The sequence below is a fragment of the Pseudomonas sp. FR229a genome (assembly GCF_030209115.1).
GTDB classification, from domain to species: Bacteria; Pseudomonadota; Gammaproteobacteria; order Pseudomonadales; family Pseudomonadaceae; genus Aquipseudomonas; species Aquipseudomonas moraviensis_A.
Map to the genome: position 1 here is coordinate 169,383 of NZ_JARVSP010000021.1, position 55,995 is coordinate 225,377.

Consider the following 55,995-nt stretch of genomic DNA (forward strand, 5'->3'; position numbering starts at 1 on the left):
CTTGAGGCGCTGCACGACGAGGCCGGCAGCCTGTTGGTGTTCCTGCCCGGGCAAGCAGAGATCCGTCGCGTGCATCAGCAATTGGCCGACGCCATTGGCGAGCGCATAGACGTCTTGCTGTGCCCGCTGCACGGCGAACTCGACCTCAATGCGCAACGCGCGGCGATCGATCCGGCGCCGTCCGGTCAGCGCAAAGTGGTGCTGGCGACCAACATTGCCGAGACCAGCCTGACCATCAACGGCGTGCGCGTGGTCATCGATGCCGGGCTGGCGCGCGTGCCGCGTTTCGACCCGGGCAGCGGCATGACCCGTCTCGACACGCAACGAATCTCCAAGGCCAGCGCCACCCAGCGTGCCGGCCGCGCCGGGCGTTTGGAGCCGGGCGTGTGTTATCGCCTGTGGTCGCAGGATCAGCATGAACAACTCGCGGCTTATGGCAGCGCGGAAATTCTCTCGGCGGATCTGGCCAGCCTCGCTTTGCAACTGGGGCGCTGGGGCGTCACGCCGAGCGAACTGGTCTGGCTCGACGTGCCGCCTGCCGCCGCGTATGCCCAGGCGCAGGATCTGCTGCAACGGCTCGGCGCCTTGCACGGCGACACGCTGACGACCCACGGCCAGGCCATGGCTGAACTGCCGGCGCATCCACGCATTGCGCACTTGTTGTTGCGCGGTCAGGCGCTGGGCCTGGCGGCGATGGCCTGCGATGTGGCGGCACTGCTCGGCGAGCGCGATATCCTGCGCGGCGCAGGTGCGGATTTGCACAGCCGATTGGTCCTGCTTTCCGGCGAAGAGCGCGCCGGTCGAGGTGCGCAGGGCGGGGTGCAACGCGCCCGGCAACTGGCTCGGCAGTATCGCGGCTACCTGCGCGGCAAGCCGAGTGAGCAGGTAAACGACCCCGAGCATCCGCGCTGGCTCGGCGCACTGCTGGCGCTGGCCTACCCGGATCGCGTCGCTCAGCAACGGCGCGCCGGTGGTGCCGAATACCGTTTGGCCAACGGTCGCGCTGCGCTGTTCGCCGAGGCCGACAGCCTGATGAAGCATGAGTGGATCGTCATCGCCGACCTCGGCAGCCGTCAGGGCCAGCGCGAAGAACGTATTTATCTGGCGGCGGATTTCGATCCGGCACTGTTCGATTCGGTGCTCGCCGAACAAGTGCGCAGTGTCGATCAACTGGATTGGGATGAGCGCGAAGGCGTGCTGCGCGCCGAGCGTCAGCGCAAGGTCGGCGAGCTGATTCTCAGCCGTGAACCGTTGACCGGTCTTGATGAAAACGCACGCAGTCAGGCCCTGGTCAATCAGGTCCGGCGCAAGGGGCTGGAGTTGCTGCCGTGGACGCCGGAACTGCGCCAGTGGCAGGCGCGGGTGGCGCTGTTGCGCCAGCTCGATCTGAGCACTCAGGACGAGAGCCAGTGGCCGGATGTCAGCGATGCGGCGCTGCTCGATTCGCTGGAAGACTGGTTGATGCCGTATCTGGGCAAGGTCTCGCGGCTCAGCCATTTCGCCAACCTCGATCTCTCGAGCATCGTGCGCAACCTGCTGCCGTGGCCGCTGCCACACAAGCTCGACGAACTGGCACCGCATCATTTGAGCGTGCCGTCGGGCTCATCGATTCGACTGGATTACAGCGAACAGCCACCGATTCTCGCGGTACGTCTGCAAGAGCTGTTCGGCTTGGCTGATACGCCACGGATTGCCGGCGGCCGGCAAGTGGTCAAGCTGCATCTGCTCTCGCCAGCGCGGCGCCCGGTGCAGGTCACCCAGGATCTGGCCAACTTCTGGCGCAGCACCTATGCCGAGGTGAAGAAGGATCTGAAGGGGCGTTATCCGAAGCACTATTGGCCGGATGATCCCTTGGTCGCCGAAGCCACCGCACGGGCAAAACCACGGGGCACCTGACCTGCAATGGCAGCGCGCCATTAGCCCATCCGTGCTAATTGCCCTCGTTAGTTCAGGCTCCCAAAATCGCGGCCTGAACAATAACAAGTGTTGCGCCTGCAACTTGTGCCCAAGGAACGGAACTGCCCATGACCTCTTTCTTCAAGTTCAAGAAGTTGATCTTCTTGTCGGCTGCGCTATTGGCCGCCTCCAGTTCGGCCATGGCCGAGGAGCCCAATCCGATTGGCGACTGGTGGATTATCTACGGCAACGGCGTGCCCCAAAAAAACATCATGTACGTAGCGGACGCGACATCGGTGGTGCCTTCGCAGAAAACCAAAGGCGCGACCATGGTCGCGGTGACCCTGGTTTATGAAGAGCCCGGCAAACCGATGATCGACGTCTACAACCTCGAAGCCCAGTGCTCTACCGGCAAGGTTCGGTTTATCAATGGCCAGTCCATCGAGCGTCTCGCTTACACCATGCGTCATCTGAAAGTTGCCAACCAATGGCAGACCCCGAAAGAGTTCTGGGTCCAGCAGGCGCTGAAGTTTGCCTGCGCGCCGGGCAGTCGCGCGAAAAACGACATGGCCGCCGTGGGCAAGATGGAATACCTGCAGATGATCGAAATGCTGCAGCAGATGTTCTTCAAGCTCGCGCCGATTCAGCAAAAGAGCCAGATGATGGACAACATCGACAGTCTGCTCGAACTCAAGAAATAAGCCGGGGCGTCAAATGACTTACACACGTTTATGGTTGGCAACCCTGTTGGCGGGGTTGCTGTTGAGCGGCTGTTCCACCATTGCGCAGAACCGCTGGGAAGGCCGCGATCTTCAGGAAGCACTGGACCTGTTCGGCACTCCCGATTCGATGAAAAAGGAAATCGGCGCGAACGGCGAACCTTTGGCTGTGCTGACCTGGTACAAGTCCGCGAGCTGGACCACCACCGAAGCGGCCGGTACTTCAATGAACCATACCGGCAATGGCATGGTGTACACCGAGCACTACCAACAGGTCGGTCATAGTTCTACCTGCAAGTTGCAGGCGAAGATCAATCAGCAGAAGAAGATCGCCCAGTTCCTGATCGAAGACGGGCGAATACTGCACGGCAAGTGCGCCAATGTTCGCTATGTTCCGGGCTACGTTCCGCCGGGGTTCTGAGCCGACCGCAGGCTATCTCGATGCGAACACAGTCTCGGTCCAGCCCTGCAAAGTGTATTTGCGATAGATCGGCGCGGGGATATCGGCGTATGGGGCAGAGACGAACGACTCCGGAATCACCGGGTCGGCTTCGTCGATCACCAGTATGTTCGCCGGGTTGTAGAAGTCGTAATCCAGCACATGCCTGTTGGTGGTAATGACTTTCTTGCGCGCGGCCATGGCTTCGAAAAAGCGGAAGCTCAAACCGGCCTGGCCGGGCTTGGAAATGTCGAGAATGATGCGCGAACGCTTCACCAGTTCGCCAACCGATTCGAGTGACATCCGCTGCTCGAAAAAGGTGATTCCCGGATGCGCACCGGGAATCGGTTTGCACTGCACCAGAAATTTGTAATCGGTCACACCCAATTGATCGAATGCTCTGGCCAGACCTTCCAGCGCGGGCACTCGATCTTTCCCCGCCATCACCACAAAAGCTGAATATTCGCCGGGATCGCCATCGGCGACATAGTCGTCGTAAATAAAATTGTGCAGTTTTTTCAGACCGTATTGCTCGGCATTCTCCGGGTCGAACGAAAACACCTCGTCGTACACGGCCAGCGCCTCACGGCTCATGGGCCAGCGACTGAAGCTGTCGTAGAGGTAGGCAATCCTGCGTTCGCTTGCGCTCAGCGCTGTCGTCAGTTGCTTCGGCTCGATTTGCGCCGGGTTGATGATCAGGGCAACGTCGAAGCGCCCCCCAGCCGCCACGGCCTTGCTGAACTGGCGCAACTGCGCCCAGCGATTGAGCGGGCGCCGCAAGATCTTCGGTGCGCGGTCGAAGGGTTTCGCCAGCGCAGCAGTGTCGATGAAGCAAACCTGGTCGGCGATACTCAAGTGCTCCGCGAGTTTGCGTGCGTAGCCACCGATGTCCTTGCATACCAATAAAATCTTCATGCTTTTCCATGTCTTGAATTCGGCGCGGTCGGGCCGTGGACTACCGATTGAGCTAGGGCGCCGCTGGCAGCAGGAACCGCGCAATCACGGGTAAGTGGTCGGAGATGCGCAGGGTATCGTCCTGCCGTACTTGCGCTTCCACGCGCTTGAGTCTGGGGCTGTAGAACAGATAATCGACCGTGCGATCCGGGCCGTTCAGGCCGGGGTCGTTGGGGTAATGGGTGAGCCATCTGGCCCGGTCGATGCCGCCGGCTTCGTTGTTGGTCGGGATCATCGGGTACTTGTCCCACAGCAAGTGCAGTTCGCTGTCGGCGGAGTAGGGCGTGCGGCGCTCGACGGGCAGGCGCCGGTACTGGCCCAGCGGCAACAGATTGAAATCACCACCGATCAGCCAGGGCAAGCCTTGGCTTTCGTATTTGTCGAGCACTTTGGCCACGGCGGCCACCTGCGCCTGCAAGTTGCCGTCCGGCTGGCTGGCGCGCTGCAAATGGGTGTTGAACACGGTCAGTTGTCCGCCATCGCTGAGCGGCAGTTTGACTGCCAGCAAGGCGTCTTTGGGCTGGAACTGACGGCTGATGAAGTTGCTCGGGGCGACCGGCAGTTGCAGGCGCTCGGCGTGTTCGATGCGATAGCGACTCAACGTCGCCAACTGGCGGCCGACGCTGCCGTAGATATGGGGCTCGGGGACGAAATCGGCTTTCCAGTCGAAGGCGCTGGCACTGCACGGATACAGGTCGGCGACGCGTTCCTGCAACAGCTTGAGCTGATTCTGGTAATCGCTGGCCTTGGCACCGTCGTCGAGTTCCTGCAACAGCACCACATCGGGTTGTTCGTCGCGAATCACCCGCGCCACTTCGTCGAGACTGAAGGCCATGTCTTCCAGCGTCGGCGCGTCGTCGTCGCCCTGCGCGAGATCATTCCAGAACACGTAGCGCTTGCCGGCGAGGAACTGCACGTTCCAGGTCATGACTTTCAACGCTTGCCCGGGCACCAGCGTCGGCGCCGTGGTGCTGCAATTGACCGGCAGGGTTTCGCGGGCGTCCGGGCGCCAGGTCAGGCTGAACAGCAGCACGCCGAACAGGACGACGGCGATGATGACGAGCAACAGGGTGTAGCGCAGCAGACGGGTCATGGCTCGGCTTATAGCGTTACAGAAAGTGGCTCCGAGCATACCTGACGGCAGCGGCGAAGCCCAAGCACGGCGCGGTCAGACTGCTCCGTTACGTTTGTCAGGCAATTCGCTGATCAGCATGAACAGGCGGAACAGCACGACGCTGGTGAACAGTTGCAGGAAGCTGTGGGCGCTGTCGATCAGCCCGGCGATCAGCGGATTCTGCGGCTCGGGGTAGACCGCCAGCGTCGCGCCCTTGAGCAGCCACAGCGGCGTCATCACACAGAGAATGCACAGCAGGATGCGCCAGAAATGCCCGCGGGTCAGACGCAGACTTTCCTTCATCGCCTGCAACGGCCCGAGGCCACGCAGCACCAGCAGGTATTCGGCGAACGCGAGCATGACCATCAGCATCAGGCCCGGCAGGAAGTACAGCGACAGGCCGAGCAGAATCAGCAGGGTGTTGAGTGCGGTCAGCACGGCGAAGCGCGGCCACAGGGTTGCAGCCATCGCCAGCAGGTCGCGGTTGCGCGGCGACTCGCCACGGCTGCGTGCATCGAGAAACAGAATCAGCGCGGCGGTGTACAGCGGATATACCAGGAGGCCGACGATGATGCTGACCCCGGCAAAGGTGTCCGGCCCGGTGGCGTGATCGACCGCCTGCTGCAGGAAGGCTTCGACAATCACCAGCGGCAGGCACAACTGCACGATGCTGCCCAGATGGCGTTTGAAAAAATACAAAGAGTCGCGCAGTACTTCGAGGGCATTCATCAGTCGGTATCGCAGGTCGAAAACAGTGGCTCACTTTAACCGATGCAACGCGGGCCGACACAAACGTAAACATTCGGTAAAGGCCATTGAAACGTTTTGTCACTGTCTCCATTACAGGAGAGCCCCACACCCGGAGTGGGCGTGGGCACGTTATTACCGGCAATCTACGAGGTCGCCATGAACAGCGAAGAGCAAACCCTGATCGATGGACTGTTTTCCCGGCTGCAGCAGGCCGAAACGGAGGCAGCCCCGCGCGACGCCCAGGCCGAGGCGCGGATCAAGGAACACCTGACACGCCAACCGGCGGCAGGCTATTTCATGACCCAGGCGATTCTGGTGCAAGAGGCCGCGCTGAAAAGCCTCGACGAGCAGAACAAACAGCTGACCCAGCAGGTCCAGCGTCTGCAGGCCGAGCTGCAATCGGCCAAGGCCCAGAGCGGCGCTCCGGCAGCGAGCGGCGGCGGTGGGTTTCTGTCGAGTATCTTTGGCGGCGGCAGTTCGCGTCCGGCGCCGAGCCAGAGCGCAGCACCGTCGTCCAACGGCGGCTGGCGCGAACCGGCGCCGCAGCAGAGCTACCAGGCGCCGGTTCCACAACAGAACTTCGCCAACGCGCCGCCCAGCTATGGGCAGCAGGCAGCCCCGCCGGCGGCCAACAGCTTCCTCGGCGGCGCGCTGAAAACCGCCGCGGGCGTGGCCGGCGGTGTAATGCTGGCGCAGGGCATCAGCAGCCTGTTCCACCACAACCAGCAACCGGAAGAAATCGTCGAGATCATCAAGGAAGAACCGGCGCAGGTCGCCGACCAGAGCAACAGCGGCTGGGGCGATGATCCGCGCGTGGCGGACAATGGCTTTTCCGGCAATGACCAGAACGGTTTCAGCGACGCCGATTACAGCGATGACAATTCATCGCTCTTCGATGACGACGACTCCTTCGTCTGACCAACGGTCAGCACCGACCCGGGTGGCGAGGGAGCGTGCTCCCGCCGGGGCGCCTGGCGGCCCTTTCCTTTGAAAAGAGGGGCCTGCTGCGCAGCCCAGCGCGAGCAAGCTCCCTCGCCACACTGCTATTTACTGGCATACTGGGCGCCTTTTTCGGGCCTGAACGCCTGACCCCGCTTCGTGCGCTTGCGCGCTCACAGGAACTCCGGTGAAAAAAATCGCAGTGTTCGCCGATGTGCAGAACCTCTACTACACCGTGCGTCAGGCCTATGGTTGTCACTTCAACTACGCCGCACTGTGGGCGGACATCAGCAAGAACGGGCAAATCGTCGAGGCCTACGCCTACGCGATCGACCGAGGCGACAGCAAGCAGCAGCAGTTCCAGCAGATCCTGCGCAACCTCGGCTTCACCGTGAAGCTCAAGCCCTACATCCAGCGCAGCGACGGCTCGGCCAAGGGCGACTGGGACGTAGGTATCACGCTGGACATCATGGACGCCGCCGACCATGTCGACGAAGTGGTGCTGGCCTCCGGTGACGGCGATTTCGACATGCTGCTCGAACGCATCATCAACAAACACGGCGTGCAAGCGGTGGCCTACGGCGTTCCTGGCCTGACCGCCAACTCGCTGATCCGCGCCGCCAGCCGCTACGTGCCGATCGAAGGCGCGCTGCTGTTGAAGAACTGAGCTGAACCATTGATTTGAACGGAGTACACCCCGGTTTGGAACGCATTGCAGTCATCGACTTTGAAACCACCGGTCTGTCGCCGAACAGCAGCTGCCGCGCTACGGAAATTGCCGTGGTCATGCTGGAAAACGGCCGCATTGTCGAGCGTTACCAGAGCCTGATGAACGCCGGCGTGCGCGTCCCCGCGTTCATCGAGCAACTGACCGGCATCAGCAACGCCATGCTGCGCACCGCCCCGCCCGCCGAACGGGTGATGGAAGAGGTCAACGAATTCGTCGGCTGCACGCCGTTGCTGGCGCACAACGCCTCGTTCGACCAGAAGTTCTGGGATTTCGAACTGGGGCGGATCAAGCGCACACGCCTGCAGAATTTCGCCTGTTCGCTGCTGCTGGCGCGGCGCCTGATGCCGGCGGCGCCGAATCACAAGCTCGGCACGCTCACCACGTTCGCGCGCCTGCCGCACACCGGCCAGGCTCACCGGGCCATGGCCGATGCGGAGATGGCGGCGAACCTGATGGCGCATCTGGCGGATGAGTTGCGCGGCAAGCATGGGGTGCGCGAGTTGAATCACGACCTGCTGTGCAAGTTGCAGAAAGTCCCTGCCGCAAAAGTCGGCGAGCATTTGCAGCGTTATCGCTGATCCCTGGCCCACTGCAGAGTGCTGTACACACCACCTTAACCATTATGGGATAAGACGATGTGTACTTTGAAACATCAAATGTCTTCTAGGAGCTGCCGAAGGCTGCGATTTTTGATTTAGGCCAGACTGTTGAATTGCTGGCTATTGATCTTGCTTACCGGCATGAAGCCTGTCGTTTTCTTGAAGTTCATAGCGTGTACAAAGTTCTTCATCGAGTCTGATGGGTCGATGCTTTGCATGTTGAGCTTGGACAGTGTCTCGCGAGAAATAGCGACGCTGAGGATGGGCTGATCCTCTAAGTGGCCGGTCGCGGAGTTGAGGAGTAAGTCAACGGCCGTAACAATGAAGAGGTGTTCGGGAAGAATATTTAGCAGTTCTTGACCCACACGCAGAACGCAGCTGGATACGTAGTCCTGTAACAGCTCATTAAATTTACTGATCGGCATTTTTTTCACCGACAGTTTTCCACTCTGTAGCAGCGACTTGATGTCTTGAGGGATCACTTTGGTTCCGTGTACCGAGAGTGTGCATTCGAGAATGCCGTTATCTGCGACCGAGAAATTAATTGACGTGCCCAAGTGGGAAATATCCGTGAACGGATTCACGCGCAGAACCGCATCAATTTTTGATTGGCCATTGCCAGCGAGAATTCCTAGCGCGAGTTCGTGATCTATTTTCCAATCCTGATGCTCGTTTTCCCACTCCGCTATTTCTTGAGCCAACTGCTGCGTGTCTTTGGCAACCGCTGCTTGAATAGCGTGTTCCAGTTTTTTACGCTGTCTGGCCTCAAGTTTTAACGTGCGCGCAATGAAGCCAGGTTTATACCTGGCCTGTCTCGCCCTCGCTTGGTTTTCATGAGCATTTAGTGCGGCTGGTTTTATCGGTGGAGGTTGATTCGCGAACTCACTCCAGTCGATCCTTTCGCCGCAGTCTTTATGCACTGACAGTAACAAATCTATGTGATTTTCGTAGACCTCAACTTCGTAGGCGGCCTGCTCAAGAACCTCCATTTTCTCGAACTCTTTCTGACGTACCTGCAATTCTCGTTGCCGCCGTTTTGAGTTGAGCTCAGCTCTTCTCGCTGATGCCTGCATTGAGCGTAGGGTTCCCTTCCAAGTCATTTTTGAACTCCTTTCATGTCCTTCGGTTTTTTTGAGAAGGGTCAATTCTCGGCATGTTCAGGACATTAGCTGCTGCGCTGGTTGGCGTCCATCGAACAAAAGTCTTCCGTAATCGGTTTGTTTAATTATGTGAATGACTCGGCGAAGCATCCTACTGAAGTTTAGGGGGAATCCGTCTTGAGCCCAGATAACCCTGCCGTTAACCTCTGTGCGTCGCTGCAAATTCAGCGATCGGGACTGCAAGCCCGCCGATAGTTTGTTAGGAGACCACTGGCAAACCTATAATCGCGTCGCTTCAATTGGCGACTATCGATTTATGGTAGCTGTGTGCGGGAGACCTTCGGGTCTGCCGAGGTCTCCTACTCGGTCTTGCAGACCCGCGCACAGCTGCCACCCATCATCTGCAAGTGATGCGGGCAGCTCCGATGTTTTAAGGAGATTCGTCATGGTCAAGGTTGTCCCCACGCACTCAGAAAATATCGATTCAGCATTCCCTCGTGAGCCGCTCATACAGCCCCAATTATTCATCCGTCATCACATTCAACTGCGGGCCACTCTGCAACATGCGGAGGCTTGGTTCTGTGCCCGAGACATCGGTCGTCTCATGGGGCTGGAAATCAATGCACGGCAAGTGCTCAAGCTGGACGAGGATCAGAGGCAGATGATGCATCTGTCCGGGCATGAAGGTGTTGACAAGGCGTTGATGCTGAGTGAATCCGGCGTCTATTCGATGCTGATCTATCACTACTCCCCTGAGAACCGACACCTTCGTCAATGGCTTACGCATCAGGTGGTGCCCTTGCTTCGGCAGGATGCCAGGTCGGTTGCAGACCCGCATTTGCGTTTACTCGCGTGTGCCGGAGAAACGGTGAGGCTCCTGCATTGGCGCAATGAGCCTTGGATCCGTATGCGAGATATGCCGTATTTGCTGACTGAGCAGGGCCGCAGTTACGGTTGAATATTCGGCTGGTCGCTATGGCGGTGTGTCAGTCAGCTTTGTATTGATTGATGCACCGCCTTCGCGAGCAGGCTCGCTCCCACATTCATCTTTTCGGTGTGCCTGATTATTTACCGTTGCCTTCGATGTGCCCCAACGGCACACGCTTTTCGACTGCGCTTGAAAGCACAATCGACGTCTTGCTGAACCCGAACTTCGCCACCCGATCGATCAACTCTTCCAGCTCCGGCATCGAGGCCACCGCCGCTTGCATGATCACGCACGGGTCGCCCGTGACCCGATGGCATTCGGTGATCTGCGGGATTTTGATCAGTTCATCGTAGGCCTTCTGGTTGCCGTGCTGGTTCAGGCGCAGTTCGATCACGCACTGGATCGGCAGGCCGATTTTCGCCATATCGATTTTTGCTTGATAACCGGTGATCACTCCGGCCGCTTCCAGTTTGGCCACGCGTTCGGCGACGGCGGGGGGTGAGAGGTTAACCTTGCGCGCCAGATCAGCGTAGGACGCGCGGCCGTTTTCCAGAAGTGCGCCGAGCAGCATGCGGTCGTATTTGTCCAAGGCGAACTCCTGAAATGGCCAGACTTTCGAAATCGCGGCTTAACCCGGCGATCTCCGTGATTTCAAAAGTGTACCGGCGCGATAAACAGGTTTTGTAGCTTATTTTCGCGCGGCGGCCTTTCTAGAATAACCAGTCCACAGAAATCTGACTGTCGAGCTGCCCATGCCTGCCTTGCGCCGTTTTTCCCTGCCGTTGATCGCTGCGTTTTTTGCGTTGTACGTGATTTGGGGATCGACCTATCTGGTGATCCGCATCGGTGTCGAATACTGGCCGCCGCTGTTGCTGGCCGGGGTGCGTTTCGTCATTGCCGGCAGCTTGATGTACGCGTGGCTGCGCTGGCGCGGGGCTCCTGCGCCGAGCTGGGCGCAGTGGAAAGCGGCGGGGCTGGTCGGCATTCTGCTGCTCAGTTTCGGTAACGGCGCGGTCAGCGTCGCCGAGCACACCGGTGTGGCCTCGGGTGTCGCCGCGCTGGCGGTGGCGACTGTGCCACTGTTCACCTTGCTGTTCGGCTATTTCTGGGGCGCGCGTAATACGCGGCTGGAATGGGCCGGTGTGGCGCTGGGGATCATTGGCATCGCCATGCTCAACATGGGTTCCAACCTGCAATCGAGTCCGCTCGGCGCGGTGTTGCTGATCTTCGCGGCGGCGAGCTGGGCGTTCGGTTCGGTGTGGAGCAAGCATCTGCCGCTGCCCGCAGGGGCGATGGCCAGTGCTGTGGAAATGCTGATTGGCGGCGTGGTCTTGCTGATCGGCAGCGCGCTGAGCGGCGAGCACCTGCAAGCGATGCCGCCGCTCGAGGGTTGGCTGGCGCTGGCCTATCTGATTTTCTTCGGCTCGATCATCGCCTTCAATTCCTACATGTATCTGCTCAAACACGTACGCCCAGCGGCAGCGACCAGTTATGCCTACGTCAACCCGGCAGTGGCGGTGTTGCTCGGCGTGGTGTTTGTCGGCGAGACCATCGGCATCGAAGAAGCGCTGGCGATGCTGGTGATCATCAGCGCCGTACTGCTGATCAGCCTGCCGCAGTGGCGCCGGCCGGCGCAGCCACCGGTGGAAGAGGCGAAAGCCGTTCCGACGGAAGCGCGTACGAATTAGGGTAAACTGCGCGGCATTGCATCCCCGCGTGATTTTTTCCTACGGTATTCCCATGACTTTCGCCTCCCTTGGCCTGATCGAACCCTTGCTGCGCTCCCTCGAGACGCTCGGCTACCAGACCCCGACGCCGGTGCAGGCGCAAGCCATTCCGGCGGTGCTGGCCGGTCGCGACCTGATGGCAGCGGCCCAGACCGGTACCGGCAAAACTGCCGGTTTCGCCTTGCCGCTGCTGCAGTTGCTGGCCATGCAAGGGCCGAAAGTCAACGCCAACTCGGCGCGTGCGCTGATTCTGGTGCCGACCCGCGAGCTGGCCGAACAGGTCCACGAAGCCGTGCGCCAATACGCGGAAAACCTGCCGCTGCGCACTTATGCGGTGTACGGCGGTGTCAGCATCAACCCACAGATGATGAAGCTGCGCGGCGGCGTCGATGTGCTGGTGGCGACGCCCGGTCGCTTGATCGACCTGTTCCGTCAGAACGCGCTGAAACTGGATCAGCTGCAAACGCTGGTGCTGGATGAAGCCGATCGCATGCTCGATCTGGGCTTCTCCGAAGAACTGGCGAATATCTACCGCATGCTGCCGAAAAAGCGCCAGACCCTGCTGTTTTCCGCAACCTTCTCTGATGACATCCGCCTGCTCGCCGGACAGATGCTCAACGATCCGCTGAGCGTCGAAGTCAGTCCGCGCAATGTCGCCGCCAACACGGTCAAGCAGTGGGTCGTGACAGTGGACAAGAAGCGCAAGGCCGAGCTGTTCGTGCACCTGATGCGCAAGAACAAGTGGAAGCAGGTGCTGGTGTTCGCCAAAACCCGTAACGGCGTCGATGCGCTGGTGGAAAAACTTCAAGGCCTGGGTGTGAATGCTGACGGCATCCATGGCGACAAACCGCAGGCTACCCGCCAGCGCGCACTGGACCGTTTCAAACTCAGTGAAGTGCAGATTCTGGTGGCGACCGACGTGGCCGCCCGGGGCCTGGACATCGAAGATCTGCCGCTGGTGGTCAACTTCGATCTGCCGATCGTCGCCGAGGACTACATTCACCGCATCGGCCGCACTGGCCGCGCGGGTGCCACCGGTGAGGCGATCTCGCTGGTGTGTGCCGATGAAGTGAACATGCTCTCGGCGATCGAAATGCTCACGCGCCAGACTCTGAAGCGCCAGAACGAACCGGATTTCGAACCCGAGCACCGCGTGCCGGATACCGATGCCAGCGGTCAGGTGATCAAGAAGCCGAAAAAACCGAAGAAGCCGAAAGTGTCGGGCGGTGGCGGCAAGCGCAATCTGGGCAAGTGGGTCGACAGCGGTGAGACCTCGGCACCGGAGCCATCGATCAAGCCAGTGCGTAAAGTGCCGGTGTTCAATACCGGGCCGCGCAAGCGCAAGCCTTGAGATCAAAAATCAAAAGCCCCTCACCCTAACCCTCTCCCAAAGGGAGAGGGGACTGATTGGGGGATGCTTCACCTCGATCGGCTCCCTCTCCTCGGGGAGAGGGCTGGGGTGAGGGGCAGGGGCGACTCAGTTCCCCCGCCGTAACCACTCCAACATCCCAAAACCCGCCGCCCGTCCGCTGGCAAAACACCCGGTCAGCAAATAGCCACCGGTTGGCGCTTCCCAGTCGAGCATCTCGCCCGCACAAAACACGCCCGGCAACGCCTTGAGCATCAAACGCTCATCCATCGCTTCGAACCTGACGCCACCGGCGCTGCTGATCGCCTCGTCCAGCGGCCGGGTTTTCACCAGGGTCAGTGGCAACGCCTTGATCGTTCGCGCCAAGAGCGCCGGATCGGCGAATGTCTCGGCATCGGTCAGCTCGCGCAACAACGCGGCTTTTACCCCATCAACCCCGACCTGACTGTGCAGATGCTTGGCCATTGAGCGCGAGCCGCGGGGTTTGCTCAGCGTCGCCTGCAATTTATCCACAGGGCGGCCGGGCAGCAGGTCGATGTGAATAACCGCCGCGCCGTAGCGATTGATTGCCTCGCGAATCGGCGCCGACAGCGCATAGATCAGGCTGCCTTCAATCCCGGTCGCGGTGATCACGCATTCGCCTAGACGCGGGATATCGTCGTTCAAGCCGATGGCGATGTTTTTCAGCGGCGCGCCGGCGAATTTGCTCACCATCAGATCGCTCCAGGCCTGGACCTCGAAGCCACAGTTGCTCGGCTGCAGCGGCGCCAGATCCACGCCACGTTGCTCCATCGGCAACATCCACGCGCCATCCGAACCCAGGCGCGACCAGCTGCCGCCGCCGAGGGCGAGCAGGGTGGCGTCGGGGTTTACGCTGACTTCACCTTCCGGGCTGGCGATGCGCAGCGCGCCGTTGGCGTCCCAGCCGAGCCAGCGATGGCGGGTGTGGATAACCACGCCGCTGTCGCGCAGGCGTTTGAGCCAGGCGCGCAACAGCGGCGCGGCTTTCATGTCGGTGGGGAATACGCGGCCGGAACTGCCAATAAAGGTTTCGATGCCCAGCTCGTGAATCCACCGGCACAGCGCATCGGCATCGAATGCGCGCAGCAGCGGGGCGATTTGCGGCGCGCGTTCGGCGTAGCGCGCGAGGAACGCCGGGTAGGCTTCGGAGTGGGTGATGTTCATGCCGCCGACCCCGGCCAGCAGGAATTTGCGCCCCACCGAGGGCATGCCGTCATAAAGATCGACGCGGACTCCGGCCTGGCTCAGCACTTCGGCGGCCATCAGGCCGGCGGGGCCACCGCCGATGATGGCGACGTGGGTGTTGGCGGGGACGGAATTCTGGGTCATGGGCGTGCGCTGCGGTATGGCGGGACAAGGCGCGCATTCTAACAGCCGAGCCCTCTGTAGGAGCTGCCGCAGGCTGCGATCTTTGCTGTGGATTTTGCAGCAAGATCAAAAGATCGCAGCCTTCGGCAGTTGCTACGGGTTATCCACAGGCAGTTCCACAGCGATTGTAGGTCACGCAGCCTGTTTCAGTGACAGCCGTGTGAATCCCAGACCCGTTGCGCGCTGTGATGGAGGATGCCATGGCGGCGGGCGAGGGCGTGGCGGTCCTTGCTGTAGCCACCGCCGATCACACCGACCACCGGAATGTCCCGGCCCAGGCAATGCCGCATCACCCGTTCATCGCGCGCGGCAACGCCCTCGTCGGTCAGTTGCAGGTAACCGAGGGCATCATCTTTGTGCACATCGACGCCGGCGTCGTAGAGCACCAGATCCGGTTGATACAGCGGCAGCAGGTAGTTGAGTGTGTCATCGACCACCTGCAGATAATCGGCATCGCCCATGCCCTTGGGCAGGGGAATGTCCCAGTCGCTGTGGGCCTTGCGTGCGGGAAAATTCTTCTCGCAGTGCAGGGAAACGGTAACCGCCTCCGGCGTGTCGTGCAGAATCCGCGCGGTGCCGTCGCCCTGATGCACATCGCAGTCGAAGATCAGCACGCGATTGACCCGGCCGCTCTGCAACAGGTACTGACTGATGATTGCCAGGTCATTGAAGATGCAGAACCCAGCCGGGTAATCGTAATGGGCGTGATGGGTGCCGCCGGCCAGATGACAGGCCAGGCCATGCTCAAGGGCTTTCTCTGCCGCGAGGATCGAACCGCCCACCGCACGCACGGTGCGCCGCGCCAGCGCTTCGTTCCACGGCAGGCCGAGGCGCCGTTGGTCTTCGCGGGACAACTCGCCGCTCATGTAGCGTTCGATATAGCTGCGGTCATGGGCGAGGGCGAGGATGTCGTTGGGGCAGATCTGCGGGCGCAACAGGTCGGCGTCGCGGGTCAGGCCGCTATCGACCAGGTGATCGCGCAACAAACGAAACTTGTCCATGGGGAAGCGGTGATCCGCCGGGAACTCGGGGCTGTAGTCTTCGTGATAGATCAACGGCAAGGGCATGGCTTGTTTCGCGCAGAACCTGGGAACAAGTGAGCGATCCTACCAGCGATGTAGACTCAACGGCATGGAAATGGAGGGGACGATGGAGCCGATACTGGAGCTGCAAAGCGCGCGCTTGTTGATGCGTCAGTGGCAGGACGAGGATTTGCCGGCATTCGCCGCGATGTGCGCCGATCCGCAGGTGATGCGCTACTTTCCGGCGCCATTGACCCGGCTGGAAAGTGCCGCGCTGATCGGCCGCGTGCGCGGGCATTTCGCCGAGCATGGTTTTGGCCTGTGGGCGCTGGAGCGTAAGGACACGGGCGAGTTCATCGGTTTCACCGGGCTCGGCGTGGTCGGCTTCGATGCGCCGTTCACCCCGGCGGTGGAGATCGGCTGGCGTCTGGCCAAGGAGCATTGGGGCCTGGGCTACGCCAGTGAAGCGGCGTGGACCGCGCTGCGCGCCGGCTTCGACCGCTTGAAACTGGAGGAAATCGTCTCGTTTACCGCCGAGCAGAATGCCCAGTCGGAAAAGGTCATGCAGGCGATCGGCATGCATCACGACCCGCAGGACGATTTCGATCACCCCAGGCTTGCGCCCGATCACCCGTTGCGCCGACATGTCCTGTATCGCATCAGCCGCGAACAATGGCTGCAAACCTTGCATGAATAAGCCGACCCGGACGTTTACAATGGCCGCCATTGTATTGGCCCGTGCCAGAACCTGAATCGTCCGTCGCAGCCAAGACTGCGCGGCCATTGCGTTGTGTGAGGAGAGTCTGAATGAGCCAAGTGCTGGAAGATCTGGTCGATCTGCTGACCCTGGAGCCGATCGAAGAAAACCTGTTCCGTGGCCGCAGCCAGGATCTGGGGTTCCGCCAGTTGTTCGGCGGTCAGGTGCTCGGACAGTCGCTGTCGGCGGCCAGTCAGACGGTGGAAGAGGCGCGCCACGTGCATTCGCTGCACGGTTATTTCCTGCGCCCGGGCGATGCCAAGTTGCCGGTGGTGTATTCGGTTGATCGCGTCCGTGATGGCGGCAGCTTCAGCACCCGCCGGGTCACGGCGATCCAGAAGGGCCACCCGATCTTCACGTGCAGCGCTTCGTTTCAGTACGACGAGCAAGGCTTCGAGCATCAGGGCCAGATGCCCGTGGTGGTCGGCCCGGAAAACCTGCCGTCGGAACTGGAACTGACCCAGCAGCGTGCGCACCTGATCCCCGAGCACATGCGCGAAAAACTGCTGTGCCCGAAACCGATCGAAGTACGTCCGGTCACCGAAAAAGATCCGTACAACCCGCAACCGGCCGATCCGGTGAAGTACGTGTGGTTTCGCGCTGACGGCGCTCTGGCCGACATCCCGGCGCTGCACAAATACCTGCTGGCCTACGCCTCGGACTTCGGCCTGCTGACCACTTCGATGCTGCCCCACGGCAAATCGGTCTGGCAGAAAGACATGCAGGTCGCCAGCCTCGATCACGCGCTGTGGTTCCACAATGACCTGCGTGCCGATGACTGGTTGCTCTACGCGATGGACAGCCCATGGGCCGGCAATTCCCGCGGTTTTTCCCGTGGCAGCGTGTTCAACCGTGCCGGGCAACTGGTCGCTTCGGTGACTCAGGAAGGCCTGATCCGCCATCGCAAGGACTGGGCATGAGCCTGACGGAGGTTCGCCATTGGGTGTTCGACATGGACGGCACGCTGACGGTGGCCGTGCATGATTTCGCGGCGATTCGCGTGGCGCTGGCGATTCCGCCGGAGGACGACATCCTCAGCCATCTCGCCGCCTTGCCAGCGGATGAAGCAGCGGCCAAACATGCCTGGTTGCTCGAGCATGAACGCGATCTGGCACTGGGCTCGACCCCGGCCACCGGCGCGGTTGAGCTGGTGCGTGACCTGCATGCGCGGGGTTATCGCCTCGGCATTCTCACGCGCAATGCGCGGGAGCTGGCGCACGTGACGCTGGAGGCGATCGGTCTGGCTGACTGTTTCGCGGTCGAGGATGTGTTGGGGCGCGACGAAGCACCGCCAAAGCCGCATCCCGGCGGTTTGCTGAAACTGGCCGAGGCCTGGCAGGTGCCAGCGAGTGACATGGTGATGGTCGGCGATTACCGCTTCGATCTGGATTGCGGTCGCGCGGCGGGGGCGCGGACGGTGTTGGTGAATCTGCCGGATAACCCGTGGCCGGAATTGACCGATTGGCATGCACAGGATTGTGTTGAGTTGCGGCGGATGCTTCAGGCTTAAGAGATTTGCTGTTAGTGATGCCCTCATCGCGAGCAGGCTCACTCCTACAATTTGGAATGCGTTCCCCTGTAGGAGTGAGCCTGCTCGCGATAGCTTCGGCACATTCAGCACAAAACCTACTGATCAAACAAAGCCTTCTGCCCCTCCGCCGACGTCAACATCCCATCCCCGTCATGCCCAACGCCCGGCACTTCCACCAGCCGCTGATTGACCCCCTCAGGATGGCGGCGCAGCAGATAGCCGAAATACAGCTTGCCGCGCATCAAGCGGTAAGCCCCTTGCGCCTCGGCCGCGCAGCTCTTGTCCAAGGCCGGATGTTCCGGGTCGACATCCTGCTGGCCGAGCAGATAGATCACCTCGCGTTTGACGTAACTGCTCTCGACCTGCAACGGCGTTTGCCCGCCGGCATACACCGGCATGTCCGCCAGTCCATATTTCCAGCGATTGAAACCCGGGCATTGCGCGTGATCGAACGCCACCGGCCGATGCTCGTTGAAGTACGCATAAGAAGAAGGATTGGCGACTACAAAGCGCAAGCGAATGCCGTTGGCCTTGAGCGCTGGCTGATCCTTGGCCAGCAACGCGTAGCGCTGCACCACCTGACCACCGCCGGAGTGGCCGAAGATCACGATCTGCTTCACGTCCGGAAACTGTTTGCGGTCGCTGACCCGCGCGACGATTTCATCCAGCGCGGCATAGGAACTCAGCGGATTCGGCCCGGTGGACAAGCCGCCGCCCATCCACTCGTTGCCTTGCCAGCGCAGCACCGTCGGCGGCAAGGAATACAGGGTGACGTCGCTTTCATTGAGAAATTGCGGGGCGATCACCAGCGTGTGCGCGGTCTGCCCGGCGAGTTCGGCGGCGCTTTGCGCGCTTTTGCGATAGGTCTCGGCGTTGCGCAAGCGACCGTGAATGACGATCAGTACGCGCTCGATTTTCTCCGGCGCCGGGCCGATGCCCACTGCCATTTCCCCGGCCTTGAGCTGCAGGCGACCGGGGCTGATCGCATCGACGCCGGCCGCTTGCGCGGTGCCGGCGATGAACAGTAACGCCACAAGCCATTTATGCATTTACAGGGTTTTCGCCGCGAAGGTGTCGCACTGGCTTACCTGGCCTTGCGCGAATCCGGTTTTGAACCAGCGCACCCTTTGCGCCGACGTACCGTGGGTAAACGAGTCCGGCACCACGCGGCCCTGACCCTGTTGCTGCAGGCGATCATCGCCGATGGCGTTGGCGGCGTTCAAGGCTTCTTCGATGTCGCCGGGTTCCAGCCAGTTCAGGCGCTTCTGCGCGTTATACGCCCAGACGCCCGCGAGGCAGTCGGCCTGCAATTCCTGACGGACCAGCAGGCCGCCGTCGCCTTCCATTTGCCGACCTTGCTGACGCGCCGTCTGCATCTTCGCCGACACGCCCAGCAGTGTCTGCACATGGTGACCGACCTCGTGCGCGATCACGTAAGCCTGAGCGAAATCGCCGGCGGCTTTGAAGCGCTGCGACATTTCCTGGAAGAAGGCCATGTCCAGATAGACCTTCTGGTCGGCCGGGCAATAGAACGGGCCGGTGGCAGAAGTGGCCATGCCACACGCCGAATTCACCCGATTGCTGAACAGCACCAGTGTCGGGTCTTTGTATTGGCGTCCGGCCTGCTGGAAGATCGGACCCCAGGTGTCTTCGGTGTCGCCGAGGATCGAACGGACGAATTCGGCCTGTTCATCATTGGCCGGCGGTGCCTGGCGGGTTTGCGAGGTGGGTGCCGGTTGGTCCATCTGTCCGGTCAACTGACCGAGAATCTGCAGCGGATCCTGGCCGGTCAGCCAGCCGATGCCGACGATCAGCACGATGGCCGTCAGGCTCAGGCCCTTGCCGCCACCGAAGCGCATGCCACCGCCACCGCCGGTATCATCACCCCGGGCATCGACGACGTTGTCACTGCGTCGGCCTTTTTTCCATAGCATGTGGGAATCCTCTTTATTGCGGGTGATGAGTCAGGTGATGAGTGTTGCCGCTGTGTGAGTGTGGCGCCAGTCCGGTCGTCCGTCCATTCACACGCGCCCACGTGGTGCGGGCTTGTTATTGACGGTCGGCGGGGCGGCGAATTCAATCCCGAGAAGAATTTATCCCGGCCAGGTCATGAACCGGCTGTTTCGACAGCAGTCTGTGATGTTGCAGACTTGCCGAGAGCCGAAGTGGCGGGAATCTTGCCTCACGGTTTTGCTCAACGGCGGTTTCCCGGCGAAGAAGATGGCAACCTGTGCGGTTGCTGAAAGCTGCGCCGACTATGATTGCCACACCGATTGCCGCCAGCGCGAACGCTCGCCTGGGTATTTTTTCAGAGATTGCCAATGACCGTCAGCACCCCGCTCTCCGGTGTCAACCAGCCCTTCAAGGGGATCCTGCTGATTGTCGTGGCGACGTTCCTGTTTTCCAGCCACGACGCCTTGTCCAAATACCTGTCCGGGTTCTATCCCATCGTGATGGTGGTGTGGGCGCGCTATGTGGTGCACACCCTGTTGATGGCGGGGATTTTTCTGCCGCAATCCGGCTTGCGTGTGCTGCGCACCAAAAAACCGTTATGGCAGCTCGCCCGTGCCCTGTGTCTGCTCGGCACCAGCCTGTTTTTCACCACGGCGCTGTTGTACATCCCGCTGGCGGAAGCCACGGCGGTCAACTTTCTCGCACCGGTGTTGGTCACCGCATTGTCGGTGCCGCTGCTCAAGGAACGGGTGACGCGCGGGCAGTGGATCGCGGTGATCTGCGGTTTCATCGGCGTGCTGATCATCGTCCACCCGGGTGGCGAACTGTTCACCCCGGCGATCCTGCTGCCGTTCTGTTCGGCGCTGTTTTTCTGCTTCTACCAACTGCTGACGCGCAAGCTCGCCGAAGTCGACAGCCCGACCACCAGCAACTTCTTCGCCGGGCTGTGCAATACCCTGGTGATGAGCGCGCTGGTGCCGTTCTTCTGGCAAGTGCCGAGCCTGCCACACGCCGCGCTGATGCTGGCGCTGGGCAGCTGCGGGATGACTGCTCACCTGTTTCTGACCCAGGCCTTCCGTCACGCAGCACCAGCCTTGCTGGCGCCGTTCGGCTATTGCCAGATCGTCTTTGCCGGGTTGTTGGGCTGGCTGCTGTTCAGTCACACGCCGAGCGGGCTGACGGTGATTGGTATTGCGGTGATCTGCTGCAGCGGATTGGCGGCGGCGTGGCAGCAGAGCCGGCGCTGAAGAAACGCAAATCCCCTGTAGGAGTGAGCCTGCTCGCGATGACGGTGTATCAGTCAACATAAGTGTCGATTGAAATACCGCTATCGCGAGCAGGCTCACTCCTACAGGGGGGGGGCGATACAGGCAGGTTATTCGCTAACGGTCGGAATCTTGCGCGGTGCCATGAAATACATCCACGTCAGGGCGAGGAAGTACATCGCCGGAATCAGCGTGAACAGCACCGTGTAGTTGTTGTTGGTAACGGTGAGAATGTGGCCGACGATCTGGGTCATGAACATCCCGCCGATCGCCGCGCACATGCCGCCGAAGCCGAACACCGTGCTCATCATGTGCTTGGGCGTGTAGTCCATCACCAGGCTCCAGATGTTCGCGGTCCAGGCTTGATGCGCGCCGATGGCCAGGGAGATTGCAGCGACGGCGACCCACAGATTGGCGGAACCCGCGGCCATGACCACGCCGATGATGCAGCAGGCAAACAGCAACATCGACAGCAGCCGCGCCTTGATCGAATTCATTCCGCGACCGATCAGGAACGAGGACAGGATCCCGCCGCCGACACTGCCGAAGTCAGCCGTGACGTAGATGATGATCAGCGGAATACCCATCTGCGTCACGTTGATGCCGAGGTTGTATTGCTGATTGAGAAACGGCGGCAGCCAGTACAGATAGAACCAGAACACCGGCGCAGTCAGCGAGTAGGCGAGGGCGAAGGCCCAGGTGCCGCGCATGCGCAGGATCTTGCTGAATGGCACGCGGGCCTGTTCCGGTTCGACTTGCTGCTGGATGTAATCGAGTTCCGATTGTTTCACCCGTGGGTGATCTTCCGGGTTGAAGTATTTCAGCCCCCAGAACAACAGCCAGATCCCGCCGAGTGCGGCCATGCACAGGAACGCCGCCTGCCAGCCCCACGCATGCAGGATCAGCGGCAGCAGCATCGGCGTGAACATCGCGCCGACGTTGGTGCCGGCGTTGAAGATGCCGGTAGCGACTGCACGTTCACCGGCCGGGAACCACAGGCGCGTGGTTTTCACACAGGCCGGGTAGTTGGCGGCTTCAGTCAGGCCGAGGATGAAGCGGCAGACCATGAAGCCGGCTGCCGAAGTCGCCAGGCCATGGGCGCCGGTGGCGAGGCTCCAGAGCAGCACGGCGCAGAAGAACACGCGCTTGACGCCGACCCGGTCGATCAACCGTCCTTGCAGGACAAACCCGATCGCGTAGCCGACCTGGAACCAGAAGTTGATGTTGGCGTAGTCCATCGCCGTCCAGCTCATTTCCTTGGCGAGGATCGGCTGCATGACGCCTAGGGCGGCGCGGTCGATGTAGTTGAGGGTGGTGGCAAAAAATACCAGCGCCAGCATGCCCCAGCGGGTCTTGCCGACCGCCATGGCGCCGCGGATCTTGTCGCCGATGCCACCCGTGGCAGTGCTCATGGCCGGAGCCATGCGGGAAGTCTGTGAAGGAATCATGTGTTCCACCCGTTTTTGGATTTGTTATTTGGTGTTCTTTACGGTCGAACACCTTGTCCGGTGGTTAGTGGCCGGACTCGATGTGCAACCGATGTTGGGCAGTGAACAAAAAATCGTCAATTCGCCAAATCGCCATAGTGTTCGATAATCGCACGCAAAACTAACCGGGTAGTACACTTTAAATTGCTGCGCGCAGGGATGCAGCCAATAATTTCCCTCACTATAAAAACCCATTCCCTCGTAGGAGCTGCCGAAGGCTGCGATCTTTTGATCTTGATCTGAAAAGCAATATCAAACGATCGCAGCCTTCGGCAGCTCCTACACAAAAGCGGCGCAGTCCGGGAGTTGAAACATGCAGCGTTCCATTGCCACCGTTTCCTTGAGCGGCACCCTGCCGGAAAAACTCGAAGCCATTGCCGCCGCCGGGTTCGACGGCGTGGAGATTTTTGAAAACGACCTCCTGTACTACGACGGCAGTCCCCGCGAAGTTAAACAGATGTGCGCCGATCTCGGCATCGCCATCACCCTGTTTCAGCCGTTCCGTGATTTCGAAGGCTGCCGCCGTGATCGCCTGGCCCGCAACCTGGAGCGCGCAGAGCGCAAGTTCGACCTGATGCAGGAACTCGGCACCGATCTGGTGCTGGTCTGCAGCAATGCTTCCGCCGACAGCCTGGGCGATCAACAGATTCTCGTCGATGACTTGCGCCTGCTGGCCGAATGCGCCGGCGCCCGCGGCTTGCGCATAGGTTACGAAGCGCTGGCGTGGGGCCGGCACGTCAACACTTATCAACAGGTCTGGGACATCGTCCGTCAGGCCGATCACCCGAGCCTCGGCGTGTTGCTCGACAGCTTCCACACGCTGTCGCTGAAGGGCGATCCAAGCGCCATCGCCGATATTCCCGGCGACAAGATCTTCTTCGTGCAAATGGCTGACGCGCCGATTCTGCAGATGGATGTGCTGGAGTGGAGCCGGCATTTCCGCTGCTTCCCGGGGCAGGGCGAATTCGATCTGCCTGGGTTTCTCGCGCCGATCATCAAGAGCGGCTATAGCGGGCCGTTGTCGCTGGAAATCTTCAACGACGGCTTCCGTGCCGCGCCGCCACGGGCCAACGCCGCCGACGGTTTGCGTTCGCTACTTTATCTGGAAGAGAAAACCCGTCAGCGTCTCGAGCAGGAATCGACGCTGGTGGCCAACCGCGACATCCTTTTCGAAACGCCGCAGGCCAGCGAATACAACGGCGTTGAGTTTCTTGAGTTTGCCGTCGACGAAGCGCTCGGGGCTAAGCTCGGTCACTGGCTGCAACGCCTCGGTTTTGCCAAGGCCGGGCAGCATCGCTCCAAGAATGTCAGCCTGCTGCGTCAGGGCGATATCAATCTGATCCTCAACTGCGAACCTTATTCGTTCGCCCACAGCTTCTTCGAAGCCCATGGCCCGTCGCTGTGCGCCACGGCTGTGCGGGTCAGGGACAGCGCCAGTGCACTGGCCCGCGCGGTTGCTTACAAGGGGCAGCCGTATCGCGGGCTGGTCGGGCCGAATGAACTGGAACTGGCGGCGGTGCGCGCACCGGACGGCAGTCTGATTTATCTGGTCGACGAGGACGCCGACGTTTACGGGACCGATTTCAATCTGCTGCCGGACGCACAGACCGGCGGCGGCCTCAAGCGAATCGATCACATGGCCATGGCGCTGCCGGCCGACAGCCTCGACAGTTGGGTGCTGTTCTACAAGAGCCTGCTGGATTTCGAGGCCGACGACGAAGTGGTGCTGCCCGATCCGTACGGTCTGGTGAAGAGCCGCGCACTGCGCAGCCGCGACAGTTCGATCCGGCTGCCGCTGAATATCTCCGAGAACCGCAACACCGCGATCTCCCACGCGTTGTCGAGTTATCGCGGCTCCGGTGTGCACCACATCGCGTTCGATTGTGACGACATCTTTGCCCAGGTCAGTCGCGCCAAAGAGGCTGGAGTGCCGCTGCTGGACATTCCGCTGAACTATTACGACGATCTCGCCGCGCGTTTCGATTTCGACGATGAGTTTCTCAGCGAGCTGGCCTATTACAACGTGCTCTACGACCGTGACGCCCAGGGCGGCGAGCTGTTTCATGTGTACACCGAGCCGTTCGAAGGGCGCTTCTTTTTCGAGATCATCCAGCGCAAGAACGGTTACGCCGGTTATGGCGCGGCCAACGTTGCCGTAAGGCTGGCGGCGATGGCCAAATCCCGCAGCGGCGCGGCGCGTCAGGCGAAGTTGTAGGGAATTCGTAAACGCGGGATTAAACACGGGCCGCGCGGCTTCCTTCACTGTCCCGCGCGGCCCATAATCGCCAGCTTGTGCAGTGATGGCCGTGAGCCCGCGATGACCATGAATTCAGAACTTTCCGCCGCTGCTGTCGAGTCCGACGCAGTGCCGCGCAAGAGTCGCAAGAACAACCCGGAAAAGACCCGCGAAAACATCCTGCAGGAGGCGATCGTCGAGTTCGTCCAGCAGGGCTTGTCCGGTGCCCGCGTCGACGCGATCGCCGAGCGCATCCACACCTCCAAGCGCATGATCTATTACTACTTCGGCAGCAAGGAGCAGTTGTACGTCGAGGTGCTGGAGAAACTCTACGGCGATATCCGCAGCACGGAAAATCGCCTGCACCTGGACGAACTGCCGCCCGAACTGGCAATCCGCCGACTGGTGGAGTTCACGTTCGATCACCACGACCGCAACGTCGATTTCGTGCGCATCGTCAGCATCGAAAACATCCACAACGCCGAGTACGTGAAACGTTCCGATGCGATCAAGGCGCTGAACAACACGATCCTCGACACCTTGGGCGGGATTCTGCAACGGGGGGCGGACGAAGGTTTGTTCCGGCGTGGCATCGATGCGCTGGACGTGCACCTGCTGATCAGTTCGTTCTGCTTCTATCGCGTGTCGAACCGCCACACGCTGGGGGAAATCTTCCAGATCGATCTGCCGGACGAAACCATCAAGCAGCGCCACCGCGAGATGATCTGCGAATCGGTGTTGCGCTACCTGCAGGCCTGACACATCCCACCCTGTAGGAGTGAGCCTGCTCGCGATGGCATTCCGTCAGCCAATGCATCTATTGGCTGATACACCGCTATCGCGAGCAGGCTCACTCCTACAGGGGGCGGCAGGGCTCAGCCATTCATGCTCTGAAAGTGCTCAAGCATGCGCTGCGCATCCGGCACCACGCCGCTGAACAGTTCAAACGCCTTGACCGCCTGAAACACCGCCATGTTGCCGCCATCAAGCGTGCGGCAGCCCAGAGCCCGGGCGTCGCGCAGCAATTCGGTTTCCAGCGGGAAATACACAATCTCAGCGACCCACATTGCCTTGCGCAGCAACTGCGCCGGCACCGGTGTACCTGGCAGCTTGGCCATGCCCATCGGCGTGGTGTTGACCAGGCCGTCGGCCTGCGCCAGCGCCCCGGGCAAATCCCGCCCGGCTTGCGCGCGACCGGCGCCAAAATGTTGATTCAGATTGTTTGCCAGACTTTCCGCGCGCTCGCGATCGACATCAAAAATCGTCAATTGCCGTACGCCTTCACTGAGCAGCGCGTGGGCCACCGCCGCGCCGGCGCCGCCAGCACCCATCTGGACTACATGTTCGCGGGCAGCGTCTGGCAGACCTCGGCGAAAACCTTCGGCGAAACCGAGACAATCGGTGTTGTGGCCAATACGCTTGCCATCCTTCAGCACCACCGTGTTCACTGCGCCGATCCCTCGGGCTTCCGGCGACAATTCATCGAGCAGCGGGATGATTGCCTGCTTGCATGGAAAAGTGATGTTGAGGCCGGTGTAGTTCATCCGCTCGGCCGCTTGCAGCAAGTCGGGCAGCGCCGTGCTGTCGAGGCGCAATTGATCGAGGTCGATGAGTTGGTAGAGATAACGCAGGCCCTGCGCATCGCCCTCGTGTTCGTGCAGTGCCGGCGTGCGCGAAGCCTGAATCCCGGCGCCGATCAGCCCGGCGAGTATCACTCTGGAACGTGACATGGCCTTCACCCCCGCAACCGCTGACTGAAATGTTCCAGCGCCAAGCGATAACCATGGCTGCCGAATCCGCACATCACCGCCGTGGCAATGCCCGAAACAAACGAATGATGACGGAACGGCTCACGGGCGTGGACGTTGGACAGATGCACTTCAATCACTGGCAGCTCGCTGGCGACCAAGGCATCGCGAATCGCTACCGACGTATGCGTCCACGCCGCCGGGTTGATCACGATCCCGGCGCAACGACCGCGCGCCGCGTGAATCCAGTCGAGCAGCTCGCCTTCATGATTGGTCTGGCGAAACTCTACGGTCAGGCCAAACTCGTCAGCCGCGCGACCACACAGCGCGGAAATGTCCGCCAGGGTTTCATGACCATAAGTCGCCGGCTCGCGGGTGCCGAGCAGGTTCAGGTTCGGGCCGTTGAGCACCAGAACGATAGGGGACATGGGGGTAACTCCACTTATTGTTTTTGGCATCGGCCGAGAGGTTTCAGCCTGTGGAGATAAAATGTACTAGATGGTTACATCGGTCAATTGAACAGAAATGACCTGGGCGTTTTATGTTCGGTGATCGCACAGGCAAATTCAGGCGAGCCCTGATTTCAAGACGTAAAGACAGCTTTTCTTACGTTTTTTCCAATCAATTCCCAAGCCCCGCTCCCCATGCCCGCTCGCCTTGGATGACCTCCGACACGTTCGCTCGTGGCAACCGGTTGTCGGACTCGAAAGGAAAATCGAGTTTGGAAATCCATTAACCTAACGGATGGGTTAGCATGAAGATATGCAGCTACAAAGGAATGTCGATTCGCATCATGTTGAGAGGCGAACACTGCCCACCCCACGCCCATGTAGATGCGGGTGCCTGGAATGCCCGCATCCGGTTCAGCTTCTGGCACAACGAAGTTGATCTGTGGGACGTCGTGCTGCTGTCCCGTCGACCGCCGCTCGCCGTGCTGAACGGCTTGTGCCTGTCACTTGGACAACCGGCGCACCTGCGTCGAGCACACGGGATCTGGTGGTCGGGCTTGCAGACCGTTTGTCTCGATAACCAGATATGGGATTGCCAAACAAACGAAGTGCCCGTGATGAAACCAGTCACCGACCAGATCTACCGGATCGGATCGGCGCGCTATCACCCAGAAGCAGACAAGGTGCTGCTGACCTTGATCGGCAAGTTGGAAGGAGTTGAAATCGAATTATGAAAGTCATCAAGGCAAAACCATCGGCGCATCGTCCCCTGACGGAAGAAATGCTCGATGCCGCCATCAAACTTGGCGAAGCACGACAAGCCAGCAGTTTGCAGGCAGTATCCGTGAGGCTCGAAGAATCCTCTCTGGCTATTCGTTTCGAGGACGGCAGCGGTGTGTTGTTGCCGGTAAAGCAGTATCCGGAGTTCGACGGGTTTGAAGCAGCCGATTATGAAAGCCTGACGATCGGCTTCGCCGGCACTGCGCTGTGCCATGAGGGTAAAGACCTGGATATTTCCATTGCCGGAATGATTTCGGCGAACCCGTCGCTCATGCGGATGGCGGCGTCGGTCGTTGCTTCGCGCAACGGGCGTCAAAGCAGCGCTGCAAAATCAGCAGCCGCACGAGCCAATGGCAAGAAAGGCGGGCGTCCACGTAAAACCGATATCGCGCCATAGCACCCACAAAAAAGCCGTCAATCACGACGGCTTTCTCTTCCCAGCTTCCGGCAATCAACGCCGGGTCAGCAGCACACCGGATTCCATGTGGTGGGTCCACGGGAACTGGTCAAACATCGCGCATTGAGTGATGCGGTGGGTGTCGTGCAGTTGGGCGATGTTGGCGGCCAGGGTCTCCGGGTTGCAGGAGATGTAGAGGATGTTGTCGAAGCGTCGGGTGAGTTCACAGGTGTCCGGGTCCATGCCGGCGCGCGGTGGGTCGACGAAGACGCTGCCGAATTCATAGCTCTTCAGATCGATGCCGTGCAGGCGGCGGAACGGGCGCACTTCGTTGAGCGCTTCGGTCAGTTCCTCGGCGGACAAACGCACCAGCGTGACGTTATCCACCGCATTTTCGCTGAGGTTGCTCAGGGCCGCGTTGACTGAAGTCTTGCTGATTTCGGTAGCGAGCACTTTGCGTACGCGGGTGGCCAGCGGCAGGGTGAAGTTGCCGTTGCCGCAGTACAACTCCAGCAGATCGTCGCTGCGATCGCCCAGCGCTTCGTATGCCCAATTGAGCATCTTCTGGTTCACCGTGCCGTTCGGCTGGGTAAACGCGCCTTCGGGCTGGCGATAGCTGAAAGTGCGACCGCCGACTTCGAGTTTCTCGACGACATAGTCCTGGCCAAGCACTTCGCGCTTGCCCTTGGAGCGGCCGATGATGCTCACACCGAGATCGGCCGACAACTGAGTCGCCGCCGCGTGCCAGTGCTCGTCCAGCGGACGGTGGTAGCACAGGGTGATCATCCCGTCGCCGGCCAGCGTGGTCAGGAATTCGACCTGGAACAGCTTGTGGCTCAGCGCCGAACTGGCCTGCCACGCAGCCTTCAACTGCGGCATCAACTGGTTGATGCGCAGGCTGGCGATCGGGAATTCTTCGATGAGGATCGGCGTGCGTTTGTCATCCTGAGAGAACATCGCGTAGTGCCGCTCGCCGCCCTCGCGCCACAGGCGGAATTCGGCGCGCAGGCGGAAGTTCTGCAGCGGCGAATCAAACACCGTCGGCTCGGGTGCATCGAACGGCGCCAGCAGCTCACGCAGACGTGTGACCTTGGCTTCGAGTTGTTCGGCGTAGGCTTGGGAATCGAAAGTCATGCGTTGAACCAACCCAACTTGATCACAAACAGAATCGACAGGATCACCAGTGCCGGGTTCAGCTCACGGGCACGGCCGGAGAGCAACTTGATGGCGGTCCAGGCAATGAAGCCGAAAGCGATGCCGTTGGCGATCGAATAGGTGAACGGCATCGCCAGTGCAGTGACCACAACCGGCGCGGCGACGGTGATGTCATCCCAGTCTATTTCCGCCAGGCCGGAAGTCATCAGCACGGCGACGAACAGCAGCGCTGGTGCGGTGGCGAAAGCCGGCACGCTGGCCGCCAGTGGCGAGAAGAACAGCGCCAGCAGGAACAGGATCGCCACGACAATGGCGGTCAGGCCAGTGCGGCCACCGGCACTGACGCCGGCCGCGGATTCGATGTAACTGGTGGTGGTCGAAGTGCCCAGCAGCGAACCGGCCATGGCCGCCGTACTGTCGGCGATCAGCGCGCGGCCCATTTTCGGCATGTGGCCGTCCTTGCCCATCAGGCCGGCGCGCTTGGCGACGCCGATCAGGGTCCCGGAGTTGTCGAACAGGTCGACGAACAGGAAGGCGAAAATCACGCTGACCAGACCGATGTCCAGTGCACCTTTGATGTCCAGTTGCAGGAAGGTCGGCGCCAGCGACGGCGGCATTGACAGGATGCCGCCGAACTCGGTGACGTTCAGTGCGATCGAGGCGATGGTGACGGCGAGAATGCCGATCAGCACCGCGCCGCGCACTTTCAGCGCTTCGAGGGCGACAATTACCGCGAAGCCGACTGTGGCGAGAATCGGCGCCGGTTTGGTCAGATCGCCGAGACCGACCATGGTCGCCGGGTTGCTGACTACGATCCCAGCGTTGTGCAGGGCGATCAGTGCCAGGAACAGGCCGATACCGGCGGCGATCGCCGAGCGCAATGGCAGCGGGATGGCGTTGATGATCCATTCACGGATGCGGAAGATCGACAGCAGGAAAAACAGCACGGCGGAAATGAACACCGCACCCAGCGCCACCTGCCAGGTGTGGCCCATGTGCAGGACCACGGTGTAGGTAAAGAAGGCATTCAGGCCCATGCCCGGAGCGAGGGCGATCGGGTAGTTGGCGATCAGGCCCATCACGGTCGAGCCGATCGCGGCCGCCAGACAGGTGGCGACGAAGATCGCGCCTTTGTCCATGCCGGTCTCGCCGAGGATGCTCGGGTTGACGAACAGAATGTAAGCCATGGCCAGGAAAGTCGTGACGCCCGCGAGAATTTCGGTGCGCACGTTGGTGTTGTGTGCCTTGAGTTGAAACAGCCTTTCCAGCATGTCTGCTCCCCGTGGCGCGCGTGGCGCCGTGAATGTATCGACCTCAACAGCAAAGCACAGACCGTCGCAAGCGCCTGGAAAATTGTCGTGGGCCGGAAAAAGCCGCGCATCATACCAGCCGCGTGAGGAATTTGGCGGATGTTGGTGTCGATCGTCGGCGAAGTTTTGCGCAGCAGACAACTGCGCCATACTGCGCGCTGATTTTTCGGAGTGGGCAGGCATGCGCAACGGCGGGATGAAGATTTTCGGATGGATTGCAGCACTGCTGGTGGCAGTCCCGGCGTTCGCGGCTTCGGCGCCGCCATTGACCCAGGTAAAGGTCATCAAAGTGCAGTCGCCGTCCTGTGGCCTGGAAGATATCGCCGATAACCAGGCGCAAACCCAGTGCAATCACAACGGGCCGAACATCAAGGTCTACGTGCTGGAAGTCGGCTATGGCCAGAACCAGCCGCAAGTGACTCTGGATGGCTTCGAGGTCAACGGCACCCGAGGCCCGGTGTGTGCCTTCGATAATGGCAATCTCACCGAATGCACGCCCGGCAGCAAAACCGTCGGTTCTCTTTATACCTTCGATCTGGCCGGTAAACAGGAAGGCACCTTCAGCTTCAGCAACACCTCGCTCAACGCGCCGCGCAACATGATGTCGACCCAGCTTTACATCAAGTAACGGCTGTCTTCGAACAGGGTGGGATAAAGCTGACTACGCTTTACAGACTACCCAGCGGAAAGCGCCCATGACTGCCAGAGCCCTGATTGCCCTCGCCGAGGGCATCGACGATTTGCAAAGCGTGACCCTGATCGACGTGCTGCGCCGCGCCGGTATCGAAGTGATCGCCGCCAGTATTGAAGGCCGGCGCATGCTGACCTGCGCGCGGGGGACCCGGCTGACCGCCGACGGCATGCTCGTCGATGTACTCGCGCAGCGCTTCGACCTGATCGTCCTGCCGGGCGGTGCCGTCGGCTCCCAGCATCTCGCTGCGCACCAGCCCTTACAGCAATTGCTCAAAGACCAAGCCAGCGCCGGCCGACTGTTCGCCGCCATCGGCGAAGCTCCGGCTGTCGCACTGCAAGCATCAGGCGTGCTGCGCCAGCGACGTATGACCTGCCTGCCCGGCGCCAGCCATCAGTTGTCGGGCTGTACATTTGTTGATCAACCGGTGGTGGTCGACGGCAACTGCATCACCGCCCAAGGCTCGGGGGCTGCGCTGGAGTTTGCCTTGACCCTGGTCGAGCAGCTCAGTGGCAAGGCACTGCGGTTGAAGGTGGCGGGGGGGGTGATGGCCTGAAGGGTCAGCCGTGGGCTGCGAGGGGTTCTATCATTGGTTGCTCACGGTGCTCCGCTTGCCAAAGGTCGTAGTCGGTTTGAACACCTAGCCACACGCGCGCCTTGCCAATCCCTGCACGCTCAAGTCGTACTGCCAGATCCGGGCTGATTGGCGCGTGTCCGTGCAGTACGCGCGAAAGGTGCGGGCGTGCAAAGCCAAGGTGCCGGGCTAATTCGCTCACGCTGATGCCAAGCTCGGGCAAGACATCCAGCAGCAGGGTTTCACCGGGGTGTGGCGGGTTGTGCATGGGCATGAGCCTGCCTCCTGTCAGTGGTAGTCCAGATAATCGACCAATTCGATATCCGAACCGACAAAACGAAAGATCACTCGCCAGTTGCCTGAAACGCTGAGCGACCAATATTCGCTTAGCTCACCTTTCAAAGGATGCAGGCGCCAGCCGGGCAAGTCCAAGTCCCCGGGAAGCGTCGCTCGATCCATGAACTGCAACATGCGCGACAGCCGTTTTGCATGCTCGGCACGAATTCCACGAGTCGTACCTGTTTCATAGAAGCCACGAAGGCCTTTGTGCTGAAAGGATTTGATCATGGCGGCGAGTGTAAGGCGATACATTACACCCAGTGCGGTAACTATGTACCGCACGTTGTCGCTTGATATGCGCTTGGCAGGTGAGTTTTTCCAGAAAACTCAGACCTTCTCCTCCACCGGCACATGCATCCGGTCCCGGTTCGCCAATGTCGGAAACAGCTTGATCCACGTCCCCGTCACCACCAGCGTGCCGATTCCGCCCATGACCACCGCCGGCACGGTGCCGAACCAGTGGGCGGTGAGGCCTGATTCGAATTCGCCCAACTGGTTCGAGGCACCAATGAACAGGCCGTTCACCGCGCTGACCCGACCGCGCATTTCGTCGGGGGTTTCCAGTTGGACGAACGAGGCGCGGATCACCATGCTGATCATGTCCGCGGCGCCGAGCACCACCAGTACCGCCAGCGAGAACCAGAACGAGGTCGACAGGCCAAAGGCGATGGTGGCGACGCCGAAGATGCCGACGGCGGTGAACATCACCCGTCCGACATTGCGTTCCACGGCAAACCGCGCCAGGAACAATGACATCAGCAACGCGCCCACCGCCGGCGCCGAGCGTAGCAGGCCGAGGCCCCACGGGCCGGTCAGCAGAATGTCCTTGGCGAATACCGGCAGCAACGCCGTGGCGCCGCCAAGCAACACGGCAAACAGGTCCAGCGAGATCGCGCCGAGGATGTCCGGGCGGCTGCGGATGAAGCGAATCCCCGCCAGCAGCGAGTCCAGCGTGGCTTTGCCTTTGTTCAGCGGCGTCTGGCGTGCCGGCAGGTTGAGCATCAGCAAGCAGGCGATCACATACAGCAACACGGTCGGGCCGTAGACCCAGACGCTGCCGAATGCATAGAGCAAACCGCCGAGGGCCGGGGCGACGATGGTCGCCGATTGCTGCGCCGATTGCGCGGCGGCGACCGCCCGCGGGAAGAGCGCACTCGGGACGATGCTTGGCAACAGCGCCTGGGTCGTGGGCATCTCGAACGACCGCGCCGCCCCCAGGAGAAAGGCGAGGATGAAGATCATTTCGCGGGTGACGTGATCAGTGGCACTGCCGATGGCCAGCGCCAGGGCAATCAATGCCTGCAACGACTGACAAAGCGCGGCGACCTTGCGCCGGTCATAGCGATCGGCGACGTGCCCGGTGTGCAGCATGAACAATACGCGAGGGGCAAATTCGACCAGGCCGACCAGGCCCAGATCCAGCACGTTGCCGGTCAGTTGATAGAGATTCCAGCCAATCGCCACGGTGAGCATCTGAAAACCGCTGGCGGTGAAAATCCGCGCCAGCCAAAAGGCCATGAACGGACGATGGTGACGTAACAGCAGGGGCTCTTGAGTGGGCATCTGAAGGCAGGTCTTGGACGAGTGAACGGCGAGATTATCACCAGTCTGTAACAGGAAGTTGCTACGAGAAAAAATTCAGTCAGATGTGCATCAATCTTTTTGGGTTCACCAGGCCAGAACCTTGCTGCGCCAATGAGACAACTTGTCACGCGGCAAACGACCACGCAGTTCATTGGCAAAAATGGGACTACTCTTTCAACGTTGCTTGATCCAGATCAAGACCCCGACCGGAACTGATCTGACGGCCAGTTGGCCAGACTCCCTGCGTAGCGATGGTTGTAAAAAAAGAACGAATCCGAATTCGCCGCACTCCATATCCGTGGGGGCAGTGGTGCAGGCCTCCGGGTCCGCTACCCGTACTACCTGACAGAGGAAGCCATATGTTCGGTTTAGAGGCTCTCGATCTCGCCCGAATTCAGTTCGCGTTCACCATCTCGTTCCACATTCTGTTCCCGGCCATCACCATTGGCCTGGCGAGTTACCTGGCGGTGCTCGAAGGCCTGTGGCTGAAAACCCGCAACGATACCTACCGTGACCTCTACCATTTTTGGTCGAAGATCTTCGCCGTCAACTTTGGCATGGGCGTGGTTTCCGGTCTGGTCATGGCCTATCAGTTCGGTACCAACTGGAGTCGTTTCTCCGACTTCGCCGGTGCTGTTACCGGGCCGTTGCTGACCTATGAAGTGCTCACGGCGTTCTTCCTTGAAGCCGGTTTCCTTGGCGTGATGCTGTTCGGCTGGAACAAGGTCGGGCGCGGCCTGCACTTTTTTTCGACGGTGATGGTGGCGATCGGCACGTTGATTTCGACCTTCTGGATCCTCGCCTCCAACAGCTGGATGCAGACTCCGCAAGGTTTTGAGATCGTCAACGGCCAGGTCATCCCGACTGACTGGCTGGCGATCATCTTCAATCCGTCATTTCCTTACCGGCTGATGCACATGGCCACCGCCGCGTTCGTCGCGACAGCATTCTTCGTCGGCTCTTCGGCAGCTTGGCATTTGCTGCGCGGCAGGGACAACCCGGCGATCCGCACCATGCTGTCGATGGCGATGTGGATGGCGCTGATCGTCGCGCCGATCCAGGCAGTGATCGGCGACTTCCACGGCCTCAACACGCTCAAGCATCAGCCGGCAAAAATCGCTGCGATCGAAGGCCACTGGGAAAACCATGGCGACGAAGCGACGCCGCTGATCCTGTTCGGCTGGCCGGACATGAAAGAAGAACGCACGAAGTTCGCCGTGGAGATTCCCTACCTCGGCAGCCTGATTCTCACGCACTCGCTGGACAAGCAGGTGCCGGCACTCAAGGAATTCCCGCCGGAAGACCGGCCGAATTCGACCATCGTGTTCTGGTCGTTCCGCATCATGGTCGGCCTTGGTTTCCTGATGATCTTCACCGGTCTGTGGAGTCTGTGGCTGCGCAAGCGTGACTCGCTGTACACCTCGCGGCCGTTCCTGCATCTGGCCTTGTGGATGGGGCCGTCCGGCCTGATTGCGATTCTTGCCGGCTGGTTCACCACGGAAATCGGCCGTCAGCCATGGGTCGTGTACGGCTTGATGCGCACCGCAGATGCTTCGTCCAACCACAGCTTCATGCAGATGAGCATCACCCTGATCATGTTCGTCGTGATCTATTTCGCGCTGTTCGGCGCAGGGCTTGGCTACATGATGCGTCTGGTACGCAAGGGGCCGAAGATCAGCGAGGGCAGCGAAACGCCGGACGGTGGTCCAGGCAAGAAACGCACCCCGGCGCGTCCGTTGTCCGCAGCCGACGATCCGGCCGAGGGCGAGCACGAAGACAACACTCGCTTGACCAAGGAGATTTGACTCATGGGTATTGATCTTCCGCTGATCTGGGCCGTGATCATCATCTTCGGCATCATGATGTACGTGGTCATGGACGGCTTCGACCTGGGCATCGGCATTCTCTTCCCGTTCATGCCGGGCAAGACCGACCGTGACGTGATGATGAACACGGTTGCGCCAGTCTGGGACGGCAACGAAACCTGGCTGGTGCTGGGGGGCGCGGCATTGTTCGGCGCCTTCCCGCTGGCCTATTCGGTGGTGCTGTCGGCGTTGTACCTGCCGCTGATCTTCATGCTGATGGGCCTGATCTTCCGTGGCGTGGCTTTCGAGTTCCGCTTCAAGGCCAAGGACGAAAAACGTCACCTGTGGGACAAGGCCTTCATCGGTGGTTCGATCGCGGCGACGTTCTTTCAGGGTGTGGCGCTGGGCGCCTTCATCGATGGCTTGCCTGTGGTCAATCGCCAGTTCGCCGGTGGCTCACTGGACTGGCTGACGCCGTTCACACTGTTCTGCGGCGCAGCGCTGGTGGTGGCGTATGCCTTGCTCGGCTGCACCTGGCTGATCATGAAGACTGAAGGCAAGTTGCAGGAACAAATGCATGATCTGGCACGGCCGCTGGCGTTTGTGCTGTTGGCGGTGATCGGCATTGTCAGTATCTGGACGCCGTTGTCCCACCCGGAAATTGCCTCGCGCTGGTTCAGCATGCCGAATCTGTTGTGGTTCATGCCGGTGCCGATTCTGGTGCTGGTCACCCTGTATGGCCTGATCCGCGCGGTGGCACGCAATGCCAACTACACGCCGTTCCTGCTGACCCTGGTGCTGATCTTCCTTGGCTACAGCGGTCTGGGCATCAGCTTGTGGCCGAACATCGTGCCGCCGTCGATCTCGATCTGGGACGCCGCCGCGCCGCCGCAAAGTCAGGGCTTCATGCTGGTGGGCACGCTGTTCATCATTCCGTTCATCCTCGGTTACACCTTCTGGAGCTACTACGTATTCCGCGGCAAAGTGACCCACGAAGACGGTTACCACTAATCCCATGCTGGGCTTGCCCTGTGGGAGCGAGCCTGCTCGCGAAGGCGTCCGCAGTGACGCCTTGGCTAAACGGAGATCGACGCAATGACCGGCAAACATTCCCTGCACGACATTGAAGAAGCCGAAAAAAAACCGCTGTGGCAGCGGCTCGGCTGGTTGGCCTTGATCTGGGTTGGCAGTGTCGGCGTGCTGTTTATCGCCGCCAGCCTGATGCGCATGTTCATGAATGCCGCAGGTTTGACCACCCACTGAAACATCCCGTCCCGGCGCCTTCGGGTACGGATTTGCAACCCTCCTCACGGAGGGTTTTTTTTGTCCGGGATTTATTTGCGGGCTTTGAGGATGACGAATTTCGGCGTTGCCGCCACTTGCTCGACGCCGCGGAACAGGCGCGCCAGTTTGCTGTGATAGCCCAGGTGCCGATTGCCGACAATGTACAGCGCACCGCCGACCACCAGTGCCTCGCGCGCCTGCTGGAACATGCGCCAGGCGAGGAAATCGCCGACTACCTGCTGCTGATGGAACGGTGGATTACACAGCACTACGTCCAGCGACTGCGGCGCCTGCCCGGCCAGACCATCGCCGGCGCGCACCACCACTTCCCGATCGCCCAACGCCGCGCGCCAGTTCTCGGCCGCCGATTGCACCGCCATGAATGACTCGTCGACCAGCGTGTAATGCGCGTCCGGGTTCTGCAACGCGCTGGCAATGGCCAGCACACCGTTGCCGCAACCGAGATCGGCGACTCGTGCGTTGCCAAGGTTCTTCGGCAGATGCGGCAGGAACGCGCGGGTGCCGATGTCCAGACCTTCGCGGCAGAACACGTTGGCGTGGTTGAGCAGTTCGATCGCCGGTTCATCCAGGCGATAACGAGTGGGGTAGGGGGACGTTGCGGGTGTTTTGGTTTGCGGTGTGGCAATCAGCAAGCGCGCTTTTTTCACAGCCAGCGACGCTTGCACCGGGCCGATGTAGCGCTCGAGCAGATCGCCGGCAGCACGGGGCAGATGCTTGACCATGGCAGCCGCGATCACTTGCGCGCCGGGAGCCAGTTGCCCTTGCAGGCGGATCAACTGTTCTTCCAGCAGCGCCAGGGTTTTGGGGACGCGGATCAGCACCCGATCAAACGGCCCGACCAAGGGCTCACTGGCCGGGATTGGACGAATCGCATCGAACGCCTGGCCGTTGCGCAGCAGATTCTTTTCCAGTCCGACGAAACCCAGGAACGAGTCGCCGCTGCTGCTGACCTCGACCTTGCCCAGCAAACTGATGGCCAATGCACCGAAGCTGTCATTGAGCACCAGCACGCGGGTGCTGCTTGCCGGTTGTTCGCTGGCGAGATGATTGAGCAGGTATTCGTCCGCCGCGTCGAACGCTTGCAGCGGTTCATTCTGCTGTTCGGGCTGGCGAATCAGGTCGAGCTGGGCGAAGGGTGTCTCTAGCAAAGGCATGGGGCGGGGACTCAGGATATTCGGCAGTTATCCCGTTGCCAGCATGTAGTGCGACGGGATCCTACCGAGTGGACTGCGATGCAAGCGGTGTGCGTCATCACTCGGAGAGGCCTGAATGTTACGTTTTTTTGCGGGTAAATACTCGCAGGATTGCCGCGCGATCACTCTCGGCTATCAGATGATCCCGGCACGAGCAGCCGCAATCACGGCGGAAATCTTGTTGCACACGTTGAGTTTCTCGATGACGTTTTGCACGTGGTAGTTAACGGTACGTTCGCTCAGGCTGAGAATTCTCGAAATGTCATGAGCGGTCTTGCCCAAGGCCGACAGTTTCAGAATTTCCAGCTCCCTGGACGATAACCTCGGCCTGCTGGGCTTGGCCGGTATGGGCACGGTGCGGGCATACAGTTCGCTGAAGTGCCGGTTGGCGAAAAAGATATAACCGTAATGCTCATACAGCTCCAGCGGACTGATCGGGCAGTGGGTTCGAGCCAGACTGATGATGCTGCACAAGCCACTGGCTTCATCATGGAATGCCTGCGACCAGCCATGCTGCAGTCCATTGTGTTTCAACGCCTGCCACAGCTGGGGTGCATCGCCGAACACTCTCTCTTCCCATACGATTGGAAGTATTGAGTGATTGCAATGCGCTATTACCGGGTCGATGTTCCGGTAGTTCTCTTTGTTGTACTGAATGTTCCATTCTTTCGGGTAATTATTGATTTGCAAGGCATTCAGATGCACTTCGCGATTCGGCGAGGTGACTGCAATGGCGCAGAAGTTAAACCCAAGGTTCTCCGCGAATCTCAACAATATCGGGTAAGCCGCCTCTATGCCTTTGGCAAACGTCAGTTGTTTGAGTTGTGATTCCTTCCACGTTTCCATGAACTATCGCCTCCATAACCTGATATCTGGGCGCCGAATGGATCCAAAAGATCCGGCACGATTCGAAGTGTAGGATCTTTCCTGCGAGTCGCCTTACATTATTTCGAGATTGATACTTGGAAGTTTTTTCATAAAGCGTTCTTAGCAATACAGGCTGTTATATTTTAATTGCCATTTAAAGTTATTGCTCAATAACTGACTCTGGCGGCAGTCCCGAATGCACAGCGTTGATCCGCTTAATACCATTACCAATCACGAGTGTTAGGCAAGGCGATTTTGCGGGACACTGTGGGCAATCGTTTCAAGGAGTGCCTCATGACTGCCAGCGCCGAGAAGTACACCACCCAGACCTTGCTCGATGTCCAACCGTTGACGCCGAACCTGTTCACGCTGCGCACCAGCCGCGATCCCGGCTTTCGCTTCCGTGCCGGGCAGTTCGCCCGCCTGGGCGTCACCAAGGCCGACGGCAGTACCGTCTGGCGCGCGTATTCGATGGTTTCGTCGCCGTTCGACGAGTTTCTCGAGTTCTTTTCCATTGTGGTGCCGGGGGGCGAGTTCACCAGTGAGTTGAGCCGGCTCAGGGTGGGCGACAGCCTGATGGTTGAACGCCAGGCGTTCGGCTATTTGACCCTGGATCGCTTTGTCGATGGTCGCGATCTCTGGCTACTGTCCACCGGCACCGGCGTGGCGCCGTTCCTGTCGATCCTGCAGGACTTCGAAGTCTGGGAGAAATTCGAGCGCATCATTCTGGTCTACAGCGTGCGTGAAGCGCGGGAACTGGCTTACCAGGCGTTGATTGCCGGGTTGGCGCAACGTGACTACCTCAGCGAGCATGCGCACAAATTGCGGTTTATCCCGACTGTGACCCGTGAGGCGCACCCCGGCGCGCTGCAGGGCCGGATTACTGCGCTGATCGAAAATGGCGAACTTGAGCGAGCAGCGGGCGTCGAGCTTTCGCCAGAGCATTCGCGGGTGATGTTGTGCGGCAATCCGCAGATGATCGACGACACCCGCGCCTTGCTCAAGCAACGCGACATGCGCCTGAGCCTGACGCGCAAGCCGGGGCAGGTTGCGGTGGAAAATTACTGGTAGCGAAAACGGCACCCGCGGGTGCCGTTTTATTGCCCAGCGGATGCTTCAGGGCCGCTCGTTCTGCGCTTTGAGCAGGTCGCGAATTTCGCCCAGCAGTTGTTCTTCCTTGCTGGGGATCGGCGGCGCGGTTGGCGCCACGGCTTCTTCGCGCTTGAGGCGGTTGATGGCTTTGACGCCCATGAAGATGGCGAACGCGACGATCACGAAATCCAGCACGGTCTGCAGGAATTTGCCGTAAGCCAGCACCACTGCGGGCGCATCGCCCTGGGCGGCTTTGAGCGTGACGGCCAGGTCACTGAAGTCCACCCCACCGATCAACAGGCCAATCGGCGGCATGATCACGTCGCCGACAAACGACGAAACAATCTTGCCGAACGCCGCGCCAATGATGATACCGACGGCCATATCGACCACATTGCCTTTGACCGCGAAGGCCTTGAACTCGCTAAGCACGCCCATAGTTATTTCCTTGTTACAGATGAGTTTGGTGTTGGCAGTGTAAATCAGCGAAACGCCTCCTGTGCGAAACACCTTCTTACAATGCCCGTTTTTATCGACACATCAATTGACGATTAGTTTGCAAAATGCCAGCAATCGCGCGCGAAATACGCGGTAAAGCGCTGATTGCACAGCCATTTTCTTCAATCATGGTGTTACGTTCTTTCTATTTATGTTCCGCGGCACGGGCCTCTAGCCTTGGCGTGGCGCACCTGGATGCGCCCCATAAAACCAGAGGAACCTGATATGACATCCACTCCTGGACTGGGGGCTTTTCCCCATCGCCGCACTTTCGGTGTATTGACCGCCAGCCTGCTGACCTTTTCGGTCAACGCCGCTCCGCTGACCCGCGACAATGGCGCTGCTGTCGGTGACAATCAGAACTCGCAAACCGCCGGCGCCAACGGCCCGGTGCTGCTGCAGGATGTGCAGTTGATCCAGAAGCTGCAGCGCTTCGACCGTGAACGCATCCCCGAGCGCGTCGTCCATGCGCGCGGCACCGGCGCCCATGGCACTTTCACCGTGACCAACGACCTCAGCGACCTGAGCAAGGCCAAGGTGTTCGCCGCAGGCCAGAGCACCCCGGTGTTCGTGCGTTTCTCGGCGGTGGTGCACGGCAACCATTCCCCGGAAACCCTGCGCGACCCGCGCGGCTTCGCCACCAAGTTCTACACCGCTGACGGCAACTGGGATCTGGTCGGCAACAACTTCCCGACCTTCTTCATCCGCGATGCGATCAAGTTCCCGGACATGGTGCATGCCTTCAAGCCCGATCCGCGCACCAACCTCGACGACGATTCGCGCCGGTTCGATTTCTTCTCCCATGTACCCGAAGCCACCCGCACGCTGACCGAACTGTATTCCAACTACGGTACACCGGCCAGTTACCGGGAAATGGACGGCAATGGCGTTCATGCCTATAAGCTGATCAACGCAAAGAATGAAGTTCATTATGTGAAGTTTCATTGGAAGAGCTTGCAGGGCATTAATAACCTGCGGCCAAAGCAGGTCGCAAAAGTTCAGGGTCAGGATTACAGCCATATGACCAATGACCTGGTCAGCAATATCAACAAAGGCAACTTCCCGAAGTGGGACTTGTACGTGCAAGTTCTGAAGCCACAGGATTTGTCCAAGTTTGATTTCGATCCATTGGACGCGACCAAGATCTGGCCGGGTATTCCCGAACGCAAAGTTGGACAAATGATCTTGAACCGCAATCCGGCCAACGTCTTCCAGGAAACCGAACAAGTAGCCATGGCGCCGGCCAACGTAGTTCCGGGTATTGAACCTTCGGAAGATCGTTTGTTGCAGGGGCGGGTGTTCTCTTATGCCGATACGCAGATGTATCGTCTCGGCGCCAATGCTTTGCAATTGCCGATCAACGCGCCGAAAACTGTGGTGAACAATGGCAATCAGGACGGTGCGATGAATTTCGGCGCCAGCCAGTCCGGCGTCAACTACCAGCCGAGCCGCCTGCAACCGCGTGAAGAGACGCCAGCGGCGCGTTACAGCCAGTCGGCGCTGTCCGGCAGCACCCAGCAGGCGAAGATCCAGCGCGAGCAGAACTTCAAGCAGGCAGGTGATCTGTATCGCTCGTACAGCAAGCAGGAACGTCGCGACCTGATCGACAGCTTCGGCGGCTCGCTGGCCACCACCGATGACGAGAGCAAGCACATCATCCTGTCGTTCCTGTACAAGGCCGACCCTGAGTACGGCAGCGGTGTGACCGAAGTGGCCAAGGGCGACCTCAGCCGGGTGAAAGCACTGGCGGCCAAACTGACCGACTGATAGCGATGCGGCGCACGCGAGGGCCAGCCCGGCCTCGCGTGCGTTCAAGGAGAGTGCCCGATGCGGATTTTTCTTTCATGCCTGGCCGCGTGCCTGTCGTTCACTGCGGGGGCGGCCCCGGTCGAGCAAAGCCCCGAGGCAATCAAGGCGCAGTTGCAGGCTTATTACTTCGATGCCGCGCGCCGCGGGGATGTGCCGATGCTCGAAACCTTTATCGAGTCCGGCTATGCCCTTGATACCCGCGACAGCAAGGGTTACACCGCGCTGATTCTGGCCGCCTATCACGGTCAGGCGCCGGCGGTTGAGCGACTGTTGGCAGCAGGCGCGGACGCCTGTGCTCAGGATCAACGTGGCAACACGGCGCTGATGGGCGCGATATTCAAGGGCGAGTTGCAGATTGCCCGGCGCCTGATGGCCACCGATTGCAGCCCCGACCAGCGTAACGGCGCCGGACAGACGGCGGCGATGTATGCCGGGCTGTTCAAGCGTCTGGAATTGCTCGATGCATTGCAAGCCAAGGGCGCCGACCTCAACGCCGAGGATCCGCTGGGCAACAGCGCCGCGCGTCTGGCCAGTGGCGAAATCCGTACCGCTGCGCCGCGCTGATCGGCGGTGGCTGCGTTATCATCGCGTCTTTTGTTCCGGGGGTTCTGATGGCCAAGGCCAAGCGCATGTACGGCTGCACCGAGTGCGGCGCAACCTTTCCCAAGTGGGCCGGGCAGTGCGGTGAGTGCGGTGCCTGGAACACCCTGACCGAAACCATGATCGAAAGCGGCGGCGCCACCGCACCCACCGGACGTACCGGCTGGGCCGGGCAACAGGCCCAGATCAAGACCCTGGCCGAAGTCAGCATCGAAGAAATTCCACGGCTTTCCACCGCCTCCGGTGAGCTCGATCGCGTCCTCGGCGGCGGGCTGGTGGACGGTTCAGTGGTGCTGATCGGCGGTGACCCGGGGATCGGCAAGTCGACCATTCTGCTGCAGACCCTGTGCAATCTGGCCAAGAGCATGCCGGCGCTGTACGTCACTGGTGAGGAGTCCCAGCAGCAAGTGGCGATGCGCGCACGCCGTCTCGGCCTGCCGCAGGATCAACTGCGGGTAATGACCGAGACCTGCATCGAGACCATCATCGCCACCGCCCGTCAGGAAAAGCCCAAGGTGATGGTGATCGACTCGATCCAGACCATTTTCACCGAGCAACTGCAATCGGCACCGGGCGGCGTATCCCAGGTGCGCGAGAGCGCGGCGTTGCTGGTGCGTTACGCCAAGCAGAGCGGCACGGCGATTTTCCTTGTCGGCCACGTCACCAAAGAGGGCGCTCTGGCCGGTCCTCGTGTGCTGGAACACATGGTCGACACCGTGCTGTATTTCGAAGGCGAATCCGACGGTCGCCTGCGTTTGCTGCGTGCGGTGAAAAACCGTTTCGGCGCGGTGAACGAGTTGGGCGTGTTCGGCATGACCGACAAGGGCCTGAAAGAAGTCTCCAATCCTTCGGCGATTTTTCTCACCCGGGCCCAGGAAGAAGTCCCCGGCAGTGTGGTCATGGCGACGTGGGAAGGCACCCGGCCGATGCTGGTGGAGGTGCAGGCGCTGGTCGATGACAGCCATCTGGCCAACCCGCGTCGGGTGACGCTGGGGCTGGATCAGAACCGTCTGGCGATGCTGCTCGCGGTGCTGCACCGTCATGGCGGCATTCCGACTCACGATCAGGACGTGTTCCTCAACGTGGTCGGTGGCGTGAAGGTGCTGGAAACCGCGTCGGATCTGGCGCTGATGGCGGCGGTGATGTCGAGTTTGCGCAATCGGCCGTTGCCCCATGATCTGCTGGTGTTCGGTGAAGTCGGCCTGTCCGGCGAAGTGCGCCCGGTGCCGAGCGGCCAGGAACGTTTGAAGGAGGCGGCCAAGCACGGTTTCAAACGCGCGATCGTGCCCAAGGGCAACGCACCGAAGGAAGCGCCGGCGGGGTTGCAGATCATTGCGGTCACTCGCCTCGAACAAGCCCTCGACGCGCTCTTCGAATAACCACCATTCCCCTGTAGGAGTGAGCCTGCTCGCGATAGCGGTCAATCAGTCAATGATATGTTGAATGGCAGACCGCTATCGCGAGCAGGCTCACTCCTACAGTTGATCGGTGGCGGGTTCTAGATTTCGATCAACGCACCCAACTCGCGCTCCAGCTCGGCCTTATCCGCCAGGTTCAACTCGATCAACCGCCGCAGGCGCTGGATCGACTCCAGGCTGATATGCCGGCAGATGAACCCCAAATGGCCGTTCTCCTCGTGGGCCAGATGCACATCCATCTTGATGTCGACGTCATCGCTCAGATGAATGTCGACGGCAAAGTCCTGCTCTTTATCACCAAGCCACGGCTCCGGCCGTTCGATCAACAATCCCTTGAGTGACAGGTCGATCAGCCTGACCGGCCAGGTGTACTCGCCCTGTTTCAGCTCGGTTCGGGCATCGAACGCAATACGTTTGAAGCGACGTCGATTGGCGGAGTGATCGTTCATGGCGCAAATCCTCATGAAGGTTCGCTGACTATAGACCGCGAATGCGTGCGCCAGCCAATCGCGCACGCGTCTAGACCTATGTCGGGGTATGGCCTTTGGCGCCGTAAGCGCTAAACTCGGGGTGGCTGTCTTTCTTGTCCACCCTGGCTGGAATAAAAAAATGAAAAATAATAATAGCCTGCTGCGCCACTTACCGTGGCTCGTGCTGGCAATCGTAGGAGCGTGCGCCCTGGGCGTAGTGGCATTGCGCCGCGGCGAGGCGATCAACGCCTTGTGGATTGTGGTCGCTGCCGTGGCCATTTATCTGGTTGCGTACCGTTACTACAGTCTGTTCATCGCCAACAACGTGATGCAACTGGATCCGCGTCGGGCTACCCCCGCCGTGCTCAACAACGATGGTCTGGACTATGTGCCGACCAACAAACACATTCTTTTCGGTCACCACTTCGCGGCCATCGCTGGCGCGGGGCCGCTGGTCGGTCCGGTGCTGGCGGCGCAGATGGGGTATCTGCCCGGCACGCTCTGGCTGATTGCCGGTGTGGTGCTGGCGGGCGCGGTGCAGGACTTCATGGTCCTGTTCATGTCGACCCGCCGCAACGGCCGTTCCCTGGGCGACATGGTGCGTGAAGAAATGGGCCGGATTCCCGGGACCATCGCGCTGTTCGGCTGCTTCCTGATCATGATCATCATCCTCGCGGTGCTGGCGCTGATCGTGGTCAAGGCCCTGGCCGAGAGCCCGTGGGGCATCTTCACCGTGATGGCGACGATCCCGATCGCGATGTTCATGGGCATCTACATGCGCTACATCCGCCCGGGCCGCATCGGCGAAATCTCCGTGGTCGGCGTGTTGCTGCTGCTCGGTTCGATCTGGCTGGGCGGGCAGATTGCTGCCGATCCGGTATGGGCCAAGGCCTTCACCTTCACCGGTGTGCAGATTACCTGGATGCTGGTCGGTTACGGTTTTGTCGCCGCGTCGCTGCCGGTCTGGCTGATTCTCGCCCCGCGTGACTATCTGTCGACCTTCCTCAAGATCGGCACCATCGTCGCGCTGGCGATCGGTATCCTGATCACCATGCCCGAGCTGAAAATGCCGGCGCTGACCCAGTTCGTCGACGGCACCGGGCCGGTGTGGAAGGGCGGTCTGTTCCCGTTCCTGTTCATCACCATCGCCTGCGGCGCGGTATCGGGTTTCCACGCACTGATTTCTTCGGGCACCACGCCGAAGCTGCTGGATAACGAAACCAACGCCCGCTACATCGGTTACGGCGGCATGCTGATGGAATCGTTCGTAGCGATCATGGCCATGGTTGCCGCTTCGGTGATCGAGCCGGGCGTGTACTTCGCCATGAACAGCCCGGCCGCCGTGGTCGGCAGTGATGCCGCGTCAGTAGCGCAAATGGTCACCAGTTGGGGCTTCGCAATCACGCCTGAGGCGCTGCAAGCGGTTGCCCATGACATCGGCGAAACCACCATCCTGGCTCGCGCCGGTGGTGCGCCGACCCTGGCGGTCGGTATCGCGCAGATCCTGCACAGTGTCCTGCCGGGTGAAAACACCATGGCGTTCTGGTACCACTTCGCGATCCTGTTCGAAGCGCTGTTCATCCTCACCGCTGTCGATGCCGGTACCCGTGCCGGGCGTTTCATGCTGCAGGACCTGCTCGGCTCCTTCGTCCCGGCGCTGAAACGCACCGAATCCTGGACCGCCAACCTGATCGCTACCGCCGGTTGTGTGGCGATGTGGGGATGGTTGCTGTATCAGGGCGTGATCGATCCACTGGGCGGCATCAACACCTTGTGGCCACTGTTCGGCATCTCCAACCAGATGCTCGCCGGTATCGCGCTGATGCTTGGCACCGTGGTTCTGATCAAGATGAAGCGCCAGCGTTACATCTGGGTCACCCTGTTGCCGGCCACCTGGCTGTTGATCTGCACCACCACCGCTGGCTTCATCAAGCTGTTCGACGCCAACCCGGCCATCGGCTTCCTTTCGCTGGCGAAGAAGTACAGCGATGCGCTGGCCAACGGTCAGGTGCTGGCACCGGCGAAAAGCGTCGAGCAGATGCAGCACGTGATCTTCAACGCCTACACCAACGCCACACTCACCGCGCTGTTCCTGTTCGTGGTCTTCAGCATCCTGTTCTACGCGCTCAAGGTCGGCATTGCCGCCTGGGGCAAGAAAGAGCGTACGGATAAAGAATCGCCATTCCAGGCCCTGCCGGATGCGTAACCAGAGGATTGCAGCATGTTCAATGACCTGAGTCGCCTCGGTAAATACCTCGGTCAGGCCGCGCGCCTGATGGTCGGCATGCCCGACTACGACACCTACGTCGAGCATATGCAAACCAAGCACCCGGACAAACCGGTGATGAGCTACGAGATGTTCTTTCGCGAACGTCAGGAAGCCCGTTACGGTGGCAAGGGTGGGCCGAAGTGCTGTTGAGCTGACAGCCTGCGGTTGAGGTAATCCCCCTGTGGGAGCGAGCCTGCTCGCGAATAAGGAGTGTCAGTTGATGAATGATTTGACTGACACACCGCTTTCGCGAGCAGGCTCGCTCCCACATTTGTTTTTGTGTTTCTTTAAGGAGATCAGGTTTTGTCTTCTCCCATTCCGGTAACGGTACTCAGCGGTTTCCTCGGCGCCGGCAAGACCACCTTGCTGCGTCATTTACTGAAAGCCGAGCACGGTCTGAAAATCGCCGTGATCGAGAACGAATTCAGCGACGCCGGCATCGACACCCAACTGCTCGGTGACGAGCCGGTGCAGGTCATGACCCTGGCCAACGGCTGCGTCTGCTGCACCATTCACACCGACCTGACCAAGGCGCTGTACTTGCTGCTCGAGCGCCTGGACAGTGGCGAAATCGCCTTCGATCGTCTGGTGATCGAATGCACCGGTCTGGCCGATCCGGCGCCGGTCGCGCAGACCTTTTTCATCGATGAAGAACTGCGCGAGCGTTATCTGCTCGACGGCATCATCACCTTGGTCGACGCCGCTCACGCCGATGTGCACCTGACCCAGACCATCGCCCAGGCGCAGATCGGTTTCGCCGATCGCTTGCTGGTGAGCAAGACCGATCTGGTCGATGAGGCGACGTTCACCGCATTGAGCGAACGCCTTACGCGAATCAACCGTCGCGCGCCGATCCGCGTGGTCGAGCACGGCAACATTGATCTGGCCGAACTGCTGGATGTGCGCGGCTTCAACCTCAATGCTGATCTGGGCGGCGGTTTGAGCCTGCGTCCGGTGAGCAAGGCACCCTCGATCGATCGCATCTCCAGCTTGGTGCTGCGCACCGATCAGGCACTGGATATCGATCAGCTCAGCGAGTTCATGAACGAACTGCTGGAAGAGCATGGCAAGCAATTGCTGCGCTACAAAGGCGTGCTGAATATCGCCGGGGAAGATCGACGGCTGGTGTTTCAGGGGGTGTTGAAGCTTTATGGTTTCGACTGGGACACCGAATGGGCCGAAGGCGAAGCGCGAGAGAGTGTGATCGTGTTTATTGCCGATGACTTGCCGGAAGAGAAGATTCGGGCGGGGTTTGCCAGGGTGGCCTCTGCCTGATGGGTTTGTAGTGTCAATGATGACGCCATCGCGAGCAGGCTCACTCCTACAGGGGAACGCATTTCAAATGTAGGAGTGAGCCTGCTCGCGATAGCAATCTAACCAACAACACAATGCTCAAGATCTGGACCGAGCAGTGTCTGCTCAAGATGATCCAGATGTCGATTCATCAGTTCCTCTGCCTTGGCAGCATCAGCTCGCTCGACGGCCTGAACCAACGCCAAATGCTCCTGCCACGCGCAACAACTGCGCGTCGGGCACCGACTCCGCGCAATCGCCAACGACGTCAACGGCACCAGACTGCGCAGAAAATGCGCCAGCGGCAGATTACCCGCCATCCGCGCGAACTGCAGATGAAACTCCCCCGACAAGCGAATCGCCGCCCCGCGCCGATCCTGCTCGACGGCGCGCTTCTCGCGTTCGATCAACGTGCGCAGACGTTGTAACTCATCTGCACGCGAGCGCTGACACGCCAACCGCACCAAGGTGCTTTCAGCCAGCCGCCGCGCATGCAGCGTCTGCCGCATCAGCTCTCGATCGGGCGCCGCCACTCGCGGCCGATGATTGGCGCGCAGCACCACGATCTGTTCATGGGACAACTGCGTCAGTACCCGCCGCACATCGGCGCGGCTGGCGCTGAACATCGCCTTCAGACTGTCCTCGGTAAACCGGCTGTGTTCATCGATACGCTGCTCGAGGATCGCGTCGAACACTCGCGGATACAGATCCTCCACCGGCGTGCGCAGGCCAGGGAAGGGCAGGGCAGTGGAGTGCGCATGCGAGGCTGAAGCAAAACTGTTCATGGCCGTTCTCCTGGCAAATCAGGTGGGCAGGTTGTCATCCGGGATATTCAGCTCGACGCCCATGCGCTGGCCTTCGCGCAGAATGTGCCGGCGCATCTCGGCGCTGGCCTGAGCGCTGTTCTTGCTGCGGATCGCGCGGACCACGGCTTCGTTTTCTTCCAGGCGCTCAGCCAAGTGTTCTGGCGAGTTACGCAATACCTCGGCGCTTTGCTTGAGGGCATTGCTGGTCTGCTGGACCACGCTCTGGAAAATCGGGTTCGAGGTCAGGGTGAACAGTTCTTCGTGGAAGGCGATGTAGGCGCTGACCCCGGCTTCGCTGTCGCCGGCCTCGAGGGCTTCGCGCATGTCCATCAGGGTCAGGCGCAACTGGCCGACTTCCTTGCTGCTGATCGATTGCGCGACCAGCCCGACGATGAACGGCTCGAGGGTGTAGCGCAGTTGCAGCACGTCTTCGAGACTGGCGCCGGCCACCGCGCTGTCGTGGCTCTGGCTGTCGCTGAGTTGGGCATCGAGGACGACCACGCCTTTGCCCGGCATCGAGCGCACCAGACCGAGGGTTTCGAGGACGATCACCGCTTCGCGCAGACTCGGCCGGCTGATGCCCAGTTGTTCGGCCAGTTCGCGCTGGCCCGGCAGCATGTCGCCTGTGCGCCACTGGCCACGAGCCAACGCGGCGCGGAGCTTTTCCACCACTGAATTGACGACGGTTGAAGTTGTAATCACGTATTGGCTCCCTGCGCCGTGCCTGCCAATCAGCAGGCACGGCACTCATTCAAAATTCTTTGGCCGCCGCCTGAGCGACGGTTTTTCGCGGTTGAAAGTTATAGCCCTGTTCGCCGTTGAGCACCTTGTTCGCGCGCTGCACGTCGATGTCCTTTTCCCAGCGGGCGATGGCCACGGTGGCGACGCAGTTGCCGATCAGGTTGGTCAGCGCGCGGCCGATGCCCATGAACCAGTCCACGGCCAACACCAGCACCAGACCGACCACGGGAATCGCCGGGATTGCGGTCAAAGTCGCCGCGAGAATCACCAGTGCCGATCCGGGAATGCCGTGGGCGCCTTTCGAGGTGATCAGCGACACCAGCAGAATCGTCAGCAAATCAGTCATCGCCAGGGGTGTGCCGGTGGCGTTGGCGATGAACACGATGGCCAGAGTCAGGTAGATCGAGAACCCGTCGAGGTTGAACGAGTACCCGGTCGGGATCACCAAGCCGACGGTGGAGCTGCCGATACCGAGGTGTTCGAGCTTGCGCATGATCTGCGGCAGTACGGCGTCGGAAGAAGCGGTGCCCATGACGATCAGCAGTTCTTCACGCAGGTATTTGAGCAGCGGCCACATGCGCAGGCCGGAAACGCGCATCACCAGCCCGAGAATCAACGCGACGAAGGCGACGCAGGTCAGGTAGAACAGACCGACCAGGCTGCCCAGATGTTGCAGCGAATCGAGGCCGTATTTGCTGGTGGTGAAGGCGATAGCGCCGAACACGCCGATTGGCGCCAGCCGCACGATCATGCCCATGATGCGGAAGATCACATGGCTCAGTTCGTTGATCAGCCGCGAGATCCCGGACGCCGCTTCGCCGACCAGATTCAGCGCACTGCCGAACAGCACCGAGAACAGCAGCACTTGCAGAATGTTGTTGTCGGCGAAGGCACCGATCACCGAGGTCGGGATCAGGTCCATCAGGAATTGCGTGGTGGTGTGCATGTGCTGGCTGCGTTCAGCGAGGTCGCCCATGTCGGCGCTGGAGAGTTGCTCAAGATGGATGTTCGCGCCGCTGCCGATGCCGGTACTGAAGGCGAATACCAGGCCGATCACCAGGGCGATGGTGGTCAGCACTTCAAAGTAGATCACCGATTTGAGGCCGATGCGCCCGACCTTCTTCAGATCGCCCGCGCCGCTGATGCCGCTGACCACCACGCAGAACACGATCAGGCCGATCAGCATCTTGATCAGTTTGATAAAGCCATCGCCGAGCGGTTTCAGTTGGGCGGAGTATTCGGGAAGGGTCAGCCCGCAGACGATGCCGAGCATCAGTCCGAGAATCACTTGAAGGAAGATTGAACGCGAGCACCATCTGAGCATGGGAGGAATCCTGGGTCGGTGTCCTGGCTGCCGCACGCGTTGCGCATCGGATTCAGGACTTAATTATTGTGGTCTTACCGGTATGTCCAGTGCAGGCGCAGTCTAGGCTTGGGTTTTTCCTGATTACAAGTGGGCAGCATGAAATTGGCATGACCGGTCTGACCGGTGGTCCAGAAGCCAAGATCGCAGCCTCCGGCAGCTCCTGCATTTGAAATGCGATTTTCCCGTAGGAGCTGCCGAAGGCTGCGATCTTTTGATCTTTTCAACAGGCGAAAAAAAACCGGCCAATCACTTGGCCGGTTTTTCATGCTGCAGGTTTAACGTCGCACTTAAGCGCCGTACACCGGCAGTTTCTTGCAGATGGCTTTGACTTTCTCACGAACGGCATCGATCACCGCTTCGTTGTTCAGGTCAGCCAGGATGTCGCAGATCCAGCCGGCCAGCTCTTTGCACTCGGCCTCTTTGAAGCCGCGAGTGGTCACAGCCGGGGTACCGAAGCGCAGGCCGGAGGTGACGAACGGCGAGCGTGGATCGTTAGGCACGGAGTTCTTGTTCACGGTGATGAACGCTTTACCCAGTGCGGCGTCGGCGTCTTTACCGGAGATGTCCTGCTTGATCAGCGACAGCAGGAACAGGTGGTTTTCAGTACCGCCGGACACCACGTCGAAACCGCGCGCGATGAACACTTCGGCCATGGCCTTGGCGTTTTTCACCACTTGTTGCTGGTAAGCCTTGAACTCAGGCTGCAGCGCTTCCTTGAAGCAGATCGCCTTGGCCGCGATCACGTGCTCCAGCGGGCCACCCTGGGCGCCCGGGAATACTGCGGAGTTGAGCTTTTTCTCGATCTCGGCGTTGGCCTTGGCCAGGATCAGACCGCCACGTGGACCGCGCAGGGTCTTGTGGGTGGTGGTGGTCACGACGTCAGCGAACGGCACCGGGTTCGGGTAGACACCAGCGGCAACCAGACCGGCAACGTGAGCCATGTCGACGAACAGGTAGGCGCCGACCTTGTCAGCGATTTCGCGGAAGCGCGGGAAGTCGAGGATCTGCGAGTAGGCAGAGAAACCGGCGACGATCATTTTCGGCTTGTGCTCGACTGCCAGGCGCTCGACTTCGTCGTAGTCGATCAGGCCGTTGGCGTCGATGCCGTACTGGATGGCGTTGTACAGCTTGCCCGAGGAGGAAACGCTGGCACCGTGGGTCAGGTGACCGCCGTGGGCCAGGCTCATGCCCAGAATGGTGTCGCCGGCCGACAGCAGGGCCAGGTAGACAGCAGCGTTGGCTTGGGAACCGGCGTGCGGCTGAACGTTGGCGTAATCGGCGCCGAACAGTTCCTTGGCGCGGTCGATGGCCAGTTGTTCAACCACGTCGACGTATTCGCAACCACCGTAGTAACGCTTGCCCGGATAGCCTTCAGCGTACTTGTTGGTCAGGACCGAGCCTTGAGCTTCCATCACCGCTGGGCTGGTGTAGTTTTCCGAAGCGATCAGCTCAATGTGTTCTTCCTGACGCTGAGCTTCTTGCTCCATGGCGGCAAAAAGGTCGGCGTCGTACTTGGCAATAGTCAAATCACGGCTGAACATGGCGGTCCTCAAGGATCGGGGGCAGAAAAGGGGGGCATTCTAACCCAACCGCTTTTGGATGACATATGAAACGACATCATGTCGCAGACAAGTGGCGTTCATGACGGGATCAGCGGTGATCGGGTGGTTGTGTGGCGAGGGAGCTTGCTCCCGCCGGGCTGCGCAGCGGCCCCAAAACCCTGTGAGCGCTGCGCACTCAAGCGGGAGCAAGCTCCCTCGCCACAATTGCGTGTTCTAGTCGAACATGAAGAGCGCGTCGTTGCAGAACTGCGCCTCGAACCGCCCCGCCGGCATCGGCCGTCCGAACAGATAACCCTGCACCTCATCGCAGCCATGCTCACGCAGAAAGTCCAGTTGCTCGTGGGTTTCCACGCCCTCGGCAATTACCGCCAGGTTCAGGCTGTGGGCCATGGCGATGATCGCCCGGGCAATCTGCGCGTCCTGTTCGCCGGACGGCAGGCCGTCGACGAAGGTGCGGTCGATCTTCAGCACGTCGATCGGGAATTGCTTGAGGTAGTTCAGCGATGAATAACCGGTGCCGAAGTCATCGACTGCAATGCTCAGGCCGAGGTTTTTCAGTCCGGCAAGAATCTGCATCGCCTCGCTGACTTCGCGCATCAGGATACTTTCGGTCAGTTCCAGTTCCAGACACGCCGGGGGCAGGCCGGTTTCCCGCAGGATCGTCGCGATCCGGGTGCCCAACTGGCCGTCGGAGAACTGCCGTGCGGAAATGTTCACCGAGACCTTCGGCACCCGCACCCGCTGCTGGTGCCAGGTTTTCAGCTGTCGACAGGCCTCGCTGATGACCCAGTCGCCAACGTCCACCACCAGCCCGAGCTCTTCCAGCACCGGAATGAAATCCCCCGGCGGCACCAGTCCACGCCGCGGATGGCGCCAGCGCAGCAGCGCTTCGGCGCCGGTCAAACGTTTGCCGTCGCCGCTGAACTGTGGCTGGTAATACAGGACGAATTCGTTCTGCTCCAGCGCATGACGCAGGTCGCTTTCCAGCTCCAGACGTTCCAGCGCACTGGCGTTCATGTCGGCCTGATAGAACTGGAAGTTGTTCTTGCCGCGTTCCTTGGCGTGGTACATCGCGGTGTCGGCGTTCTTCATCAACTGGCTGAGTTCGTTGCCGTCCTGCGGGCTCAGGGCAATGCCGATACTGGCGGTGACGAAGAACTCGCGGCCCTCGAGCACGAACGGCCGCACCAGGCTGGCGAGGATCTGCTCGGCCACATGAATCGCCCGGTTCAGCGCCAGTTCACGGCTGGAGCGATGCTGCAACAGCAAGGTGAATTCGTCGCCACCCATCCGCGCCACGGTGTCGTCGTCATCGACGCAGGCCAGCAGACGCGTGGCCATATCCTTGAGCATGCGGTCGCCGGCGGCGTGGCCGAGGGAGTCGTTGATCGGTTTGAAACGGTCGAGGTCGAGGAACATCAGCACCACCCACGACTTCTGCCGTTCGGCCGCTTGCAGTGCGGTGTGCAGACGGTCCTGGAACAGCGTGCGGTTCGGCAGGTGGGTGAGGGCGTCGTAGTAGGCGAGGCGGTGGATGCGCTGCTCGCTGGCCTTGCGCTCGCTGATGTCGCTGAAGAAACACACGTAACTGGCCAGATCGCCTTCGTCGTCGAGCACGGCGGTGATGCCGACCCACGCCGGGTAATGCTCGCCGTTGCGGCGCTTCATCCACACTTCGCCTTCCCAGGTGCTGTGCTCGTGCAACTGCTTGAGCACGTAGCGCAGGTGCGCGTCCTGCTGCTCGTCGACGGTGAGCATGTTCGGCAATTGGTCGAGGACTTCGCTGACTGTGTAACCGCTGACCCGACTAAACGCTTCGTTGGCCTGGACGATGTAGCCGGCCGGGTCGGTGATCAGGATCGCCGAGGTCGAGTGCTCGAATACCGTGGCGGCCATGCGCAGGTCTTTCTCGGCACGGCGCTGCTGACTGATATCGCGGCCGACGCCAAGCACGCCTTCGAACGCGCCGTGTTCGTCCCAGACCAGCACCAGGCGCAGTTCGATCGGAATCTTGCGGCCGTCGGCGCGCAGGCAGTCGAACAGGAACAGCTGGGTTTGCACCTGACTGCGCAGCAATGCCAGTTGCTCGGGCTTGTCCAGCGCCTTGCTGACGCGGTCCATCAGCGTGTAGATGCCGTTCAACTGCCCGGGGTTGGCGATGGTCGATTGCCAGCCATTCTGGAAAATCCATTCGGCGTTGTAGCCAAGCACGGCCTGCACCGACGGGCTGACGTAGTTCAGCGAGAGCTTGGAGTCGGTGGAGAAAATCACGTCGCTGATGCTTTCGGCGAGCATGCGGTAGCGCTGCTCGCTGTCACGCAGCGATTCGCTGGCTTCGATCTGTTCGGTGATGTCCTTGGCCACGCCGATGATCCGCGTGACCTGATCGTGCTTGTCCCGCGCCAGCGCCTGTTCGCGAATGTCGAAGCGCCGCCACTTGCCGTCGCGATGGCGGAAGCGCAGCTGGCATTGCAGCAACTGGCTGTAACCGGCGTGGCGCTGCAACTGCCGCGAGCGATGGTAGTAGTCGGCGTCTTCCGGGTGCAGGAGGATTTCCCAGAAGTATTCGCCCATTTGATGCAGCTCGGTGCGGTTGTAGCCGAGGGTCTGGCCGAGGTGGTGGTTGCTGAAAATCATCCGCTGGCTGATCACGTCCTGCACATACAGATGATCCGGCACGGTGCGCACCACGTCCGACCAGAAGCCTTCGCGCTCCAGCAACGACAGCTCGATCAGCTTGCGGCTGGTGATGTCGTTGATGCTGAGGATCACCGCTTTATAGTCGTGCTGCTCGCTCGGCAGGCGCAGGACCATCCACAGGTGCTGGTCGCGGCCATTGCTGTTGGGCAGTTTGATTTCCAGTTCCAGCTGCTTCTGCTGCTGCAGCACGGCGTCGAGAATCTGCTGGCCGATCGCGCACTGCGGATGGCGCTGGCCGTCGATCAGCAGTTGCCAGGCATCGTCGCAGGA

55 protein-coding genes (2 of these 55 running past the window's edge) are annotated in these 55,995 nt (G+C 60.5%); 29 read left to right on the forward strand and 26 right to left on the reverse strand.

The features are described from left to right. The 3 genes from hrpB to QRN33_RS17210 all read left to right on the forward strand — a co-directional run. A protein-coding gene (gene hrpB, locus QRN33_RS17200; protein ID WP_285409415.1) for an ATP-dependent helicase HrpB crosses the window boundary here: on the forward strand, positions 1 to 1,896 show its 3' portion. Its footprint begins 624 nt before the window's first position; only the last 1,896 of its 2,520 coding nucleotides appear in the window; its start codon lies beyond the left edge, outside the window; the stop codon is at positions 1,894 to 1,896. Between the two features lie 128 nt (positions 1,897 to 2,024). Further along, positions 2,025 to 2,597, forward strand: a complete 573-nt coding sequence (locus QRN33_RS17205; protein ID WP_042610554.1) for a hypothetical protein — start codon at positions 2,025 to 2,027, stop codon at positions 2,595 to 2,597. Between the two features lie 13 nt (positions 2,598 to 2,610). Beyond that, positions 2,611 to 3,036: a hypothetical protein gene (locus QRN33_RS17210; protein WP_064364073.1), complete on the forward strand. Its 426-nt coding sequence runs from the start codon at positions 2,611 to 2,613 to the stop codon at positions 3,034 to 3,036. Between the two features lie 12 nt (positions 3,037 to 3,048). Here the strand turns inward: QRN33_RS17210 and QRN33_RS17215 are convergent, their stop codons facing one another. From QRN33_RS17215 to QRN33_RS17225, 3 genes are all read right to left on the reverse strand, one after another. Next, entirely contained in the window at positions 3,049 to 3,969 is a 921-nt protein-coding gene (locus tag QRN33_RS17215) for a WaaS/CpsH family glycosyltransferase (protein WP_064364074.1), read from the reverse strand. A 52-nt stretch (positions 3,970 to 4,021) separates the two neighbouring features. Then, positions 4,022 to 5,101 carry an endonuclease/exonuclease/phosphatase family protein gene (locus QRN33_RS17220; RefSeq protein WP_042610551.1) on the reverse strand — a complete coding sequence of 360 codons (1,080 nt, stop codon included), beginning with the start codon at positions 5,099 to 5,101 and terminating at the stop codon, positions 4,022 to 4,024. Positions 5,102 to 5,176: 75 nt separating this feature from the next. After that, the gene (locus tag QRN33_RS17225) at positions 5,177 to 5,851 is read right to left on the reverse strand and encodes a YciC family protein (protein ID WP_016773061.1); all 675 of its coding nucleotides are present in this window, start codon (positions 5,849 to 5,851) and stop codon (positions 5,177 to 5,179) included. A 177-nt stretch (positions 5,852 to 6,028) separates the two neighbouring features. On the opposite strand from QRN33_RS17225, the gene QRN33_RS17230 reads away from it, so the two are divergent. The 3 genes from QRN33_RS17230 (at position 6,029) to QRN33_RS17240 (ending at position 8,119) form a co-directional block, all read left to right on the forward strand. Continuing rightward, a complete protein-coding gene (locus QRN33_RS17230) occupies positions 6,029 to 6,790 on the forward strand; it encodes a DUF2076 domain-containing protein (protein WP_285409457.1) in 762 nt (253 codons plus the stop codon). Positions 6,791 to 6,998: 208 nt separating this feature from the next. Next, positions 6,999 to 7,478 (forward strand): LabA-like NYN domain-containing protein, encoded by a 480-nt coding sequence (locus QRN33_RS17235; protein WP_016773064.1) that lies wholly within the window; start codon positions 6,999 to 7,001, stop codon positions 7,476 to 7,478. A 35-nt stretch (positions 7,479 to 7,513) separates the two neighbouring features. Next, the gene (locus tag QRN33_RS17240) at positions 7,514 to 8,119 is read left to right on the forward strand and encodes a 3'-5' exonuclease (protein WP_042610549.1); all 606 of its coding nucleotides are present in this window, start codon (positions 7,514 to 7,516) and stop codon (positions 8,117 to 8,119) included. Between the two features lie 116 nt (positions 8,120 to 8,235). On the opposite strand, the gene QRN33_RS17245 is transcribed toward QRN33_RS17240, so the two are convergent. Next, a complete protein-coding gene (locus tag QRN33_RS17245; protein WP_285409416.1) occupies positions 8,236 to 9,240 on the reverse strand; it encodes a KIAA2012 family protein in 1,005 nt (334 codons plus the stop codon). A gap of 445 nt (positions 9,241 to 9,685) precedes the next feature. On the opposite strand from QRN33_RS17245, the gene QRN33_RS17250 reads away from it, so the two are divergent. Next, positions 9,686 to 10,198 carry a BRO-N domain-containing protein gene (locus tag QRN33_RS17250; protein WP_285409417.1) on the forward strand — a complete coding sequence of 171 codons (513 nt, stop codon included), beginning with the start codon at positions 9,686 to 9,688 and terminating at the stop codon, positions 10,196 to 10,198. A gap of 106 nt (positions 10,199 to 10,304) precedes the next feature. On the opposite strand, the gene QRN33_RS17255 is transcribed toward QRN33_RS17250, so the two are convergent. After that, positions 10,305 to 10,757 (reverse strand): Lrp/AsnC family transcriptional regulator, encoded by a 453-nt coding sequence (locus tag QRN33_RS17255; RefSeq protein ID WP_252873399.1) that lies wholly within the window; start codon positions 10,755 to 10,757, stop codon positions 10,305 to 10,307. 163 nt (positions 10,758 to 10,920) lie between these two features. On the opposite strand from QRN33_RS17255, the gene yedA reads away from it, so the two are divergent. Together yedA and rhlE1 are read left to right on the forward strand one after the other, a co-directional pair. Then, positions 10,921 to 11,856, forward strand: a complete 936-nt coding sequence (gene yedA / locus QRN33_RS17260) for a drug/metabolite exporter YedA (RefSeq protein ID WP_252880822.1) — start codon at positions 10,921 to 10,923, stop codon at positions 11,854 to 11,856. Positions 11,857 to 11,908: 52 nt separating this feature from the next. Beyond that, positions 11,909 to 13,246, forward strand: coding sequence for an RNA helicase RhlE1 (gene rhlE1, locus QRN33_RS17265; RefSeq protein ID WP_065615631.1), 1,338 nt, complete (start codon positions 11,909 to 11,911; stop codon positions 13,244 to 13,246). Positions 13,247 to 13,372: 126 nt separating this feature from the next. Here the strand turns inward: rhlE1 and QRN33_RS17270 are convergent, their stop codons facing one another. Both QRN33_RS17270 and QRN33_RS17275 read right to left on the reverse strand, forming a co-directional pair. After that, complete coding sequence (locus QRN33_RS17270) at positions 13,373 to 14,614, reverse strand: TIGR03862 family flavoprotein (RefSeq protein WP_285409418.1); 1,242 nt, start codon at positions 14,612 to 14,614, stop codon at positions 13,373 to 13,375. A 185-nt stretch (positions 14,615 to 14,799) separates the two neighbouring features. Next, positions 14,800 to 15,720: a histone deacetylase family protein gene (locus QRN33_RS17275; RefSeq protein WP_285409419.1), complete on the reverse strand. Its 921-nt coding sequence runs from the start codon at positions 15,718 to 15,720 to the stop codon at positions 14,800 to 14,802. An 82-nt stretch (positions 15,721 to 15,802) separates the two neighbouring features. Between QRN33_RS17275 and QRN33_RS17280 the strand changes: the two genes are divergently transcribed. The 3 genes from QRN33_RS17280 (at position 15,803) to QRN33_RS17290 (ending at position 17,942) form a co-directional block, all read left to right on the forward strand. Beyond that, positions 15,803 to 16,372 carry a GNAT family N-acetyltransferase gene (locus QRN33_RS17280; protein ID WP_042610544.1) on the forward strand — a complete coding sequence of 190 codons (570 nt, stop codon included), beginning with the start codon at positions 15,803 to 15,805 and terminating at the stop codon, positions 16,370 to 16,372. A 110-nt stretch (positions 16,373 to 16,482) separates the two neighbouring features. After that, positions 16,483 to 17,352 (forward strand): acyl-CoA thioesterase II, encoded by an 870-nt coding sequence (gene tesB, locus QRN33_RS17285; protein WP_042610543.1) that lies wholly within the window; start codon positions 16,483 to 16,485, stop codon positions 17,350 to 17,352. After that, complete coding sequence (locus QRN33_RS17290) at positions 17,349 to 17,942, forward strand: HAD family hydrolase (protein WP_064364080.1); 594 nt, start codon at positions 17,349 to 17,351, stop codon at positions 17,940 to 17,942. Before tesB ends, QRN33_RS17290 begins: the two co-directional genes overlap by 4 nt. Before the next feature lie 116 nt (positions 17,943 to 18,058). Here QRN33_RS17290 and QRN33_RS17295 read toward each other — a convergent pair whose 3' ends face one another. Then, on the reverse strand, positions 18,059 to 19,012 hold the full coding sequence (locus tag QRN33_RS17295) for an alpha/beta fold hydrolase (protein ID WP_285409420.1): 954 nt from the start codon (positions 19,010 to 19,012) through the stop codon (positions 18,059 to 18,061). Next, positions 19,013 to 19,897, reverse strand: a complete 885-nt coding sequence (ypfJ, locus tag QRN33_RS17300; protein WP_285409421.1) for a KPN_02809 family neutral zinc metallopeptidase — start codon at positions 19,895 to 19,897, stop codon at positions 19,013 to 19,015. A gap of 387 nt (positions 19,898 to 20,284) precedes the next feature. Here ypfJ and QRN33_RS17305 point away from each other — a divergent pair, with 387 nt between their 5' ends. Beyond that, complete coding sequence (locus tag QRN33_RS17305) at positions 20,285 to 21,163, forward strand: DMT family transporter (RefSeq protein ID WP_064364083.1); 879 nt, start codon at positions 20,285 to 20,287, stop codon at positions 21,161 to 21,163. A 128-nt stretch (positions 21,164 to 21,291) separates the two neighbouring features. Here QRN33_RS17305 and QRN33_RS17310 read toward each other — a convergent pair whose 3' ends face one another. Further along, positions 21,292 to 22,629 carry an MFS transporter gene (locus QRN33_RS17310; protein WP_042610538.1) on the reverse strand — a complete coding sequence of 446 codons (1,338 nt, stop codon included), beginning with the start codon at positions 22,627 to 22,629 and terminating at the stop codon, positions 21,292 to 21,294. A gap of 352 nt (positions 22,630 to 22,981) precedes the next feature. Here QRN33_RS17310 and quiC point away from each other — a divergent pair, with 352 nt between their 5' ends. Further along, positions 22,982 to 24,883 (forward strand): 3-dehydroshikimate dehydratase QuiC, encoded by a 1,902-nt coding sequence (quiC, locus tag QRN33_RS17315; protein WP_285409422.1) that lies wholly within the window; start codon positions 22,982 to 22,984, stop codon positions 24,881 to 24,883. A gap of 102 nt (positions 24,884 to 24,985) precedes the next feature. Continuing rightward, entirely contained in the window at positions 24,986 to 25,663 is a 678-nt protein-coding gene (locus tag QRN33_RS17320; protein WP_042610536.1) for a TetR/AcrR family transcriptional regulator, read from the forward strand. A 116-nt stretch (positions 25,664 to 25,779) separates the two neighbouring features. On the opposite strand, the gene QRN33_RS17325 is transcribed toward QRN33_RS17320, so the two are convergent. Next, positions 25,780 to 26,634: a shikimate dehydrogenase gene (locus QRN33_RS17325; protein WP_285409423.1), complete on the reverse strand. Its 855-nt coding sequence runs from the start codon at positions 26,632 to 26,634 to the stop codon at positions 25,780 to 25,782. Positions 26,635 to 26,639: 5 nt separating this feature from the next. Next, positions 26,640 to 27,080, reverse strand: a complete 441-nt coding sequence (gene aroQ, locus QRN33_RS17330; RefSeq protein ID WP_042610534.1) for a type II 3-dehydroquinate dehydratase — start codon at positions 27,078 to 27,080, stop codon at positions 26,640 to 26,642. A gap of 326 nt (positions 27,081 to 27,406) precedes the next feature. Between aroQ and QRN33_RS17335 the strand changes: the two genes are divergently transcribed. Beyond that, a complete protein-coding gene (locus tag QRN33_RS17335; protein ID WP_285409424.1) occupies positions 27,407 to 27,835 on the forward strand; it encodes a DUF4160 domain-containing protein in 429 nt (142 codons plus the stop codon). Then, positions 27,832 to 28,278 (forward strand): DUF2442 domain-containing protein, encoded by a 447-nt coding sequence (locus tag QRN33_RS17340; protein WP_042610532.1) that lies wholly within the window; start codon positions 27,832 to 27,834, stop codon positions 28,276 to 28,278. The genes QRN33_RS17335 and QRN33_RS17340 overlap by 4 nt, the downstream gene beginning before the upstream one ends. Before the next feature lie 54 nt (positions 28,279 to 28,332). Here QRN33_RS17340 and trmA read toward each other — a convergent pair whose 3' ends face one another. Together trmA and QRN33_RS17350 are read right to left on the reverse strand one after the other, a co-directional pair. Continuing rightward, positions 28,333 to 29,412 carry a tRNA (uridine(54)-C5)-methyltransferase TrmA gene (gene trmA, locus QRN33_RS17345; protein WP_285409425.1) on the reverse strand — a complete coding sequence of 360 codons (1,080 nt, stop codon included), beginning with the start codon at positions 29,410 to 29,412 and terminating at the stop codon, positions 28,333 to 28,335. Then, positions 29,409 to 30,704 (reverse strand): NCS2 family permease, encoded by a 1,296-nt coding sequence (locus tag QRN33_RS17350; RefSeq protein WP_064364088.1) that lies wholly within the window; start codon positions 30,702 to 30,704, stop codon positions 29,409 to 29,411. The genes trmA and QRN33_RS17350 overlap by 4 nt, the downstream gene beginning before the upstream one ends. Before the next feature lie 220 nt (positions 30,705 to 30,924). Between QRN33_RS17350 and QRN33_RS17355 the strand changes: the two genes are divergently transcribed. Both QRN33_RS17355 and QRN33_RS17360 read left to right on the forward strand, forming a co-directional pair. Then, the gene (locus QRN33_RS17355) at positions 30,925 to 31,371 is read left to right on the forward strand and encodes a DUF4879 domain-containing protein (RefSeq protein ID WP_042610529.1); all 447 of its coding nucleotides are present in this window, start codon (positions 30,925 to 30,927) and stop codon (positions 31,369 to 31,371) included. A 67-nt stretch (positions 31,372 to 31,438) separates the two neighbouring features. Then, positions 31,439 to 31,990: a DJ-1 family glyoxalase III gene (locus QRN33_RS17360; RefSeq protein ID WP_285409426.1), complete on the forward strand. Its 552-nt coding sequence runs from the start codon at positions 31,439 to 31,441 to the stop codon at positions 31,988 to 31,990. A 4-nt stretch (positions 31,991 to 31,994) separates the two neighbouring features. On the opposite strand, the gene QRN33_RS17365 is transcribed toward QRN33_RS17360, so the two are convergent. The 3 genes from QRN33_RS17365 to QRN33_RS17375 all read right to left on the reverse strand — a co-directional run bounded on the left by QRN33_RS17365 (position 31,995) and on the right by QRN33_RS17375 (position 33,910). Then, on the reverse strand, positions 31,995 to 32,282 hold the full coding sequence (locus tag QRN33_RS17365) for a HigA family addiction module antitoxin (RefSeq protein WP_016773085.1): 288 nt from the start codon (positions 32,280 to 32,282) through the stop codon (positions 31,995 to 31,997). A gap of 14 nt (positions 32,283 to 32,296) precedes the next feature. Then, positions 32,297 to 32,575: a type II toxin-antitoxin system RelE/ParE family toxin gene (locus QRN33_RS17370; RefSeq protein ID WP_083354354.1), complete on the reverse strand. Its 279-nt coding sequence runs from the start codon at positions 32,573 to 32,575 to the stop codon at positions 32,297 to 32,299. 99 nt (positions 32,576 to 32,674) lie between these two features. Then, a complete protein-coding gene (locus QRN33_RS17375) occupies positions 32,675 to 33,910 on the reverse strand; it encodes an MFS transporter (protein ID WP_042610527.1) in 1,236 nt (411 codons plus the stop codon). 380 nt (positions 33,911 to 34,290) lie between these two features. Here QRN33_RS17375 and QRN33_RS17380 point away from each other — a divergent pair, with 380 nt between their 5' ends. The 3 genes from QRN33_RS17380 to QRN33_RS17390 all read left to right on the forward strand — a co-directional run bounded on the left by QRN33_RS17380 (position 34,291) and on the right by QRN33_RS17390 (position 36,999). Continuing rightward, entirely contained in the window at positions 34,291 to 35,736 is a 1,446-nt protein-coding gene (locus QRN33_RS17380) for a cytochrome ubiquinol oxidase subunit I (protein WP_042610526.1), read from the forward strand. 3 nt (positions 35,737 to 35,739) lie between these two features. Then, positions 35,740 to 36,747, forward strand: a complete 1,008-nt coding sequence (cydB, locus tag QRN33_RS17385) for a cytochrome d ubiquinol oxidase subunit II (protein WP_285409427.1) — start codon at positions 35,740 to 35,742, stop codon at positions 36,745 to 36,747. 84 nt (positions 36,748 to 36,831) lie between these two features. After that, a complete protein-coding gene (locus QRN33_RS17390; protein WP_016773090.1) occupies positions 36,832 to 36,999 on the forward strand; it encodes a DUF2474 domain-containing protein in 168 nt (55 codons plus the stop codon). Between the two features lie 71 nt (positions 37,000 to 37,070). Here the strand turns inward: QRN33_RS17390 and QRN33_RS17395 are convergent, their stop codons facing one another. Further along, on the reverse strand, positions 37,071 to 38,195 hold the full coding sequence (locus QRN33_RS17395; RefSeq protein ID WP_285409428.1) for a methyltransferase: 1,125 nt from the start codon (positions 38,193 to 38,195) through the stop codon (positions 37,071 to 37,073). Between the two features lie 174 nt (positions 38,196 to 38,369). Next, positions 38,370 to 39,080, reverse strand: a complete 711-nt coding sequence (locus QRN33_RS17400; protein ID WP_064364093.1) for an autoinducer binding domain-containing protein — start codon at positions 39,078 to 39,080, stop codon at positions 38,370 to 38,372. Between the two features lie 315 nt (positions 39,081 to 39,395). Here QRN33_RS17400 and QRN33_RS17405 point away from each other — a divergent pair, with 315 nt between their 5' ends. Continuing rightward, a complete protein-coding gene (locus QRN33_RS17405) occupies positions 39,396 to 40,172 on the forward strand; it encodes a ferredoxin--NADP reductase (RefSeq protein ID WP_042610522.1) in 777 nt (258 codons plus the stop codon). A 45-nt stretch (positions 40,173 to 40,217) separates the two neighbouring features. On the opposite strand, the gene mscL is transcribed toward QRN33_RS17405, so the two are convergent. Beyond that, the gene (mscL, locus tag QRN33_RS17410; RefSeq protein WP_024014404.1) at positions 40,218 to 40,631 is read right to left on the reverse strand and encodes a large-conductance mechanosensitive channel protein MscL; all 414 of its coding nucleotides are present in this window, start codon (positions 40,629 to 40,631) and stop codon (positions 40,218 to 40,220) included. A gap of 285 nt (positions 40,632 to 40,916) precedes the next feature. On the opposite strand from mscL, the gene katB reads away from it, so the two are divergent. The 3 genes from katB to radA are packed head-to-tail and all read left to right on the forward strand — an operon-like array spanning position 40,917 to position 44,479. Further along, complete coding sequence (gene katB, locus QRN33_RS17415; RefSeq protein ID WP_123420020.1) at positions 40,917 to 42,458, forward strand: catalase KatB; 1,542 nt, start codon at positions 40,917 to 40,919, stop codon at positions 42,456 to 42,458. A 60-nt stretch (positions 42,459 to 42,518) separates the two neighbouring features. Beyond that, entirely contained in the window at positions 42,519 to 43,064 is a 546-nt protein-coding gene (locus QRN33_RS17420; protein WP_042610520.1) for an ankyrin repeat domain-containing protein, read from the forward strand. A gap of 47 nt (positions 43,065 to 43,111) precedes the next feature. Next, the gene (radA, locus tag QRN33_RS17425) at positions 43,112 to 44,479 is read left to right on the forward strand and encodes a DNA repair protein RadA (protein WP_285409429.1); all 1,368 of its coding nucleotides are present in this window, start codon (positions 43,112 to 43,114) and stop codon (positions 44,477 to 44,479) included. Between the two features lie 119 nt (positions 44,480 to 44,598). Here radA and QRN33_RS17430 read toward each other — a convergent pair whose 3' ends face one another. After that, positions 44,599 to 44,967, reverse strand: coding sequence for a PilZ domain-containing protein (locus QRN33_RS17430; RefSeq protein ID WP_285409430.1), 369 nt, complete (start codon positions 44,965 to 44,967; stop codon positions 44,599 to 44,601). A gap of 160 nt (positions 44,968 to 45,127) precedes the next feature. Here QRN33_RS17430 and QRN33_RS17435 point away from each other — a divergent pair, with 160 nt between their 5' ends. From QRN33_RS17435 to yjiA, 3 genes are all read left to right on the forward strand, one after another. Further along, positions 45,128 to 47,194: a carbon starvation CstA family protein gene (locus tag QRN33_RS17435; RefSeq protein WP_042610518.1), complete on the forward strand. Its 2,067-nt coding sequence runs from the start codon at positions 45,128 to 45,130 to the stop codon at positions 47,192 to 47,194. A 15-nt stretch (positions 47,195 to 47,209) separates the two neighbouring features. Beyond that, the gene (locus tag QRN33_RS17440) at positions 47,210 to 47,407 is read left to right on the forward strand and encodes a YbdD/YjiX family protein (protein ID WP_003228401.1); all 198 of its coding nucleotides are present in this window, start codon (positions 47,210 to 47,212) and stop codon (positions 47,405 to 47,407) included. Positions 47,408 to 47,560: 153 nt separating this feature from the next. Further along, positions 47,561 to 48,532, forward strand: a complete 972-nt coding sequence (gene yjiA, locus QRN33_RS17445; protein WP_064364097.1) for a GTPase — start codon at positions 47,561 to 47,563, stop codon at positions 48,530 to 48,532. Between the two features lie 98 nt (positions 48,533 to 48,630). On the opposite strand, the gene QRN33_RS17450 is transcribed toward yjiA, so the two are convergent. The 5 genes from QRN33_RS17450 to morA all read right to left on the reverse strand — a co-directional run. Continuing rightward, positions 48,631 to 49,335 carry a GntR family transcriptional regulator gene (locus tag QRN33_RS17450; RefSeq protein ID WP_285409431.1) on the reverse strand — a complete coding sequence of 235 codons (705 nt, stop codon included), beginning with the start codon at positions 49,333 to 49,335 and terminating at the stop codon, positions 48,631 to 48,633. An 18-nt stretch (positions 49,336 to 49,353) separates the two neighbouring features. Further along, entirely contained in the window at positions 49,354 to 50,058 is a 705-nt protein-coding gene (locus QRN33_RS17455) for a FadR/GntR family transcriptional regulator (protein WP_285409432.1), read from the reverse strand. A gap of 49 nt (positions 50,059 to 50,107) precedes the next feature. Continuing rightward, the gene (locus tag QRN33_RS17460; protein WP_285409433.1) at positions 50,108 to 51,421 is read right to left on the reverse strand and encodes a C4-dicarboxylate transporter DctA; all 1,314 of its coding nucleotides are present in this window, start codon (positions 51,419 to 51,421) and stop codon (positions 50,108 to 50,110) included. Between the two features lie 329 nt (positions 51,422 to 51,750). Continuing rightward, on the reverse strand, positions 51,751 to 53,004 hold the full coding sequence (gene glyA / locus QRN33_RS17465; protein WP_039761726.1) for a serine hydroxymethyltransferase: 1,254 nt from the start codon (positions 53,002 to 53,004) through the stop codon (positions 51,751 to 51,753). 234 nt (positions 53,005 to 53,238) lie between these two features. Next, a protein-coding gene (gene morA, locus QRN33_RS17470) for a cyclic di-GMP receptor MorA (protein ID WP_042610513.1) crosses the window boundary here: on the reverse strand, positions 53,239 to 55,995 show its 3' portion. 1,092 nt of this gene lie beyond the right edge of the window; the window shows 2,757 of its 3,849 coding nt (coding positions 1,093–3,849); its start codon lies off the right edge, out of view; its stop codon occupies positions 53,239 to 53,241.

Coding starts and splice junctions, on each gene's coding strand:
- QRN33_RS17205 (WP_042610554.1), top strand. CDS start 2,025: ATGACCTCTTTCTTCAAGTTCAAGAAGTTGATCTTCTTGTCGGCTGCG.
- QRN33_RS17210 (WP_064364073.1), top strand. CDS start 2,611: ATGACTTACACACGTTTATGGTTGGCAACCCTGTTGGCGGGGTTGCTG.
- QRN33_RS17215 (WP_064364074.1), bottom strand. CDS start 3,969: ATGAAGATTTTATTGGTATGCAAGGACATCGGTGGCTACGCACGCAAA.
- QRN33_RS17220 (WP_042610551.1), bottom strand. CDS start 5,101: ATGACCCGTCTGCTGCGCTACACCCTGTTGCTCGTCATCATCGCCGTC.
- QRN33_RS17225 (WP_016773061.1), bottom strand. CDS start 5,851: ATGAATGCCCTCGAAGTACTGCGCGACTCTTTGTATTTTTTCAAACGC.
- QRN33_RS17230 (WP_285409457.1), top strand. CDS start 6,029: ATGAACAGCGAAGAGCAAACCCTGATCGATGGACTGTTTTCCCGGCTG.
- QRN33_RS17245 (WP_285409416.1), bottom strand. CDS start 9,240: ATGACTTGGAAGGGAACCCTACGCTCAATGCAGGCATCAGCGAGAAGA.
- QRN33_RS17250 (WP_285409417.1), top strand. CDS start 9,686: ATGGTCAAGGTTGTCCCCACGCACTCAGAAAATATCGATTCAGCATTC.
- yedA (WP_252880822.1), top strand. CDS start 10,921: ATGCCTGCCTTGCGCCGTTTTTCCCTGCCGTTGATCGCTGCGTTTTTT.
- rhlE1 (WP_065615631.1), top strand. CDS start 11,909: ATGACTTTCGCCTCCCTTGGCCTGATCGAACCCTTGCTGCGCTCCCTC.
- QRN33_RS17270 (WP_285409418.1), bottom strand. CDS start 14,614: ATGACCCAGAATTCCGTCCCCGCCAACACCCACGTCGCCATCATCGGC.
- QRN33_RS17275 (WP_285409419.1), bottom strand. CDS start 15,720: ATGCCCTTGCCGTTGATCTATCACGAAGACTACAGCCCCGAGTTCCCG.
- QRN33_RS17280 (WP_042610544.1), top strand. CDS start 15,803: ATGGAGCCGATACTGGAGCTGCAAAGCGCGCGCTTGTTGATGCGTCAG.
- tesB (WP_042610543.1), top strand. CDS start 16,483: ATGAGCCAAGTGCTGGAAGATCTGGTCGATCTGCTGACCCTGGAGCCG.
- QRN33_RS17290 (WP_064364080.1), top strand. CDS start 17,349: ATGAGCCTGACGGAGGTTCGCCATTGGGTGTTCGACATGGACGGCACG.
- QRN33_RS17295 (WP_285409420.1), bottom strand. CDS start 19,012: ATGCATAAATGGCTTGTGGCGTTACTGTTCATCGCCGGCACCGCGCAA.
- ypfJ (WP_285409421.1), bottom strand. CDS start 19,897: ATGCTATGGAAAAAAGGCCGACGCAGTGACAACGTCGTCGATGCCCGG.
- QRN33_RS17305 (WP_064364083.1), top strand. CDS start 20,285: ATGACCGTCAGCACCCCGCTCTCCGGTGTCAACCAGCCCTTCAAGGGG.
- QRN33_RS17310 (WP_042610538.1), bottom strand. CDS start 22,629: ATGATTCCTTCACAGACTTCCCGCATGGCTCCGGCCATGAGCACTGCC.
- quiC (WP_285409422.1), top strand. CDS start 22,982: ATGCAGCGTTCCATTGCCACCGTTTCCTTGAGCGGCACCCTGCCGGAA.
- QRN33_RS17320 (WP_042610536.1), top strand. CDS start 24,986: ATGACCATGAATTCAGAACTTTCCGCCGCTGCTGTCGAGTCCGACGCA.
- QRN33_RS17325 (WP_285409423.1), bottom strand. CDS start 26,634: ATGTCACGTTCCAGAGTGATACTCGCCGGGCTGATCGGCGCCGGGATT.
- aroQ (WP_042610534.1), bottom strand. CDS start 27,080: ATGTCCCCTATCGTTCTGGTGCTCAACGGCCCGAACCTGAACCTGCTC.
- QRN33_RS17335 (WP_285409424.1), top strand. CDS start 27,407: ATGAAGATATGCAGCTACAAAGGAATGTCGATTCGCATCATGTTGAGA.
- QRN33_RS17340 (WP_042610532.1), top strand. CDS start 27,832: ATGAAAGTCATCAAGGCAAAACCATCGGCGCATCGTCCCCTGACGGAA.
- trmA (WP_285409425.1), bottom strand. CDS start 29,412: ATGACTTTCGATTCCCAAGCCTACGCCGAACAACTCGAAGCCAAGGTC.
- QRN33_RS17350 (WP_064364088.1), bottom strand. CDS start 30,704: ATGCTGGAAAGGCTGTTTCAACTCAAGGCACACAACACCAACGTGCGC.
- QRN33_RS17355 (WP_042610529.1), top strand. CDS start 30,925: ATGCGCAACGGCGGGATGAAGATTTTCGGATGGATTGCAGCACTGCTG.
- QRN33_RS17360 (WP_285409426.1), top strand. CDS start 31,439: ATGACTGCCAGAGCCCTGATTGCCCTCGCCGAGGGCATCGACGATTTG.
- QRN33_RS17365 (WP_016773085.1), bottom strand. CDS start 32,282: ATGCCCATGCACAACCCGCCACACCCCGGTGAAACCCTGCTGCTGGAT.
- QRN33_RS17370 (WP_083354354.1), bottom strand. CDS start 32,575: ATGATCAAATCCTTTCAGCACAAAGGCCTTCGTGGCTTCTATGAAACA.
- QRN33_RS17375 (WP_042610527.1), bottom strand. CDS start 33,910: ATGCCCACTCAAGAGCCCCTGCTGTTACGTCACCATCGTCCGTTCATG.
- QRN33_RS17380 (WP_042610526.1), top strand. CDS start 34,291: ATGTTCGGTTTAGAGGCTCTCGATCTCGCCCGAATTCAGTTCGCGTTC.
- cydB (WP_285409427.1), top strand. CDS start 35,740: ATGGGTATTGATCTTCCGCTGATCTGGGCCGTGATCATCATCTTCGGC.
- QRN33_RS17390 (WP_016773090.1), top strand. CDS start 36,832: ATGACCGGCAAACATTCCCTGCACGACATTGAAGAAGCCGAAAAAAAA.
- QRN33_RS17395 (WP_285409428.1), bottom strand. CDS start 38,195: ATGCCTTTGCTAGAGACACCCTTCGCCCAGCTCGACCTGATTCGCCAG.
- QRN33_RS17400 (WP_064364093.1), bottom strand. CDS start 39,080: ATGGAAACGTGGAAGGAATCACAACTCAAACAACTGACGTTTGCCAAA.
- QRN33_RS17405 (WP_042610522.1), top strand. CDS start 39,396: ATGACTGCCAGCGCCGAGAAGTACACCACCCAGACCTTGCTCGATGTC.
- mscL (WP_024014404.1), bottom strand. CDS start 40,631: ATGGGCGTGCTTAGCGAGTTCAAGGCCTTCGCGGTCAAAGGCAATGTG.
- katB (WP_123420020.1), top strand. CDS start 40,917: ATGACATCCACTCCTGGACTGGGGGCTTTTCCCCATCGCCGCACTTTC.
- QRN33_RS17420 (WP_042610520.1), top strand. CDS start 42,519: ATGCGGATTTTTCTTTCATGCCTGGCCGCGTGCCTGTCGTTCACTGCG.
- radA (WP_285409429.1), top strand. CDS start 43,112: ATGGCCAAGGCCAAGCGCATGTACGGCTGCACCGAGTGCGGCGCAACC.
- QRN33_RS17430 (WP_285409430.1), bottom strand. CDS start 44,967: ATGAACGATCACTCCGCCAATCGACGTCGCTTCAAACGTATTGCGTTC.
- QRN33_RS17435 (WP_042610518.1), top strand. CDS start 45,128: ATGAAAAATAATAATAGCCTGCTGCGCCACTTACCGTGGCTCGTGCTG.
- QRN33_RS17440 (WP_003228401.1), top strand. CDS start 47,210: ATGTTCAATGACCTGAGTCGCCTCGGTAAATACCTCGGTCAGGCCGCG.
- QRN33_RS17450 (WP_285409431.1), bottom strand. CDS start 49,335: ATGAACAGTTTTGCTTCAGCCTCGCATGCGCACTCCACTGCCCTGCCC.
- QRN33_RS17460 (WP_285409433.1), bottom strand. CDS start 51,421: ATGCTCAGATGGTGCTCGCGTTCAATCTTCCTTCAAGTGATTCTCGGA.
- glyA (WP_039761726.1), bottom strand. CDS start 53,004: ATGTTCAGCCGTGATTTGACTATTGCCAAGTACGACGCCGACCTTTTT.